Genomic DNA, 43,929 nt, shown 5'->3' on the forward strand with positions numbered 1-43,929 from the left:
ACAAAGAATTTGAGGGTTTGTATTATATCCATCATATTCAAGGTGAGTTGAATTTAAAGGTTAAGCGTAAACGTAAATTCCTATCCTCTAAATACTCTGCTAGTTTTGAAATGGTTGCTACGGAACTTAGTGGTAATGCACCACGACGCTTTGCTTCTGATCAAACCATAAAGCCTAACAAAATTTTCAGCGATCTTTCACCTCATTACGATTTAAACTTTTGGGGTGGTGATAACTTTCTACTTCCTGAAACTGATTTAATGGAGGCTTTTGAACGTTTGAGTTTGGAGAAATAGTTTTACTTCTTTTTTTCTTCGTGGCTTAGTGACTCTGTGGTAATTTTTATTTCACCACACAGAGGCACAAAGTACTGAAGCTTACTTTTGTTTCTTGGTAGTTATTTTTTTTATCACAGAATATTAAAGGAGTTCACAAAGAAATAGTTTTAGATAGATTCCAAAAAAAAATCCCGAAAACCAAAATGATTTCCGGGACTTATTTTTCAAGTATGTAGTCGATTAAACAACCTCACTTACCAAGCGAGCAGCATCTTCTAAAGCGATAGCTGAAAGAACTTTTAGTCCTGATTCATCAATCAATTTTTTACCTTCAACAGCATTGGTTCCCTGTAAACGTACAATAATTGGAACAGTGATATCACCAATGTTCTGGTAAGCATCAACAATACCTTGAGCTACCAAGTCGCAACGAACGATACCTCCAAAGATATTAACCAAAATAGCTTCTACTTTAGGATCTTTCAAAATGATACGGAAAGCCTCTTCAACACGTTTAGCATTAGCTGTTCCTCCTACATCTAAAAAGTTAGCAGGATCGCCGCCGGCCATTTTAATCATATCCATAGTGGCCATTGCTAAACCGGCTCCATTAACCATGCATCCAACGTTTCCGTCAAGTTTAACGTAGTTTAAATCAAAACGGCGAGCATCAACTTCAATAGGATCTTCTTCGGTAATATCGCGTAATTCTTTATAATCTAAATGACGATATAATGCGTTGTCATCAAGGTTAACTTTAGAATCTACGGCTAAAATTTTATTGTCAGAAGTTTTTAATACTGGATTGATTTCAAACATTGTAGAATCTGTTCCTTCATAGGCTTTGTATAAAGCAGTAACAAATTTTACCATATCTTTAAAAGCAGCACCGCTTAGACCTAGGTTGAAAGCAATTTTTCTAGCTTGGAATCCCTGTAAACCTACTTTAGGATCAATTTCTTCTTTATGAATTAAATGAGGAGTTTTGTCGGCAACAGTTTCAATATCTACACCACCTTCGGTAGAGTACATAATGATATTTCTTCCTGTTGCACGATTCAATAGAACACCCATATAGTATTCGCTGGTTTCACTTTCTCCCGGATAATAAACATCTTGGGCAATAAGTACTTTACTCACAAGTTTTCCTTTAGGACCTGTCTGATGAGTAACCAATTGCATCCCTAAAATTTGATCTGCTAATGTTTTAACTTCTTCAAGACTTTTGGCAAGTTTAACTCCACCGCCTTTTCCGCGACCACCAGCGTGAATTTGGGCTTTTACTACCCACCAACTGGTGCCGGTTTGTTTTTGTAATTCTTTTGCAGCATCAACTGCTTTATCAGGAGTAGAAGCAACTATACCTTCCTGAATTCTAACACCAAAACTTTTTAGGATTTGTTTCCCTTGATATTCGTGAATATTCATTTTTTAGGTTTTTTTGATATTTTTATTGTGATTTACACAAAAATAAGTTTACAATTAAGTAAAGTTGTAACACTTTACAATTAAGAGTTCAAAATTAAAATAAATTACGTGAAAAAAAGAGGTTTTCGGTATTTTTACTCTTTTCAAATAAGCTATTCTGCAAACTCTGAAAATACAGACTGTTTAAATGAGATGATAATAGATTGATGTGTTATAAATGTCTTATTATCTTATTATTATGTAAACAGTATTTTTTTGCTCCCATAAATATTTATAATTATCAAACATAGTAGCAATATTTAATTAGAACTAATATTAAAGTAATGAGAATAATAGATTCTTTTAATCGACAATTATAACCACTTTATGATTGGAGTTTTTTTTGCGAAATTTTCTGTGATTAGAAAAAATACTTAATTTAGACGTACGTTAATACGTAGTTGTTCGGCTTATAATTAATGATATTGTCGAATAATTAATTTTGTCAAAACTCAAACCTTAGGAGCGAATAAAAGTATATTACAGCTTATGCTAAATACTTTAAAATGTTTCCTATATATTAAACTTTAGATTTATGAAAAGATTTACTCTCGTTTTTTTTGCTCTTTTGAGCTTAAACTTATTTGCTCAAAAAGATTGGATTCGTTATTCGGCAATTTCGCCCGATGCATCTCAAATTGTTTTCGCTTATCAAGGCGACTTATTTATAGTTTCTTCGGATGGAGGAACAGCAGAGCCTCTCTTGCTTAGTGAGGCATATGAATCTAATCCCGTATGGTCCAATGATGGTAGTAAGTTGGCTTACACCTCTGATTTATATGGTAATTTCGATATTTTTATTTTTGATTTTGCAAGCCGAAAAAGTTATAGAATTACTTATCACTCGGCTAAGCAAGTACCTTGGACATTTTCTCCTGATGATAAATTTGTTATTTTTTCAGCTACGCTGGATGATAATGTAAAGAATGCTCAATTTCCTTACGGATTATTAACTGAGCTTTATAAAGTACCTGTTACTGGTGGACGTATTAAACAATGTTTGACCACTCCTGCAGAAAATGTCCAATTAAGTAAAGATGGTTCAAAAATACTCTATCACGATGTGAAAGGATATGAAGATCCGTGGCGTAAGCACCATACTTCTTCGGTAACTCGCGATATTTGGATTTACGATAAAATTACCGGAAAACATACTCAGTTGAGTACTTTTAAAGGCGAAGATCGTAATCCGGTTTTTGCTGATAGTGAAGAAAAAATGTTTTTTCTTTCAGAGCGAAGCGGAAGTTTTAATGTTTATGAAAAAGAACTCACTGCCGATAGTCCGGAAGTCCAATTAACGAATTTTGAAAATAATCCTGTACGATTTTTAAGTATAGCCGATAATAATACATTGGCATTTATTTATGACGGTGGATTATATACAAAAAGTGAAGGTGCTGATGCTAAAAAGTTAGAGTTAACAATTCCTAAGTTTAAGGAAGTAGCTCAATCAATTCCAAAATCATTCTCAAAAGATGCTACTGAAATGAATGTCTCGCCAAATGGTAAAGAAGTGGTGTTTGTTGTGCGTGGTGAAGTGTTTGTTACATCTGTAGAATTTGCAACAACCAAGCGCATTACAAATACGCCGGAACAGGAGAGGAGCGTTAGCTTTAGTCCCGATGGTAAATCTATTCTTTATGCTTCTGAACGTAATGGTAGCTGGGGTATTTATGAAACTAGTCTGGTGTTTGACGATGAGGACGCCTTTGCCACAGCTACTGTTTTAAAAGAAAAAGTTATATTGGCAAATGATAAAAATACTTTCCAACCCGAATATTCTCCCGATGGAAAAGAAATTGCTTTTTTAGAAGAACGTACGGAACTAAAAGTGATAAATCTTGAGACTAAGGCTCAACGCAGCATTTTATCAGGCGACTATAATTATTCTTATTCCGATGGCGATCAGTGGTATCAATGGTCACCCGATGGTAAATACTTTTTGGTAAGTTATTTGGGTGGAAAACGCTGGGTTGATGAAGTTGGTTTGGTTGATGCCAAAGGTGGAGTAGAACCAATTAATTTAACTTTAAGCGGATATTCCGATTCTAATCCAAAATGGATAATGAATGGAAACGGTATGTTGTGGATTTCTGACCGTAATGGTATGCGAAGTCACGGTAGTTGGGGTTCAAAACGCGATGCTTATGCTATGTTCTTTAATCAGGAGTTTTATGAGAAATTTACGATGACAAAAGAAGAATATGAAGCAAAATATGATAAGAAGAAAGACGACGATAAAGATAAAACAGAAGATACTAAGACTTCTAAAAAGAAAAAAGATAAGGATGTAGATGAAGAAGAAAGCGTTGTCTTAAACTTAGAGAACCTTGAAGATCGTATAAGTCGGTTAACAATTAACTCTTCTAGTTTAGGCGATGCCGTACTTACAAAAGACGGGAAGAATTTATTCTATCTCAGTAGTTTTGAAAAAGGATATGATTTGTGGTTGCATAAATTTAAAGAAAAAGAAACAAAACTTGTTCTTAAACTCAATGGTCGTGGCGGCCAGTTGAAAATGGATAAAGACGGTAAAAACTTATTCCTTCTTTCGGGTGGAAGTATCATGAAATTGGATATAAAAAATATTGATAAACCGGTAAAAAAGAATATTGCTTTTAAAGCGGAGATGGATTGGAATCCTGCTGCTGAACGTGAGTATATTTTTAATCATACTTGGAAACAGGTTAATGATAAATTTTATGCTCCTGATTTTAAAGGTGTCGACTGGAAAATGTATAAAGAAATCTATAAAGCCTTTTTGCCCAGCATAAGTAATAATTATGATTTTGCAGAACTTTTAGGCGAAATGCTAGGCGAATTGAATGGTTCGCATACCGGAGGGCGTTATTCGCATCATAGCAACGGAGATGCCACAGCTAGTTTAGGTGCTTTTTACGACTTATCGTTTAGGGGGAAAGGCTTGAAAATTGCCGAAATTTTAGAAAAAGGACCATTAGATAAATCTGATTTAGATATTTCTGTTGGCGATGTAATCGAACAGATTAACGGTGTAGATATTCTTCCCGAAGTAAATTATTTTAAATTACTGAATAAACTCGATGGCAAGAATACGCAATTGAGAATTTATCATCCAACAACTCAAAAGTCTTCAATAGTAGTTATGAAACCGATAAGTCAGCGTAAAAAATCAGCTTTGCTATACGACAGATGGACTAAATTTATGCGCGAAGAAACAGCTCGCCTTTCTGATGGGAAAATTGGTTACGTACATATTAAAGGAATGAACGATGCCAGCTTCCGCGTTGCTTATTCCGAAATTTTAGGTAGGAATGTAGATAAAGAAGCTATTATTGTTGATACTCGTTTTAACGGTGGTGGTTGGCTGCATGATGATTTAGTAACTTTATTAAGCGGAAAACGCTATGTTGATTTTGCCCCTCGTGGACATTATATTGGCTCAGAACCAATGGAAAAATGGTATCGTCCTTCTGTAGTTTTAATGAGCGAAGGGAACTATTCCGATGCTCACGCTTTTCCGTATGTATACAAGGTTTTGAAGATTGGTAAATTGGTTGGAATGCCTGTTCCCGGTACTATGACTGCCGTTTGGTGGGAACGCCAAATAGATCCTACTATTGTTTTTGGAATACCGCAAATGGGAGTTTGGGATTTGAATGGTAATTATTTAGAAGGACAACAGTTAGAACCAGATGTTAAAGTGGCTCAGGATAAAGAAAAAATAAGTCAAGGTATTGATCAGCAACTAATGAAAGCGGTAGAAATATTGCTCGAAAAATGAGTTTACAAGCCTCGATAATGTCAAAAATATAAAGAAGGATGTCAAAATTATTGATAAAAAATATGGTTTGTCCGCGCTGCATTCTTGCGGTGCGGGCAATTCTTGATGAGATGAATATTCCGACTATCGACGTTCAATTGGGAGAAGTATGGTTGAAAAGAGAGTTGCAGGAAGATGAAAGAGAAGTTTTAAAATCTAAATTAGAAGATGTAGGCTTTGTTTTGCTCGATGATGCTAAAAAACAGCTTATCGAAAAGATTAAAACCTTGTTAATTAGCTTAGTACATAATTCTGACGGAGAAATGAATCTCAATTATTCAACTTATTTATCAGAAAGTATAGGTAAAGATTATCGCTATTTAAGTAATCTGTTCTCATCGCAATTGGGAATGACTATTGAGAAATATATTATTCAGTTAAAAGTGGAAAAGATAAAAGAATATATTTCTTACGATGAGCTTAGTATTAGTGAGATAGCTTATAAAATGAACTATAGTAGTCCGGCTCATCTAAGTCGTCAGTTTAAACAAGTTTGTGGTCTTTCTCCCAAAGAATATAAAAATCAAATGGGCAATCAGCGGAAGCCGTTAGATCAGATTTAGTATTAATCAAAAAACTCTTGATATACTTAGTTTATGACCGACATTGAAGAATTATTTATCGAATCCTTGAAAGATCTTAGGGCAAAGATTGAAGATCCCCAAAAATATAATAACCTAAAGGCTTCTGGAGTTTTGCGATTGCTTCTTATGGACGATAATCCTTTATTACATCAAGCTAATAGACTTCATAGAATTCCAATTAATTTTGTTACTCGAAAAACAAGGACTATTAAACCTTTCCCAGGGTTGCTCTTTTCCGAAGGAATTGTTCCGGTGGAAAATGAAAATCTAAAAGATTTGGAAACATTGAAATTAGACCATTTTTTAGAGAAAGTTTGTTTAATATATCACACAAATGTTTATACTGTCAAAGATATTATCAAAATAAATGCTCACATAAAAGGAGGGGTACACGCCGGCAAACCAAAAGATTTAATAGAGAAAGAAGCTCTTAATTTAAGTGCATACGGACCGAGTGTGGGATATAAAGAAGGTGCTCCTATGGATATGGTTGTTTCTTTGATTTATCCAATTTCTAAAATTGTAACGAAATCGCTTGAAACATTAGAAAACAAAATAATAGAAAAATATAAATAACTACTCACTACAAAGAATTGAGTCAAAACTCAATAGGTACCATCGGTACTAAAGCTTGGTAAAAAAGAATATCTCTAAATCCCTCTCGTCCCGTATGGGACGAAACGATATTGTGTAGCATTTATTACCTTGCTTTTATCCCTACGGGATATAAAAAGCTTTCAGTATTCCGTGTTCGTTTTCACAAGTAAAGTAGTCCAAGATATTCTTGCTCGGACTAATCTCCCGATTAGTCTGTACTTATGTATTTGTCTCTGACAAATAATATCGGTCAGAAGACCCTTATATGAATGAAACTTAATCGGGAGATTAAATTTAGCCCCTCAAATTTCTGAAAATCTGATAACTTTTATGTGAAAAGGTGCTCGTTTGTAACGGAGAACCAGTGCTATTTTTGTTGAAAAAATAAAGCTATGAAAACTTACACCTTTTTTGTTGAAAATCTAAAGTGCGGAGGCTGTGTTAAAACTATCAGCAAAGCAATAAATAAATTCTCCAGTGTCCAAAACCTTAGTGTTGATGCTGAAAGTTCTAAAATCACTGTTGAATTGGATGGTGCTGATAATCAGTTGGATCATATAAAACGGGCACTATTTAAAATAGGCTACCCTGAAATGGGATCTTCAAACAATATGTTTACGGAGGCGAAATCGTATGTTAGTTGTGCCATCGGACGAATGGGTATTTAAATTGCTGAATATTAATTTTTGGTTTTTTTGTCAGCTTATATTAGTCTTAGTAAAATAGATTAGCCTATACATATAAAATCTTTGGTTTATCAGGCTAATTTCTGAAAATGATTTATATTAATTCTAAACTAAGCATGATTTAGCAATATTATGTAAAAATCAATCTTATTCATGCATAATATTTTTTTCCTTTTGACTACATTTGTGTCCGATTTACTTAAAAACAAAAAAAACCTAAATATTTTATTATGGCATACGATATTGATATGATTAAGGGCGTTTATGCCCGTATGGCAGAGCGCGTTGATGCTGCTCGTAAGTTGGTTGGAAAACCTCTAACTTATACGGAAAAGATACTTTATTCTCACCTCGATGAGGGTATTCCAACAGTAAAGCATAAACGTGGAGAATCTTATGTAGATTTTAATCCCGATCGTGTGGCAATGCAAGATGCAACGGCTCAAATGGCTCTTTTGCAGTTTATGCAAGCCGGAAAAGCAAAAGTTGCAGTTCCATCAACCGTTCATTGCGATCATCTTATTCAAGCAAAAATTGGTGCTAACGAAGATTTGGCTACCGCCGAAGTAACCAATAAAGAAGTTTATGATTTTTTAGGATCTGTATCGAATAAATATGGTATTGGATTTTGGAAGCCGGGAGCTGGTATTATTCATCAAATTGTATTAGAAAATTATGCTTTCCCCGGTGGAATGATGATAGGTACCGATTCTCATACTGTTAATGCAGGAGGTTTAGGAATGGTTGCTATTGGTGTTGGTGGTGCCGATGCTGTTGATGTTATGGCTGGTATTCCTTGGGAACTAAAATTCCCAAAACTGATTGGTGTTAAATTAACCGGTAAACTAAGTGGTTGGGTTGCTCCTAAAGATGTTATTTTAAAAGTGGCCGGTATCCTGACTGTAAAAGGAGGAACAGGTGCAATAGTTGAGTATTTTGGCGATGGTGCCGATGCTATTTCTTGTACAGGAAAAGGAACTATTTGTAATATGGGTGCTGAAGTAGGAGCTACTACATCTATTTTTGCTTATGGTAAAAATATGGCAGAATATCTTCGCGCTACCGACCGTGCAGATATTGCAGATGAAGCTGATAAAATGACTGCTTACCTTAGAGCTGATGACGAAGTTTACGCTAATCCTGAAAAATATTACGATGAAATAGTAGAAATTAATTTAAATGAATTAGAACCTCATTTGAATGGTCCGTTTACTCCCGATAATGCAACTCCTATTTCTGAATTTGCAAAAGCCGTTAAGGAAAATGATTGGCCAACAAAAATGGAAGTAGGTTTGATAGGTTCTTGTACTAACTCTTCTTACGAGGATATTAGTCGTGCAGCTTCTATTGCTAAGCAGGCATCGGATAAAAATCTTGAGGTAAAAGCCGATTTTCGTATTACTCCCGGTTCGGAGCAAGTTCGTTATACCGTTGAACGTGATGGTTTAGTTTCGATATTTGAAAATATTGGCGGTGTGGTTTTAGCTAATGCTTGTGGTCCTTGTATTGGTCAATGGGCTCGCGAAGGAGCTGAGAAAGAAGAGAAAAATGCTATCATCCATTCATTCAATAGGAATTTTTCTAAACGTGCCGATGGTAATCCAAATACCTATGCTTTTGTAGCTTCTCCTGAATTAGTAACAGCTATGACTATTTCAGGTAGTATGCTTTTTAATCCTCTAAAAGATAAGCTTATCAATAAAGATGGTGTTGAAGTGATGTTGGATGAGCCAACAGGCGATGCATTGCCAAAAAATGGTTATGCTGTTGAAGATAACGGATTTGTTGCTCCTGCTGAAGATGGAAGTAAAGTCGAAGTAGTTGTTAGTCCTAGTTCAGAGCGTTTACAAATTTTAACTCCTTTTAAAGCCTGGGATGGTAAAGATTATAAAGGAATGCATTTGCTGATTAAAGCTAAAGGAAAATGTACTACCGACCATATTTCGATGGCAGGTCCTTGGTTGCGCTATCGCGGACATTTAGATAATATTTCAAACAATATGCTAATTGGTGCTGTTAATTATTTTGGTGAAATGACTAACGAAGTTGTTAATCAATTGAATGGCGAAAAAGGAGAAGTTCCTGCAGTAGCTCGTGCTTATAAAGAAGCAGGAATGGGTTCTATTGTTGTTGGCGATGAAAACTATGGCGAAGGATCAAGTCGTGAGCATGCCGCTATGGAGCCTCGCAATTTAGGTGTAAAAGTAGTTTTGGTGCGTTCTTTTGCTCGCATCCACGAAACTAACCTTAAAAAGCAGGGTATGTTGGCTATTACTTTTGACAATAGAGCTGATTATGATTTGATACTCGAAGATGATAAAATTGATGTTATTGGTTTAACTGAATTTGCTCCCGGAAAGCAACTTACTGTTGTTTTAAATCATGCCGATGGCACTAAAGATGAAATCTTAGTTAATCATACTTATAATCAAAATCAAATAGACTGGTTTAGAGCCGGTAGTGCATTGAATTTGATTAAGCAGCAAAACGCTTAAAGATAGAAGGGATGGTTTATTGAATGATAAACTATCCCTTTCATTTTTTGTTGTTTAAAAGCATTCTAAATTAGTAATTAAGATACGGATTACTTTAATGTTTAGTAAATTCGCGATTTAAACCATAATCATATTCATGGCTAAAGTTGTAACCTTATCAGAAGCATCCTCTCTGGCTATTCATGCCGTTGTTCTAATAGCCGGCTCCGAGAAACTAGTGAACGTAAATAAAATTGCTGAGGCTACAGCATCTAGTAAGAATCATTTGGCAAAAGTAATGCAACGACTAGTGAAAAGTAGTTTGGTTAGCTCAACACGTGGTCCTGCGGGTGGTTTTGTCTTGAAAAAGCCGGCTGATGAAATTACTCTTTATGATATTTATTTTGCTGTTGAAGGTCCTATAGAATTGCAAGATTGTCCGCTGGATCGTCCTATTTGTCCTTTTGATAAATGCATAATGGGTGGTATTATTCATAAACTCACCAACGATTTCAAGAAGTATTTAATAGAATCGAAAGTATCTAAGTTTATTTAAAGATTTTAATTTATTTTGTAACTTTTGGTTTTTAGCCTTATTAGTTCGAATATTAAGATAGTTGTTGCCGTACCAATTATACTGGCTAATAAAACCATATTGATAATGAGGATACTTTTTTTGCTTTTTTCTAATATCATACTACGGAATCACCTATTTATTTACTTCCAGCTTAAGTTCACCTTCAATCTTGTCTAAGGTGTTCAGATCAGCACGATTAATACGCTCAGCATTGTCTTCAATAATATTAGGAATTTCCATCTTTTTAGCTACCCAAAGGTGATAAATGGCCTTTGTGTGGTTCTTATCTTTGTAATAAAGGTAGACTTCGAGATAGCCTTCTGCAATATTTTTCTTATCCTGAATTGTGAGGTTTTTAAGATTGCCTTCAAGGGCAGGTAAATTAATCTCTCTTCCGGTAATTACTATTTCAGGATTGGGCGATAAGCTTTTATTAGCTTTATAAATAAGTGGCCAGAAGCTAGCTTCTTTATAATAATCTTGAGCAATACGGTATAAATAATCGCCATTTTTAAGCGTGTACTTGCTAGCTGCTACTCCTCTAACTATTTTCTTTTCAGACGTTTTTATGGCTTCTTTCTTTTGCTCTGTAGTTGGAGTTTCTGTTGTAGGTTTTTTTACTTCCAATGGAGTTTCTGTTGTAGGCTTCTCTTTCAGTTCAGTATCTGATGTGTCTGAAGCTGACCAGAATAAGTAAAATAGAATAATAAATAGAAAGAGGATAATTGGCCATATCCATTTGGTTATCGGTTTTTTTTGTTTTGTAACAGACGACTGTACCTTTTCGGGGACTTTATCTATTTTGGAAGCCTCTTCCTTTTTTCTCTCTACTTCAGGAACTAATGCTTCTGTTTGTTTAGTTTGAACTGATTTTGCAATAGGGATAGAACTATCTTTTGCTTTTGGAGTAGTAATTTCTTCTTCAAGGTCTTTCTTTGGTGCTTCAAAAGGTATAGGCTTTAGCTGGGAATAGTGTCGATTAATGTGATTCCTTAAAGAGACTTGAGGCTTAAAGTTTATCGTGTTGTGTCCTGGAATATCAATAGTTTCTCCACTTTTAGGATTATGTCCTTTTCTTGCTTTATGCCATCTTAATGAAAAGCGTCCTAAACCACTTATACTACTATGAGCATCTTTTTGTAGCCCTTCTTGATTTAATGCAACGGTTTCTATTAGAAGATCGTGAATGAGCTTTTTTGAAGTCCTTGTTTCTGTTGCTATCTTCTCAACAAGACGGCTAAATGTCATTTTCTTTTTCATTTCTCGATTCGTTTAGTTTTTAATGCATTTTTGATGGATAAACTTGGACGGAAACGGATAATGCGTTTAGGTGGTAACAGAAAATATTGTTTGTGAAAAGGATTGTAAGATTTCTTATTTTTTATTTTTACAGTCGAAAATGTGCCTAAATCGAGGATTGATATTGAGATATCTTTATCGAGAGTTTCTTTGATAATATTTACGCTGCTTTTTAATAGCCGTTTTGTTTCAACCTGTGTAATGCCTAAGCGCGAAGAGAGATTTCGGATTAACTCTACTTGTGTCATAATAGCCTCCTGTATTAAATTTGTTGATATGAAAAAATCTAATGTGTTAGCAGGCAACAATATAAGGAATTAAACAGAAGATTTCAAGTTAAAATAACAGAGGGTTGTACTTTGTGTAGGAGTGATTATTCTTTGCGTTTGAAAACATATTTATATTCACTTTTGGCTTGATCATCAATTCCAATAAATTCACTACTGTATTCAAGAATCAGTTGGTTTTTAACTTGTGTTTTCTTTATGTATAAATTGTTTAGGTTACAATAAAACTGATAATTTGGGGATTCATTATCTCCAAAAAGAAAGAATCTGTTTTTACAGAAGCTAATTTTTATATCATACTTTTCATCTGGTATAGTCGCTCGACTGCTAATGCCACCAATATAGTTCTCAAACTCTCCAAAGTAATAAGGAACGATATAATTCGTATCTCTTTCAACTTCAAGAGTTTTGTTATTTACAGATGCAATTACTTGAACAGAATCGTTAATTATTAGTTTTAAAGCGTATGCTGATTTCGAAGATTTTTGAGTTATTTCAGGCTCAGGTCCAAAATCATTATAATAATTATAATATGAATAGGAAATACTATCATTTTCATACGAATAGGAGATAGAACTACTCCTTGATGTTTCGAAGCTATATGAGGATGACTCGTTTATATCCATCTCTTCCAAAACCCATTCCCCTTTTAAAAAAGCATATTCGTCAGTAAAAATGTCTTTAATCTTTTCGCAAGAAACCAAAACAAAAAGAAGGAAGGAAATCGTAAAAATATTTATTATAAAATTTAGATATTTCATGCTGTACTTTTTAAATCATTGAATTACTGTTTTCGCTTAAAAGTGTATTTATATTCACCCAAATAGTAAGTTTCCGGTTCAAAAATTTTAGAGGTATATTCAATGACTAGTTTATTTTCTTCTTGATCTTTTTTTATATACAAGATGTTTTTGTCATTTGGCCTTTCACCTATGATAAAGATATTATTCTTTCCAAAAGATATTTTTACTGCATAATACTCAACCGGTATAGGAGCCATAAAAGACCTTTTGTTGTCGTAATCTCCTATTTCATAGCCGACTAGAAATGCAGTGTCTAATTCGAAACCATATAATAGATTACTTACTTTCGAGCTTACTTTAATGGAATCAGTTATTGATAATTGGAGCAGATAAGAATATTTTATGGTATAGGAAGTATCTGAAACGACTTCATCATCCTCTTTCTGGAAATCCTTGTGACTACAGAGTAGACTATCTTCGGTATAAGAACAACTCAAAGTATGAGACCAAGCATCTTCTGGATATTGTGAACCAGAACGGGATTGGTTAATTTCAATATCCTCCAAAACCCATTCTCCTTTAAGAAAAGCGTATTCGTCAGTAAAAATGTCTTTATTCTTTTCGCAAGAAACCAAAACAAAAAGAATGAAGGAGAGAGAAATAAAATTTATAATTAATTTTTGAAATTTCATTGTGAACTTTTTTAATCATTTAATTGCTATTTTCTTTTAAAAGTGTATTTACAGTTATGAATACTCCCATAGGGCTCTTGACCAGAAATAATCTTGTATTCTAATACCAATTGATTTTCTATTTGAGTCTTTTTAGCATAAAGGATACTTGAACCTATATTTGAATAAGTCGCCCCCGAAATTGCTACCCTGTTCTTGCCAAATACAAACATTACGGCATAATTTTCCAGTGGATAATTCATATATTCCATATTAGGGTCATTAGTTATTCCTTCAGTAATATATGAAATACGATAACTTGTATCATTATTCACTCCTAATTCATGATTTCTGAAGTAGGCTTCTATTAAAACATCTTTATCAATATTTAAAGAAAAGTTAAAGGCGTATTTTGTAATATCTGGAGCTAAATATTCCCAATCGACCTTTTGAGAAACTGTTCTGACTAGGCTGTCATTTTCTAATCGATGACTAATAAAATAGGAGCTCCCTTCAATATCATTCTGGCTGCCTTTAGAAACTTGAATGCTGTCAATAACCCATTCCCCTTTTAGAAATGCATATTCGTCAGTAAAAATGTCTTTAATCTTTTCGCATGAAGTGAGAAGAAATAGAAGGAAAAAGACTTGTAACAGAACCTGAGAAATAAAAAATCGACTTGTTTTCATAATGCACTAATATTAAGAATGTATATGCCGAAAAGGCTTTATTATCCTATCTCCTAAGTAATTAACGCAAAACGAATCTCAATCCCGGTATTGATTGAATTTCTCGAGCTTCTAAGATACATAAATCAAAAAAGGAAAATCAAGTTTTTATAGAAATAATGAAGTGTGAGCAATCTGTAATTGTAAATTTCTCCCGCTGATTTCGCAGATAAGCGCAGAAGAAGATTTTAATACTGTAATACCATATCAGCGTAAATCAGCGAAATCAGCGGGATTATTTTTTATTCTGCCTTTCCGGTTTAACCGAGATTAAAACAGCCAAATGGTCTGAAATAGGTTTTCCGCTTTTAAGTTTGTCGTTTAAATGTTGATAGGAGAGGACTACTAGTTTTTTAGTAAAGAAATAGTCTATCTTTTTATCAGAAACAGCTGTAAAACCATTAAAAGTACCAGCAGGACCTCTATTCTTTTCTATCGAAATTAGTTGGGCATCCTCTAGTTGTTGACTTAACTCAAGAATTGGCTTTTCGTTTGGACTAAGATTAAAATCGCCCATTAGCACAACAGGATAGTCCTGCGTATTTAGCTGATGGATTTTATCTAAAATGAGCTGAGCGGAGTTTTCTCTAGCAACTTCTCCTATATGGTCGAAATGGGTATTGAAAATCCACATCCTTTCTTTTGTTATTTGGTTTTCAAAGAGGCCGTATGTGCAAATTCTTTTGAGAGCGGCATCCCATCCTATAGAAATTAATTCTGGTGTTTCAGAAAGCCAAAAGGTAGAGCTAACAATTAATTTATACTTTGTTGTGTCGTAAAAAAGAGCACTGTATTCCCCTTTTTTAAGTCCATCTCTCCCCACTCCAATATACTTATAGTCTACAAGACAACTGTCTATATATTTAACTTGATTGTAGAGTCCTTCTTGAATTCCTAAGATAGTGGGTTTATAATCATTTATCAGTTTTATCACGCCCGTTTTACGATTTTGCCAGTTGTTTTCAGTATCCCAAGTATTGTCGTATCTGATGTTGTAGGTCATAAGTGCTGTTGTTTGACTTAATCCACTCATCGAAATTAGAAGAAATGTAATAAAAGTAAATAGTGGTTTTTTAAACTCAGACATTTTAATTTTTCTATTTTTTTGATAAAGGTAGCATTTATTGAAAAAGCAGCGTGACACGTAAAGCAGTATCAAATTGAAGACTTGTTGGCATATTGAATGTAATATTTAAATGACTAAATGTAATGTAGACTTGACATAAAGAAGTAAATACATTACATTTGTACTTTAATTACTAAAACAGATAGCTATGAAAACAAATTATTTATTGCCAAATAAATTTAAGAAGATAGGCTGGATAATCTTTGTCCCTTCATTAATAGTCGGGATTTTATGGCTAATCTTTAAGTTTGAACCTAATTTCCTCAATGTGAAAGTGCTTAGTTTTTTTAATGATGAACTTTTTAAATCTTTAGAATTCATTGTAGTTGTGGAAAACAATATAGCCGACGAGATTCTTGGAGTCTTAATTATTATTAGTGCTTCTTTTATTGCTTTTGCTAAAGAAAAAAACGAAGATGAGTTTATCTCTAAGCTTCGACTGGAATCATTGGTTTGGGCTACCTATGTAAATTATGCCATTTTAATTCTCGCTTTAATTTTTGTGTATAATATGAGTTTTTTCTGGGTAATGGTATTCAATATGTTCACCGTCCTTATCTTTTTTATTATTCGGTACAATTGGGCACTTTATAAATCTAAAAGGGACTTGAGTGATGAAAAATAGGATCAAAGTAGAAAGAGCCAAAAAGAATATTACTCAAGCTCAATTGGCTGAGATGGTAGGTGTTAGTCGTCAGACCATTAATGCAATAGAATTGGGGAAATATAATTTATCTACAATTCTTGCCTTGAAGATTGCACGTATTTTTGAAACGTCTGTCAACGATATTTTTGAACTTGAAAAAGAGGAATAGGCTATTTCTCTTTGATATAAAAAAAGCTGTCATAACAAATTAAGACAGCTTTGTTCTGTATTCTAAAAATATATTTATCCTTTATAAAAAGGCAGCTTTACAATTTGTGCTTTTAAAAGTTTATTACGGACTTTAATATAAATCTCAGTACCTAATTTATGATATCCTGCTTTTACATAACCCATTCCGATACCTTTATTTAACATTGGTGATTGTGTGCCGGATGTTACCTCTCCAATTGTATTTCCTTCGGCATCGCAAATTGCATAATGTTGTCTCGGAATACCTCTGTCAATCATTTCAAAGGCTTTTAAATAGCGCGATGGTTTATCAGCTTTTAGCTTTTCCATAATATCACGATCGATAAAGTTTTTGCCATCGGCAAACTTGGTAATCCAGCCTAATCCTGCTTCAATAGGAGAGGTTGTATCGTCAATATCGTTACCATACAAACAGAATCCCATTTCTAAGCGGAGTGTGTCTCTGGCACCTAAACCGACAGGTTTAATACCAAATTCGTCTCCTGCTTCCATAATTTTATCCCAAATAATTTGAGCATCTTTATTTTTAATATAGATTTCACAACCGCCGGCTCCGGTATAACCTGTCGTAGAGAAAATTACATCTTTAATTCCTGCAAATTCTATTTGCTTGAAAGTGTAATATTCCATATCAATAACATTAGCAGAAGTAAGTTTTTGCATTGCTTTTAATGCTTTTGGTCCTTGTATAGCCAGTTGACTTATTTCATCGGAGGCATTAATTAATTCTTCACCAATTTTCAAATCAAATTCCTTGGCTTGCTCTACGCACCAATTCCAATCTTTATCAATATTTGCTGCATTAACAACAAGCAGGTAATGATCTTTGGCAAATCTATAAACTAATAGGTCGTCAACAATTCCACCTTTGCCGTTGGGAAAACAGGAATATTGGACTTTCCCATCTATTAAAGCGGATACATCATTGGATGTGATACGCTGTAAAAAATCAAGTGCTTTTGGGCTTTTTACCCAGAATTCACCCATATGTGAAACATCAAAAACGCCTATGGCGTTACGTACTGTTTTGTGCTCAGTCAGTAATCCTTCATATTGTACAGGCATATCAAAACCGGCAAAGGGAACCATTTTGGCTCCAAGTTTTTTATGAATTTGTGTAAATGCAGTTGTTTTCATTTGTAAATGGTTAAAATTCAATAATTTGACTTGATAGTTTTTGGGTGTTAACGTTCACCTAAAAGCTGAACAAAAGTACAAAACTCTTTTCACACTTTATGTTATTTTAAAGAAAGATATTTGATTAGAATACTATTTTTAGTGAGTCAAAATAGTATAGCAATAGAACTCCTGTTAAACTAATGATAAAGAAGTTTTTATGAAAAAATATGAAAAAATAATTAGCTGTAAAGCACCATTGCCGACACTATAAAGTGACCTTCGCTATTCTCTATTGATGTAGAATGATCTATACTGTGAATAATTATATTTGGGCTATTTACTAAAAACTCGTTTAATTCGAGTTCAAGTTCTTCGAAAGCTCTTTCCGGAAAATTACCGGTTTCTTTAAAAAAGAATTTTGTTTTCATAGGTAAAATAATTTAAAACGTGAAGTTAATACATTTTTTCCATAATTCATTGTGTCAGCACATTGAATTTATCATTTTTTTTGAATTTATTTATTTATAGCTTTGACTGATTTTATATTAACCAATAAAAAAACCAATAATGAAACATTTTTCAAGGAAAATCGTGGTTTTGTTAAGCTTTTTATTTTTGCTTATAGTGGGAGTGAAGGCGCAGAAATACAAAACTGCAAAAGTGGCTAATCAAAGTTTGATTGCCATTGCACAAGCCAATTCTGCTAAAGTTAAGGTGCATAAACTTGCACAAACTTTTAGTGGAAAACAAATCAGTATTTATGAGTTTGGTACGGAAACGAAGAATAAACAAAAGCTTAAGCCTGCTATTTTTATTATGGCTAATGCCGAAGGAAATGTACCAATCGCTACAGAAGCAGCTCTTGTACTTGCCAAAGAATTGGTAAAAGATAAAAATTTAGAGCGTTTTACTTGGTATTTGGTTCCTGTTTTAAATGCAGATGCCTTAGATCATTATTTTGAAAATCCTTTGTGGAACAATACACGTAATGCTCGCCCACATAACGACGATATGGACGATGCAATAGATGAAGATGGGCCTGATGACTTAAATGGTGATGGCTTTATCAGTCAAATGCGTGTTGCAGATCCAATGGGAGTGTGGATTCCGGAAGAAGCAGATGCTCGTTTTATGCGAAAAGCAAATACAGCAAAAGGGGAAAAAGGAATTTATAAATTGTATACGGAAGGTGTTGATAATGATGGTGATGGCGTTTATAATGAAGATCCAAAAGGGGGTATAAATAGCGGGATAAATTTTCCGCATTTATTTAAAGCAAACACCGCTACTGGAGGTGTTTGGCCTGGCTCTGAGCCTGAAGTTTATGCTTTGATGAAATTTATTTATGCACATCCGGAAATTGCTGCAACTTTTACTTTTGGTTCAAGCGATTTTTGTATCCAAGTACCACAAGGTGGCCGTCGTGGTAGTGCAGATTTTACCAAGATAAAAATTCCTAAACGCATGGCAGAACAATTTGGTGCCGATCCTGATCGTACTTATACAATGGATGAAGTTATTGAGTTGGCTCAGCCAATGATTCCCGAAGGAATGGAATTAACACCTGCAATGGTAGCCGGATTTCTTGGGCTTGGAGCAGCTGTAAATCCTTTAGCAGAAGATTTGAACTTCTATAAAGAACTAAGTAAACAGTATAAAGAATATCTTAAAGCTAAAGGCTTTAATGTAGAACGTATGGCTTCCGAAAGAGCAAAAGATGGTTCTTTTGAGTTGTGGTCGTATTACCATTTAGGGATTCCTACTTTTAGTATGAATTTCTTTACACTTCCAAAAGCAGAAAAAGAGAAGAACAAAGTAGGAAGTGGTGTTAGCCTTGATGATGTAGAAAAGATGAGTGCCTCTGATTTTGTTGCCCTTGGTGAAGAGAAAATAGCTTTATTCCTAAAAGAAAATAATGCTCCAGAACGTTTTTCTGCTGCCAAAATAGTAGAAATGATGAATGCCGGTCAAGTTGCTCCTGCTCAAATGGTAGGGATGATGAAACAAATGCCAAAGCAAGAGAAAGAAGACGAGCTAAACGAAAAGACAAAAGCGTTTATTGCCTACGATAAAGAGGTGTTAAACGGAGATGGCTTTGTGAATTGGACTTCATTTGAGCATCCAACATTGGGAACAGTAGAAATTGGAGGCGAAAAAGCCTATGTTAGATCAACACCTCGCTTTGAGGAATCCGAGAAACTTATCAGCATACAAATGCCTTGGGTATTTGAGTTAGCTGCAAAACTTCCACGTTTAAGTATTCTGAAGACGGATATTGAAGCTATTTCAGCAAATATTTATAAAATGAATGTTTGGGTTCAAAATGAAAATTATTTACCTTTTCCAACGGCTATGGGTTCTCGTAATAATAGGCCTGCACCGGCAATTCTCCTTATCGATGGTGAAAATGTGAAGCTTGTAAATGGAAAGGCACGAACACCAATAAATAAAGTTGGAGGATTTAAGGCGGTTAAGCTTTCTTTTTTAATTCAAGCAAAAAAAGGGGCAGAAGTTTCTTTGAAATTGGAAAGTAAATTTGCTGGTAATGATAAAGTGAAAGTTACTTTATCTAAATAGCAGAAAAAATTGTATCACAGCAAAAAAATTAGAAATGAAAAATTTAAATAAAAATATATTCTTATCTCTGCTGCTTTCTGCTTTATTTATAGGAAATGCAGCAGCTCAAAAAACCGAAGTGCCTTTGCGCTTCGATCATTATTATACTTATGCTCAGATTGTTGATGCGGTAAAATCATTAAATATAGCTTATCCTAATTTAACCAAAACTGTTTTGGTTGGTAAAAGCGATGAGCAGCGTGATATTTGGGCTTTGGAAATAAACAATCCCAAAACAGGAAAAGCAAGTGAAAAGCCAGGCGTTTATGTTGATGCGAATATTCATGGAAACGAAATACAAGCCGGAGAAGTAGCCTTGTATTTTGCCGATTACTTACTTAAAAATTATGGGCAATTAAAAGATATTACGGAAATTGTTAATCGTAATGCATTTTATATTGTTCCTGTAGTTAATGTCGATGGTCGTTATCATTTTATGGCTGACGGAAATACAATGCACAGTAGTCGTTCTTTACGTATTCCTAAAGATGATGATCGTGATGGTTTGTTCGATGAAGATATGTACGACGATTTGGATGGTGATGGTAATATTTGTCAGATGCGCAAAAAAGTTGAAGGTGGAAATTATAAGCTTGATGCTGAAGATCATAGAATTATGGTGCGTATTCGCGATGGAGAAAAAGGCGATTACGTATTGCTTGGACAAGAAGGTATTGATAATGATGGAGACGGTAGAATAAATGAAGATACCGAAGGTTATGTTGATCCAAACCGGAATTGGGGCTTTAATTGGCAACCTAATTATGTACAACGTGGAGCCGGAGATTTCCCTTTTGAAGGAGTTGGTTTAAAAGCATTAGCCAAATATATTGCTGAACGTAAAAATATTATTATCGTTTACGCTTTTCACAATAATGGTGGTATGTATTTACGTGGTCCTAGTACTAAAGATGCGGGTCCTTTATTAGCAGCTGATATTGCTGTTTACGATGTTTTAGGCAAAAATGCTGAAAAAATAGTTCCCGGTTATCGTTATCTTATTTCTTGGAAAGATTTATATTCTACTTATGGCGATTTTACGGATTTTACTTATGAAGCATTTGGTGCTTTCGGTTTTGTTGGAGAGTTGTTCCAACGTGATTCGGAAACTTACAATACTGATAAAAAGAAGGATGCTCCCGAGGCTGGATTTGGTCGTGGAATCAATACTGAACGTGAGCGTGAATTATTAAAATTTAACGATCATTTAGTGCATGGAAGCTTGTTTAAGGAATGGACTCCCTATAAACATCCTGTTTATGGCGATATTGAAATAGGAGGTTGGATTAAATACAGCTCTCGTATGCCACATACTTTTATGTTGCCCGATTTAGTGCATCGTAATGCTTCTGCTGTAATTTATGCAGCATCTCAAACTCCCGATGTAAGTATGGAGGTTTTTAAAACCGAAAAGATTGGTAAAAATCTAAATCGTGTTTATGTGCGTTTACGCAATTCTAATGCTATTTCTACGATGACTGCTCATGCAGTGAAAACTAAATTATATCCGCAAGATATGCTTAAAGTTAGTAATGCTAAAGTGGTTGCCGGTGGTAAATTAAAGAATAAATATACTGCTGATATTCAGTTTAAAGAGTATAAACCGGAAGTTCAGTTTCTTACTGTTCCAGGTTATACAACGGTAGAATATGCTTTTATTATTGAGGGTAAAGGCAATGTAGAATTTAGCTACGAATCGCGCAAAGCGAGGAATGTAAAGCAAAGTATTAAATTGTAAGATAAGTATTTTAATACTATTGAAGAATAGGGGTTTGACTGTAAAAGTTAGACCCTTTTTCTTTGAGCTCCTTTGTGCGAACTTTGCGTTACTTAGTGGTTAAATATCTTTTACCACAAAGGCATACGAAGGTTTACACTAAGGATCACAAAGTAATATAAATTGTCTTTTATTTAGTCCGTTTCTTTTTTTTTTTCAATTATAGTTCTCTCTTCCGATGTTTTAATACTTACAGCTCTTGAAATACTATTCTTTCCAAAGCGTAATCGTATGGTGTCCATTGCCTGATACAGCTCAATGTGTTCCGGAATATCATCAAATAAGTTGAGTTGCTGTTTCCCTTGAATCAATTGTCCGATTCTTACTCCAATTAGCCGGATTAGTCTACCGTGTTGGTAAAGTTTGTCGAAAAGTTCCGTAGCTGTTTTGATTACGATGTGGTCAAGTGAAGTGTATGGAATACTTTGTTGCATATTATATGTTTCGAAATTTGAATAACGGATTTTTATACTAATAACACCACTTAGTTTTTGCTGTTTGCGTAATTGAAACATCAGATGACCTACCATTCCAATAATGATATTGTGCATTTTTTTCACATCGCTACTGTCTTCTTCAAACGTACGTTCGCTGCTGATACTTTTTTGCTCGTAATAGCTCCGTACAGGACGATTATCAATACCGTTGGCCTTCTTCCAAATTATAAGACCGTTTTTGCCTAAAATATGTTCAATCATTTCGGGAGATGAGCTACGGAGGCTTTTAATATCAGATATTCCCTTAGAATAAAGTCGTTGAAAAGTCTGCTCTCCGATCATAGGTATTTTCCGTATAGAAAGAGGTGATAGAAAAGATTCTACTCGGTTAAAAGGGATGTATAGCTCGCCATTAGGTTTGGATTCTCCCGTTGCTATTTTAGCTACGGTTTTGTTTATTGAAAGTCCAAAAGAAATTGGTAATCCGCTTTCTTTTATAATTCGCTGACGTAGTTCTTGCGCCCATTTAAAACTGCCAAAGAAGCGATCCATTCCACTAATATCAAGGTAGTGTTCATCGATACTTGCTTTCTCGTAAATAGGAGCGCTGTCGGCAATAATATCGCTTACCAAACGAGAATATTTACTATAGAGTTCCATATTGCCCCGAACTACAATAGCTTCTTTACATAATCGGCGAGCTAGTTTTATAGGCATAGCGGAATGTATACCAAATTTTCGGGCTTCATAGCTGCAACTAGCCACCACACCACGACCTGAAGAACCGCCAATGAGTACGGGTAAACCAATCAGATTGCTGTTTATCAGGCGCTCAACCGAAACGAAAAAAGAGTCTAAGTCGAAATGGGCAATACTCCTGTATTTTCTACTGTCAAACATAAATTTGCTTTCTTTCAGAATTTAATGTATTTTTGATTAAAATATAATCAAAATAGCGATTACAATATAATCAATTTAAAAAAGAAGGGCAAGAAATATTTCAATTTTGTGATTCGATATTTTTTACCACAAAGGAAACAGCAAGGAATTTCACAAAGACTCACAAAGGAAAATAAATAAAAGAAAGGAAGCTGAAATATGCTTTGTGTGACTCTTGTGCAGTACTTCGTGCGACTCTTCGTGCTTAGACATTGTTTTATCATAAAGGGCATTTAAAGGAAATTACAAAGGAAAATTAGGGAAATCGATTAAAAACAAAAAAGATGTCAATATTTAGTCAGAATATAAAAATGCTTCGTAAGCGTAAGCAATTTACACAAGATGAAGTAGCGCAGAGTTTAACAATGAAGCGCTCTACTCTGAGTGGTTATGAAAATGAAGTAGCACATCCCAATATGCAGGTTTTGGTGGCTTTTTCAGATTATTTTAATGTGTCGATAGATACTTTGATTAAGGTAGAATTAAGCAAGCTAACTGAAAGTCAAATAAACCAATTAGAACGTGGCTACGATGTATTCATAAAAGGGAGTAAGTTACGAGTACTTACAACTACTGTTGGTGATGATAATGAAGAGAATATAGAGTTGGTAGCCGAGAAAGCAAAAGCAGGATACACTAGTGGCTTTGCCGATCCGGAATATATTAAAGTATTGCCCACTTTTCGTCTACCGTTTTTATCGAAGCAAAAGAAATATAGAACCTTTCAAATTAGTGGCGATTCTATGTTACCAATTCCCGATGGTGCCTATGTTACAGGAGAGTATGTGCAAAACTGGAATACCATTAAAGACAAAGGTGCTTACATTATTTTAACTCTCGATGATGGTATTGTTTTTAAGGTGATTGAAAATAAGATCAAAAAAGAAAATAAGTTCCGATTGCATTCGCTAAACAGTATTTACGAACCATATGACTTGCTTGTTACCGAAATCAGGGAGGTTTGGCGTTTTGTAAATTATATTAGTTCCGAGATACCTGAAGCTAATGAAATGCGACAAGATATTGTACAGAGTATAGATTCGCTTAGGCGTGAAGTAAAACAAATGCAAATCAAACTGAATTTGTAGGTTATAGAAAGAAAGTGTAACTTTAAATCAGTTATTTGGTACTATTATTGGTGTTTATCATTTAGTAAAGAAGTTGATTAGTCATGGATATTAAACAGTTGCTTATTCAATATTGGGGATATAGTAATTTCCGACCGAAACAGGAGGAGATTATCCAAAATGTATTGGATGGAAAGGATACTCTGGCTTTACTTCCTACAGGTGGAGGAAAATCGATGACTTACCAAATTCCTGCTTTGAAAATGGACGGCTTATGCTTAGTAATAACACCTCTTATTGCTTTGATGAAAGACCAGATAAGGAGCTTGAAAAAACGAAAAATAGAAGCTGTTGTTATTTATTCCGGAATGAATGCTCATCAAATTGATGTGGCTTGGAATCAGTGTACACACGGGGATGCAAAATTCTTATATCTCTCGCCGGAACGACTTGCGAGTCCGCATTTTATAAATCGTATTCCTCAACTAAAAATTAATTTAATTGCCGTTGATGAAGCGCATTGTATTTCTCAATGGGGTTATGATTTTAGACCTTCTTATTTGAATATAAGTAATTTACGTACATATTTACCCAATGTTCCAATATTAGCCTTAACGGCTACTGCAACTTTTGATGTTGTTCAAGATATACAGGAAAAGTTACAATTTAGAAAGCAAAATGTAATCAGAGAATCTTTCAACAGATCTAATTTGGTGTATTTTGTTTCTTTTGAAGAGAATAAAATGGGTACTCTTTTGCGGATGATAAATAAACAAAAGGGTAGTGGAATAGTTTATGTCAGAAGTCGACGTAAAACGGCTGAGATTGCTACTTTTCTGGTTAAGAATAGTATTAGTGCCACTCACTATCATGCGGGCTTAAATAGCTCCGAGCGGGATAGGCGACAAGCTGACTGGATGCAGGGCGAAATAAGAATTATGGTAGCTACTAATGCTTTTGGAATGGGTATTGATAAACCCAATGTGCGTTTTGTTGTGCATATGGATTTACCCGATAATCTTGAATCTTATTTTCAAGAAGCAGGTCGTGCAGGTCGTGATCAGCAAAAAGCCTTTGCTGTACTTCTTTGGGAAAAAGCAGATATTTCCGATTTAAAAAAGAATTTTGAATTGAGCTATCCTCCAATAGAGGCTATTAAAAATACTTATCAGGCATTGGGTAATTATTACCGTCTTGCCGTAGGCTCAGGGAAAGGAGAACAATTTGATTTCGATTTGTCCGATTTTTCTCGAAACTATAATTTTCAACCGAAGGTGACATATAATGCATTAAAATTTTTGGAAAGGCAAGCGTATATAACGTTAAATGAAGGTATTCATTCGCCTACTAAAATTCAGTTTCGTTTAAATGGTAACGATTTATATAAATTTCAGGTAGCCAATGGTCGATACGATATTTTTATCAAATTTTTATTGCGTACTTATAGTGGGCTTTTTGATAGTCCGGTTCGTATTAGTCTTTTGCAGATAGCTAAAGCTTTTAAATCGGAGGCTAAGCAGATTCATTTAATTTTAGAATCCTTACATAAATTGGAGGTGATTAATTATTATCCTGAGAAAACGAAACCGCAAATTACATATCTCACAGAGCGTTTGCCTTTGAGTGATTTGAGGATTTCGCCGGAAATATATAAAAATAGGCGAGCAGTTGCAAAGAATAGAGTAAAGACGGTTATTGATTATACAACGACTACCAATAAATGTCGGAATCAGTTATTGTTAGCATATTTTGGCGAAGACATTGGTACTCGTTGTGGTAAATGTGATGTTTGTTTGCGAAGAAATAATGCAGCATTGAGTGAGCTGGAGTTTGATAATGCTGTTGAGATTATCAAGCCTATATTATCTGTAAGAAATTTAACTTTAGATGAGCTAATATTTGAAACTTCCGGAGAAGATATAGAAAATTTGTTAGCAGCAGTTTCTTGGTTACGTGATAATAATAAAATACGAGAAGACAGTCAGCATCGTTTGTATTGGAATCAGGCAAAGGATTAGTTGATTTTAGAAAAGATTACTAAACCAGTCGATAAGAGCAATCCCCTTCTTTGAAGCAATAATATAGATGATAAGAAGTTGTTCTATTGTAAATAGTACAATGATAACATTTTTTAAACTCCAAGCTTTGTTGTTTGGTGTTTCCATTTATAATTTATGTTTTTCAAGACCTTGTACGGTAAAAATATAGAAAGGTTCCCTTAAAAAAAGCCCTATTCCGAGAGCTCTCGGAATTAGGGCTTTTTTTATTTCTTTAGCGTAAATTATTTTACGCTACCAGCTAGTTCGTTGCCTGGCTTAAATTTAATTACTTTTTTAGCAGCAATTTTGATTTCGGCACCTGTTTGAGGATTTCTACCTTTTCTGGCTGATCTGGTTGCTACAGAAAAAGAACCAAATCCAACTAATGCAACACGACCGCCATCTTTAAGGGCTCCCGTAGTTGATTTTATAAATGCGTCTAATGCTTTTTTAGCATCAGCTTTAGTCAAGCCAGATTCGCTAGCCATGGCTTCAATTAATTCAGCTTTGTTCATTTTTAAAAGATTTTAATTAACACATTTGATTTTCACTATTGCAAATATAACGGATAATGTAAGAAAAACAAGTGTTTCAGCAAAAAAGAGGCTATTTTGTTAATAAAGCCTTAAAAAAGTTGAAAACTCTACGAAATATAGGCTAGATAAGGGTTTTAAAGCTGCAAGCTGGAGTTAAATTAAATCCACGAAGAAAATTAACAACAGACATCCTTTTTTTACCTTCGAGCTGAATCTCATCGAGAGAAATTATACCATTAGCAGTTATAATATGAAAGTAAGTCTTGGAATCGGTGAAAATTGTTCCCGGCTTTGATTCTGGGTATTCCCTTTCTATAATTTCTGCATTAAATATTTTCAGATAATAGTTCTTTTGATTCTTTTCGGTTTGTAAATAACTATAGGCTGCCGGATATGGACTTAAGCCTCTAATTTTGTTTAAAATGACTGTACTATCGAGATTCCAATTTAATTCACAATCTTGTTTGTATATTTTAGGTGCTGGTTTCAAAGAGGCTGGTGAAACTATTAATTGGCTTTGAGGAATAACTGATACTGTGCCCGATTCAACTGCTTTTAAAGTTTCAATAATAACATCTGCTCCTAAAAACATAAGTTTGTCGTGTAAGCTTCCTGCATTATCGGTGGAGCTTATAGTGCATTTTTCTTGCATTATAATCTTGCCTGTATCAATTTCTTTATCTAAAAAGAAAGTTGTTACGCCTGTTTCTGTTTCTCCATTTATTAAAACATGGTTAATAGGCGCTGCACCTCTATATTGAGGTAGGAGTGATGCATGTAAATTGAAGGTTCCTTGTGGAGGCATATTCCAAACAACTTCAGGGAGCATTCTAAAGGCAACTACAATTTGAATATCTGCCTTAAGATTACGGAGTTCTTCAATAAATTCGGGATTCTTCAGATTAGTAGGTTGTAAGAGTGTTAAGTTCTGAGTTAAAGCATATTCTTTTACAGCTGACATTCTGATTTTCTTTCCTCTACCAGCAACTTTATCCGGGGCGGTTATTACACCTACCACTTTATAGTTGTTTTCAACTAACTTTTGCAAAGCTGTTACTGCAAATTCGGGAGTTCCCATAAATACTATTCGCATACTCATTTATTTACTTTCAAAGGTATAAATTATTTCAAAAAAAAAATACCTGAATTTAAATTCAGGTATTTTTTTAAAAGTTTTGCAATAGCTTATTTTAATTTGGCTTTTAGCAGGGCTATATATTTTTCGGCTTCACGTCCTTGAGTACTATTAGGAAAATCGGTTTTTACTCGTTTTTGTAGTTGGAGTGCTTTATTGTAGTCTTCTTGTAGTTCGTATGCCCAAGCGGCTTTTTGAATAAAAACAGGAGCCGTGAAAGCATTATCTTCTTTATTTGCAGCATCAATATAGTAACCGGCAGCTTTCCCGGTTTCGCCTAATTCCATATACGCATCGCCAATAGCACCCAAAGCCATTGGAGCTAATACTTGATCGTCGGAGCTGAATTTTCCCAAATAGTCAATAGCATTTTCGTATTGACCAAGACGTAGATAGCAAACACCGGCATAATAATTAGCTAAGTTGGCCGATTTGCTTATACCGTACTCATCTATAATATCTAAAAAGCCATAGTAATTTCCATCACCATTTAAAGCCATTTGTAAGCTGTCCATACCGAAGTATTTTTCAGCCATCCACATTTGTTCGGCAGCTTCTTTTTCTATTGGTTCAAGATAATATTTTTGAAATGAGAAATAACCCAAAACGATAATAATGATAACAGCAATTCCTGTTAAAATACTTTTTTGATATTTCTCAATAATCACCTCAGTTTTTGTTAAAGCCTCTTCAACTGCTTCAAGTCTTTCTTCTGTAACATCTTTGGTATTCTTATTCTTAACCATTTTAGTTCAATTTTTAGTCTGCAAAAGTAAATCTTTTTCGCAATTTTCCCATAATTTGACTTGAATTTATGTCAAAGTTTTAAACAAATACTTATATGGACACAAAAGCCTGAAAACACATTTTGTTTCAGGCTTTTATTTTAATCTGTTCAAAATTTTTATAATGGAATATTTCCATGCTTTTTGGCAGGATTGCTTTTTGCTTTGTTCTGTGTCATTTCTAAAGCTTGAATAATCTTCCTACGGGTATCCTTCGGATAAATAATCTCATCTATATATCCCATTTGAGCTGCTTTATACGGACTTGCAAAATTGTTTTTGTAGTCTTCAACAGCTTCAGCGATAAATTCTGGATCACCTAATTTAGCACGATGAATAATATTAACCGCACCAGCGGATCCCATTACTGCAATTTCTGCTGTTGGATAAGCAAAGTTAATATCGGTACCAATATGCTTGCTCGACATCACATCGTAAGCTCCACCATAGGCTTTGCGTGTAATAAGTGTGATCTTGGGAACGGTGGCTTCAGCAAATGCATAAAGTAATTTAGCACCGTGTTTAATAATGCCACCAAATTCTTGCGCTGTACCGGGCAAGAAACCGGGAACATCTTCAAGAGTAACCAAAGGGATGTTAAAAGCATCGCAGAAACGTACAAAACGAGCCGCTTTTGTAGAAGCATCAATGTCTAGAACACCAGCTAAAAATGCGGGCTGATTAGCCACAATACCAATAGGCTTTCCTGCCATACGCGCAAAACCAATAATCATATTCTGTGCATAATGTGGCATAATCTCAAAGAAATGCTTATCGTCGATAACAGAAAGAATTAATTCTTTCATGTCGTAAGGCTTGTTAGGATCGGCAGGAATAAGATCGTTTAGTTTTTTGTCTTCACGATTAACATCATCCGTACTGGTTTTTACTGGAGGATCTTCCATATTATTCGATGGTAAGAAGCTCATCAACTCGCGAAGCATCATCATGGCTTGTTCATCATCATCAGCCGTTAGATGTGCTACTCCACTTTTGGCATTATGCGTCATCGCTCCACCCAATTCTTCTTTCGTAACTTCTTCGTGAGTAACCGTTTTGATTACATCTGGTCCAGTCACAAACATATAACTGCTTTCTTTTACCATCATAATAAAATCGGTAATGGCAGGAGAGTAGACCGCGCCACCGGCACAAGGTCCAAGTACAGCTGAGATTTGAGGAATAACCCCCGAACTCATTACATTGCGGTAAAAAATGTCGGCATAACCTGCCAAGCTTTCAACGCCTTCCTGAATACGAGCTCCACCCGAATCGTTAAGACCAATAACAGGAGCCCCCATTTTCATAGCCAAATCCATTACTTTAATAATTTTATCGGCATTGGCTCTACTTAAAGATCCACCGAAAACGGTAAAGTCTTGAGCAAAGACATACATCAAACGACCATCGATTTTACCATAGCCGCTAACCACACCATCGCCAAGGAATTTGCTTTTATCCATTCCAAAATCTGTGGTTCTGTGGGTAACAAATTTATCGAGTTCGACAAAAGTACCCGGATCGAGTAAAAGCTCAATTCTTTCACGAGCGGTTTTTCTACCAGCGGCATGCTGTTTGTCTATACGTGCTTGACCACCACCTAATTCGGCAGTTTTATTCTTTTCTTCAAATAGATTGTGTTTTTCTTCTATAGTAGACATATCTAAAATGTGTTTTATTCAACAATAACAAGAGGTTGGTTACCATTTATGGCATCACCTTCTTTAACTAAAATATCCACGATTGTGCGATCGGTTTTCACCTTGTATTCGCTTTGCATTTTCATGGCTTCAACAATAATAACAGTTGTTCCTTCTTTAACTTCATCGCCAACATTAACAAGAATTTTGACTATTTTTCCAGGCATTGGACTGGAAATGGAATTTCCTCCATCATCATCGTCGGAAGCACCTCTACTCATTAAGTATTTAGTTTCGGCATCAATAATTTCAATATCGAAAGACTCATTATGTGTATGTACTTCGTATTGTTTTGCATTTGTTTTTTGTAGAAGTTCGAGATTGTGTGAGATACCATCTTTTAGTATGCTGTAAACTCCATTTTCAACTTCCAGCATATCCAAGGTGTATAAATTATCATCAACCTTAACCTTTACAATATTGTTGTTGCGACCTATTAATTCTAAAGTTGCAATACGTTCTCCAATTTTAATATCTAATGTTTTATTCATTGGTAAAGATTGATTTATAAGCGTGTAACATTTTTTTTACGTCCAAAACTTTTCCACGGATTATTGCCGTTTTCGGTAGTGGAATGTAGGTTTGTTTCCTCTAATTTATCCAAATAATTGACAAAGGCAGTAGCCATAGCTAATTCTTCGCATTCTATTGTGCTTGCCTTAGGTGTAAATAAGAAATCTTCATTTTCCTGAATAAAATGCGTATTGTATTTTCCTTCTACAAATGCTGGTGTATTCATTATGCGCTCCAAGAATTGAATAGAAGTTTTGATACCTGTAATTTTGTAATTGTATAAAGCGCTTTTCATTCGGTCAATGGCATCTTGACGTGTTTCGCCCCAGACTATTAATTTAGAAATCATTGGATCATAAAATATTGGAATCTCATAACCGCTGTATACGTATCCATCGTGACGAATTCCCAGTCCTAATGGTTCGTTAAAATGCTTTATTACACCCGGACTTGGCATAAAATTATTTTCAGCGTCCTCAGCATAAATACGACACTCAATAGCGTGTCCGCTTTGCGAAAGATCTTCTTGTTTAAAACTTAGTTTTAGTCCGTTCGAGATATTTATTTGTTGCTTAACCAAATCTATGCCCACCACACTTTCGGTTATGGGATGTTCAACTTGCAAGCGTGTATTCATCTCTAAGAAATAATAGTTTAAATCATCTCCCATAATAAATTCAATAGTTCCGGCACCGGAATAATTCACCGCTTTAGCTGCCATAACAGCATGTCTTCCCATTTCTGCACGAACTTTGGGAGTCATAAGTGGGGATGGTGTTTCTTCTACTACTTTTTGATGACGACGCTGTACAGAGCATTCGCGCTCGAAAAGATGTACTGCATTGCCATGTTTATCGGCTAAAATTTGAAATTCGATATGGTGAGGAGAATCGATATATTTCTCAATATAAACAGCGTCGTTACCAAAAGCATTTAAAGCTTCTGAACGAGCTCCACGGATTGCATTTAGTATTTCTGCCTCATCTTTTACTAAACGCATTCCTTTTCCTCCACCACCGGCAGAGGCTTTAATCATTACAGGAAGTCCAATTTCGTGAATAGTCTGAATGGCTTTGTCCTCATCAAGAATAGGCTCTGTAGTTCCTGGAACGACAGGGACACCTGCTGCAATCATATTTTTACGTGCGGTGATTTTATCACCCATTGTATTGATGGCATATGAATCAGGACCAATAAATTCAATCCCTTCTTTTTTACATCGGTCAGAGAATTCTGCATTTTCCGATAAAAAACCATAACCGGGATGAATAGCATCAGCACCAGATTTTTTGGCTGCATCAATAATTTTATCAATAACCAAATAACTTTCGTTAGATGGTGAGGGTCCAATGTGGTAAGCCTCATCGGCATAGCGTACGTGCATTGAGCTTCGGTCGGCATCTGAATAAACGGCTACCGATTTAATTCCCATTTCACGGCAGCTACGCATTACACGAATGGCAATCTCTCCTCGATTGGCAATAAGTATTTTTTGAATCATAAACTTCTTAATTTTATGTTTTCGTTTTTATATATCAAGTAATTGGGACAACCTTCTGATTGCCAATTAGATCAATAGTTTTAGGCCTTATTTTCAGCTGGTAAATATATAGATTATTTTAAAATAGGATTATTATTTAAATATTTTTAGAAATTTTCAGAAAATAGTCTAAAAGCATTTTTTAGTCTGTTTTTCAAAAGTGTAGTTCTAAATTAATGGTTGTCATAATGTTTGGGAAAGTATAGTTTTGGTCTCAGTGTTTTTGCTACTAGGTTTTAATTGTTTTCTTCAAGTTTATTTATTTTGTTTATTATTTATGAGATTATCTTTTTCCATACTCATTGAAGAGAGAAATTTATCATTTTTAATTATTACTGGCGAAGTATGTTTTTTCATTCTGTGTTTTTTTAATTTAAAGATGTTGATTAAGCTTAATATCAAAAATAGAAATAAAATGTTGTTTTTTCGCGTGAATAGAATTTTTACTTTTGCGCAACAAATTAAAGACTTTGAAAACTCCTGATATATTTCAAACTATAAAAACAAGTCCGCTTTTTCTTGAACTTTCTCAAGCTCTGGAAAAACAGGAAAACACGCATTTGTCGGGTTTGTACACCTCGGCAACATCTTTATATGCCTCCGCTTTGTTTGTGGAATCAGGTCAATCGATGCTTTTTATTCTTCCTGATAAGGAGCAGGCAGCCTATGCTTATAACGATTTAGAGAACCTGTTAAGTGATGCGGGCCTTCCGGCCGATAAGAAAAATGTTTTATTTTTTCCTGCCAGTTACAAAAGACCTTACGATCTTGAGCATACCGATAATGCCAATGTGCTTACGCGTGCAGAAGTTTTTCTACGACTCGCAAACTCCTCGAAGCGTTTTATTTTGGTTTCATTTCCTGAAGCTCTGGCCGAAAAAGTGAGTGATAAAAAACATCTGAAAAGCAAGACCTTTCAATTTAGAGTTGGGCGAGAATATGAAATAGATAATTTAATTGAAGAGCTAGTTTCTTATAAATTTAATCGTGTTGATTTTGTAGTGGAGCCAGGCGAATTTGCTCTGCGTGGAGGCTTGATTGATATCTATGCCTATTCCAATGAGCTTCCTTACCGATTAGAGTTTTTTGGTGATGAATTGGAATCTATTCGTGAGTTTGATCCCGAATCACAATTGAGTAAACGGAAGCACAGCAGTATTAAGTTAATGCCCAATGTATTGGATTACGACTTGATAGAAACTCGTGCTGCTATTTTTGATTTATTTCCCAAATCAACTAGTATTTGGTTGGAGAAAAAGGAATTGCTAGCCGATAGTTTTGCCGACAGCTTCAAAAAAGCAGAACAGAATTATCAGACGATAGATAGTCCTATAAAGCACCTTAAACCTGAAGAACTTTATCTTGATAAGTCGGGTTTCTTAGCTAAGCTGGAGCGCTTTACAGTTTTTCAACTGGGTTCAACTACGCATAAAATTTCTGCTCCTGAAATAAATTTTGAGATTGAGCCACAGCCCCATTTTAATAAGCAGTTTGACCTTTTAGCAGAGAACCTCAAGGAGTATAAACAAAAAGGGTATCAGAATTTGATACTGGCTGAGTCTGAAAAGCAATTGAAGCGATTGCAGCAGATTTTTACCGATTCGGGATTATGTCCTGAAAATACGGAGGTGAAATTATTTGAAGGTCTGCATATTTCATTGCAAAATGGTTTTATCGATCATCAGTTAAAAGTCGTTTGCTATACCGATCATCAAATTTTTGACCGTTATCGTAGGTTTAAAATTCGCGAACGCTTTGGTGGCAAAGAAGCTTTTACACTTAAAGAAATATACAATCTACAGAAAGGTGATTTTGTTACTCATGTAGATCACGGTATTGGTCGTTATGATGGTTTGCAAAAGATTGTAAACGATGGAAAAGAGCAGGAAGTTATCCGCTTAATTTATGCCAATGAAGACTTGCTTTATGTGAATATTCATTCTTTGCATAGGATATCAAAATACAGTGGAAAAGACGGAACTACGCCAAAAATAAATAAGATTGGATCGCCTGCTTGGAATAAGCTTAAAGCTAAAACCAAATCACGGGTAAAAGATATTGCCAAAGATTTAATCAAGTTGTATGCCGAGCGGAAAACCAAAGCTGGCTATGAGTTTACGCCCGATACCTATTTGCAAACAGAGCTTGAGGCTTCTTTTATTTATGAGGATACGCCCGATCAGTTGAAAGCAACAAATGATGTAAAAGCGGATATGGAAAAACTGCATCCTATGGATCGTTTGGTTTGTGGTGATGTTGGCTTTGGGAAAACAGAAATTGCTATTCGTGCTGCTTTTAAAGCGGTAGCCGACAGCAAGCAAGTCGCTATTTTAGTTCCAACAACCATCTTGGCTTATCAGCATTTTAAAACCTTTTCGGAGCGTTTGGCAGATTTCCCTGCACGTGTAGAATATATCAGTCGCTTCCGCTCTACAAAAGATGTAAATATCATTTTAAACGATTTGAAAGAGGGTAAAGTTGATATTCTGATAGGTACTCATAAACTGGTAAGCAAAGATGTTACGTTTAAGGATTTAGGTCTTTTGATTGTAGATGAGGAGCAGAAATTTGGTGTAGCTATTAAAGAAAAATTGAAGCAATTTAAAGTGAATGTGGATACTTTGATGCTCTCGGCAACACCAATTCCCAGGACTTTGCAGTTCTCATTAATGGGAGCCAGAGACTTATCCATTATCAATACACCTCCACCAAACCGCCAACCTGTTTTAACGGAGTTAACTTCTTTTAATGAGGAATTGATTCGTGATGTGATTATGTATGAAGTCTCACGACGTGGACAAGTATTTTTTGTGCATAATCGTGTGCAGAATATTCAGGAAGTTGCAGGTCTTCTTCAGCGCTATGTTCCCGATGTCAAAATTGGAATTGCTCACGGTCAGATGGAAGGCAGGAAGCTGGAAAAAGTGATGATGGGCTTTATGGAAGGCGATTATGATGTGCTTTTAGCAACAAAAATTGTTGAATCGGGTTTAGATATTTCCAATGTAAATACCATTATCATTAATGAAGCGCATCATTATGGCTTAAGCGAGTTGCATCAGCTTAGGGGCAGGGTAGGGCGCTCCAATAAAAAAGCTTTCTGCTATCTTTTGGCTCCACCATTAATTGCTTTAACTGATGATGCAAGAAAGCGTTTGCAAGCTATTGAGGAGTTCTCGAGTTTAGGAAGTGGTTTTAATATCGCTATGCGCGATTTGGATATTCGTGGTGCTGGAAATATTTTAGGTGGCGAACAAAGTGGGTTTATCTCTGATATTGGTTTTGAGATGTATCACAAAATTTTGGATGAAGCCTTGCAGGAATTAAAAGAAACCGAGTATAAAGAGCTCTATAAAGATGAAAAACCACGCGATTTTGTAAGTGAGTGTAAGCTGGAAACCGATTTAGAAATTCTTATTCCTGACGATTATATTGAGCAAGTGGCAGAGCGACTCAGTCTGTACAAAGAAATGACACAGATAAAAGAGGAAGAAGCACTTCAGTTTTATGCTATTGGTTTGGAAGACCGTTTTGGAAAATTACCAAAAGCTGTTTTAGAGCTTATTGATTCTGTTCGCTTGCGCTGGATTGGAAAATCTTTAGCAATGGAAAGTATCCGTTTGAAAGGTAATAATATGTATGCCTTTTTTGTAAGTAATCAGGAAAGTAAGTTTTATTCTTCGCCTTTATTTGCACAAGTGCTAGGGCATATTCAAAGCCATCCGGGATGTTGTGTATTGCGCGAAAAGAATCAAAAACTTAGTCTGCGTTTTTCTGATATTTATTCGGTAAAACAGGCTTTGGAAAAACTTCAAGGTTTGAAAGAGGCTTTGGAGATGTAGTTTTTTATCGTTGATTGTAATAATGACTTTGTGTCTCTGTGATTTAGTGGTGAAATAAAAAAAACCACGGAGGCACTAAGACACAAAGAGATCATAAAAAACAGCTTATTTGATTTGACTCAGAAACCTCAAATATTTCTCTTCCTCCAAATTCCAATTAAGCTCTTTTTGGGCTTTTATCAAGTTTTCTTTCCACTCTGTGATAAAAGCAGGGTTTTTAATTACTGCATTGATTTTATCTGCAATGCATTGTGGTCTGATATTTCTAACCCGACCACCAATTTTGTAAGTCTCAATAATATTTAAGAGTTCGGGTAAGCGAGAAACAAGGATTGGTGTATTGGAATGAATATAATCGAAAACCTTATTTGGTAAGCTGTAGCGATAATTTAGATTTGTGTCTTTATCTAAGCTCAGTCCTAAATTGGCAATAAATGTATATTGCATTAATTCTTGATATGGAAGTTTATCAATAATATGAACTTTATCTTCCAGTTTGAATTCAATTCTTTTGCGCTTTAAATTCTCAAAAACATCGCCTCCGCCAATGATTAGGAGTTTGGCTCCGAAAACATATTTCATTGCTTCAAGAGCTTCTTCGGCACCTCTGTGCATATTGATGCCTGCACCTTGAAAAATAATAAGGAAATCGTCTTTTTGGAATCCCAAATCCTCTTTGGTAACTTTTGTATCTAACTTAATTGGGAGTGGAATATTCCGAATGACTTGTATTTCTTTTCCGTATTTCTCTTTATAAATATCTGCAATAGATTTATTTACCGTAATTATATTTTGGAGTTTAGGAAAGAGAAAGCTTTCCAGTTTTGTCCAAATCCATTTGACTATCGGTCTTCCAATCAGTTCGGGGAGCTCGGTAAACAATTCGTGCGAATCGTAGATTAGCTTCTGATGTTTTAGTCTTGAAACTAGGTAATTGGGAAGCAAGGTATCTAAATCGTTAGAAAATAAAACATCGGCTTTGCTAAAAAGTAAAAGGAAGAATAAGCGTAGATTGTATTCCGCATAAAAAAAAGGTCCTTTTTTAAAAAACAACTGCATTCTTTTGCACGAATATGGTCTTGGTAATAATTTCGGACTATTTTTATATTGTCTTCCAATAAGCTTAACTTCGTATCCTGCTTTTTGTAAGGTAAGGCACGTGCGATGCACCCTTTGATCGGATACTAATTCATTGGTAACACTTACGAGAATCTTCTTAGACATCTTTGGCTGCTTGTATAAGCAAATCTAATAATTTTGAGCTTGACTCACCCAAATATCTGATAGAGAAAGTGATTAAATAAATCGGGCTTGAGAGCAATGGTTAGCGCAAAGCCATAAATGCCTCCCCAAAAGTGTGCATCGTGACCGATATTGTCATTCCCTTTTTTATCCATATAAGCAGAATACACTAAATAAAGGATTCCGAAGATAATGGCTGGAATGCCTATGGGAATAAAGAAAAGGTAGATTTTATTCATAGGATCAAAAACGATACTGGAAAATACGATAGCCGAAACGGCACCTGAAGCACCTACTGAATTATAGTAAATATTGTCTTTGTGCTTTCCAAAAGCTGGAGCAGCAGAAATAAAAAGTCCGCCAAAATATAGTAGTAGAAAGTAAAAGATGTCTTTTCCTTGAAAAACAAGTTCGAAATAAGATGATACTAAGGTTCCAAAAGAATAAAGTACAAACATATTAACTCCTAAATGAACCCAATCGGCATGAATAAATCCATAGCTGAATAAACGCCAAAGCTCTTTCTGGTGAGCTGTTCGGTAAGGACTAAACTTTAGTTTGTTGAAAATATCCGGTCGGTTAAAAGCAATTACAGAAATAATCACTGTAAGTAAAAGTAGAATTATAGTCATAGCGCAAATCTACAGAAAAATAAGAGATTGTTAGATTTTGTTAAACCAATTTTCAACATCATTTTTGTCTGGTAGAAATGCTTATTTTTGCAGGCAAAATTTAATATTTCCGGTATGCTTAAAAAAATTGGATATAGCCTTTTAGTCGTTTTACTTATTATTTTCTTGGGCTATATTGTATTTAAGTATTTTCCGGGATTTAAAATGCCTTACTTATTTACCACCTTTTTGATTGCTCTTCATTTTTATGTGTGGACAGCTATTAAGACGAAGCTTAAAAAGCTTTCATTTATCTTTCGTTTATTGCTTGGGTTTGTGTTTTGGTTGCCTGTTATGCTTTTGTTTGTTGGTGGTTTAGCCTTAATTTTTGAGCCTTTGGAATCTTGGCCTCCTTTTTTAAGAATATATTTTATTGGTGTTATTTTTACATTTATTGTCTCTCTTATACTTCCTGTGATATTTATTTTCTTTGCCGATGTCATTAGACTTTTCCAAGCCTCTAAATTATTTTTCAGCAGCAAAAAAAGACGTAAGGAGAAAAATGCAATAACACGAAAGAAATTCTTAGTGAATACAGGATTGGCAATGGGTGGAGTAGTTCTTGGAAGTATGGGATTTGGGATGTTGCATGGCAATTATGATTTTAAAACTTTTAGCGAAAAGCTAAAGATTAAAAACTTACCAAATGATTTGAGTGGGTTTAGAATTGTACAAATTTCCGATTTCCATTTGGGAACTTGGGCTAATAAAGAGCCTTTAATTAGAGCCATTGATCAAATTAATGCCTTAAAGCCTGATGTTATTTTTTTTACCGGTGATTTGGTGAATAGTATTACCGAAGAAGCTTATCCTTTTTTTGAAGAGCTGCAGGAGATGAAAGCAAAATACGGTGTTTATTGTATTCTTGGGAATCATGATTACGGAAAATACCATCATTGGGATAGTATTGAAGAAGAGAAGGAAAATTTTGAACATCTGTTGGCGTTTTATAATAGTTTAGATTGGAAATTATTAAGAAACGAAAATATTACTCTTCACATAAAAAATGCAGACTTATTAATAGCAGGTGTCGAAAACTGGAGTATCAATCCGCGTTTTCCTCGTTTTGGTGATTTAGATAAGGCTTTAACCGGAATTCCTGATTCCGCTATAAAGTTATTGCTGACTCACGATCCAACACATTGGGAAGCTGAAGTTTTGGAGCATTATCAGCATATTGACTTAACGCTATCCGGGCATACTCATGGTTTTCAGGTTGGCATAGAAACACCTTATTTCCGTTGGAGTCCGGCACAATATCTTTATAAACATTGGGCAGGGCTTTATGTGCAAGATGGGCATTATTTATATGTCAACCGTGGGATTGGAGCAATCGGTTTTCCGGGTAGAGTTGGAATTCGTCCTGAGATTACTTTAATAGAACTTGTTTAGATTCTCACTTCAACGAAACATAAAAATCTTCCGTTAAGATTTTATAGGTCTCAGTATAGCTATTATCGCTATTGCGGATGGTAATAGACTTTTCTTGGACTTTATCCATAACCTGATTGCCAAAGCTTAAAATCAAACGGTTCGCTTCTTTCTCCGGCTTTGGTTTTATCTCGATTTGCTTCTGAAGGTAGAACCCAAAGTTCTTGGCTTCTTCAATAAATAGTTTGCCTTCGGTTAGGGGTAGAATTAGGCATAATTTCCCCTTCTTGCTAATAAAATTCCGACTTGCTAAAAGAAAATCACGGAAACTTAAATTGTCGTTATGGCGCGCCATGTTTCGCTTTTTATCCGCAGATTTTAAATCGTTTTCAAAAAATGGAGGGTTGCTAATGATAAGATCGTATTGTATAGGATTTCCTTGAGCAGCATAGAGCTGATAAGGAATCATCAGTGCTTTTAAGCGATCGCTCCAAGGACTTTCTTTAAAATTGGCGCGTGCTTCCCAAACGGAGGCTTGATGGATGTCGATAGCGGTAATTTGAGCTTTGCACCTTTGAGCAAGAATAAGTGAAATTACTCCTGTTCCGGTTCCTACATCTAAAATTCTCCCATCTATTGGCAAGTCAGAAAGAGTCCCTAATAAAACAGCATCGGTTCCCACTTTCATCGTGCTGTAAAGATGGTGGACAATAAATTGTTTAAATTGAAAATAATCTATCGACATATTATTTATCTTCAATATAAATTTCTAAAAGCCCTTTGGGAAGAGTTAAATGTATCTCTTTTTTATTTCTATCAACTTTGTTGATAAACTGATCGTTGATAGGAATAAGAACTTCTTTTTCCTTATAAAAAGTTTGGAATAAAGCCTGATTTGGGTATTCCAGTATATCTTTAATTTTTCCTATTTTACCAAATATTTCATCTATCAAAAGAAAATCAATAACTTCATGAAAATAGAATTTATTTCCTTTTAATATTGGTAAGCTTGCAAGGGGAAGGTATAAATTTTTATTGGTAAGTGAGGAGGCCGCTTCCACATCTTCTATATCTTCAAAATATACTATGGCCGTATTTTTGGAAGTATGAATTAATATTTCTTTAATAAAAAAAGGGATAAGTTGTTTTTTGATTTCTACAAATACAGCATCTAAGCTGCTGTATTCTTGAGGGTTATCAACATCTAAAAAGATAGATACACCACCTTTATTTCCGTTTGTTCGCGTTATCTTTCCTAAATAATAACAAGCTTCTTTTTCCATATACTTACAAATTTAGCAAAAAAAAGCCGTTCACTTTGAGCGAACGGCTTTAGATATATTCCAAAATGCTTATTCAGCAGTTTTTTCTTTAGTCTCTTCAGCAGCAGGAGCTTCTTTAACTTCTTCAGCAGCTTCTGTAGTTTCAGCTTTAGGAGCAGCAGCTTCTTCTTTTGCAGCTTTCTCTGCTTCTTTTTCTGCAGCAGCGGCAGCAAGAGCAGCAGCTTCTTCAGCGGCTTTTGCTTCAATAGCAGCTAATTCGTCAGCTTTACGTTTATTAAGTACTTCCAAACGTGCTTCGTTCACTTTGGCTTCAGCCTCTAAACGAGTCTTTCTCTCATCGCGTGCTGTACTTGCTAAATCTGATTTTTTAGCATTAATTCTTGATTCTTTGTCTTTTAACCACTCGTTAAATTTAACTTCGGCTTGCTCTTCTGTCAGAGCTCCTTTGGCAACACCTTTTAATAGGTGATTCTTGTACAAAACTCCTTTGTACGAGAGAATGGATCTAACAGTATCTGTTGGTTGAGCTCCTACTTTAATCCAATTTAAAGCTTTGTCGAAATCTAATTCGATAGTAGCTGGGTTTGTAAGTGGATCGTAGGTTCCGATTTTTTCAATACTTCTACCATCACGTGGTGCACGACCATCTGCAATAACGATATGATAAAAAGGTTTTCCTTTTTTACCAAATCGTTGTAATCTAATTTTTGCTGGCATATTTGCTTAATTTTTAATTAATTAAATTTTTCGTTACGAAAACGGCTGCAAATATCGTAATTAATAAATGAAATAGGAAGCTATTTTGAAAATATTTTTTTGAGAATCAGACAGTTTCTAATTCCAGCCGATTAAGTCTTCTAAAACTTTGGGTGTAAGTTCAAAACCGGGTAATTTTGGGAAGCCCTGCCAAACGATAAACCCCTCAGGATTAATGAGTATAACGTGAGGAATTCCCCTGACTTGTAATTGATTTTTTAAATAGCCTTCAGTATCGTAGCCATTAGCATATTCAATTTTTGGTGAACTCATAGATTTAATTTTCTCTTTATTTTCATCACTAAGTCCAATTATTACAAGTTTATCAGCATATTTATGATGCCATTCGTTTAGTTCAGGGATAGCTCTTCGACATGGTCCGCACCAAGTAGCCCAAAAATCGACCAAAATAAATTTTCCATCGGTCTCAGCTGCTTCAATTATCCATCCTTCAATGTTCAGATCAGGAGCTTTTTTACCTATAAAATTTTTTGCGTAGAGCTCTTTTTCCGGATTTTGACTATTTTTTTGAGCATTTAATGTTGAAATGGAAAATCCAATAATTAGGAGAAAAATAATAGATATTTTTTTTAACATAGTTGATAATATTTGTGTTTTGACGCCCAAACATAGTTAAAAATGAACATATATACAGTGTTTTATTTAATATTTTGTAGTTTTTTAACAAGCTATTGATAATTAAAAAATTGGCTGTACTTTTGCCGATTAAATTATTTATGAATATTAATAAATTTATATAGAATGAAACGAGCATGTTCGTTTAACAGTATGTCGGATGGATTTAAATTAGGAATAAGCCTATGAGCTCACATGCGAGTTCCATCTGACCTTTATAAAAAAATATATGCAGATGAAAGTTGGAAAAAATAAAGTCGTTGGTATGACTTATATCCTAAGTAAGGATAATGTTGAAGGTGAGTTGGTTCAGGAAGTAACTAAAGACAAACCTTTTGTTGTTTTGTTTGGTGTTGGAGCTCTTTTACCAAAGTTTGAAGAGAATCTTGAAGGTTTAGCTGTTGGCGATACTTTTAATTTTGCTTTAAGTAGCGAAGAAGGTTATGGTGAGAAAACTCCTGAAGCTATTGTTGATCTTGATAAGAAGATTTTTGAAGTTGAAGGAAAAATTGATGAGGAATTTTTAAAAGTTGGAGTTACTATTCCTATGCAGAACGAACACGGACAGCCATTAAACGGCTTAGTTCTTGAAATTACCGATAATACTGTGAAAATGGATTTTAATCACCCTCTTGCCGGTCAAGGATTATATTTTACGGGTGAAGTTGTAGAGGTTCGCGAAGCCAGTGCCGAGGAAATTGAGCATGGTCATGTTCACGGTGCTGGTGGACATCAGCATTAGTATACAACTAAAAAAATAATGAAAACCGTTTAAAGAAATTTAGGCGGTTTTTTTGTAGGAATTCGGAGTGCGACTTGGAGTTGCGCCCCGATTATTATGTATTGCTCCCTTATCGGATTATTTTTTCAATATCCGCTTTTAAGCTTGCTAAACTATTGTGTATTATTTGCCAGACTTCCTCGGCATCAATGCCAAAATAATTATGAGCAATAATATTTCTAAATCCTTTTATCTTGAACCAATCAATCTGCGATTCTGTTGAACTTTTAAATTCATTAGATAATTTATCGGCCATTTCTCCAATTATGATAAAGTTCATCATTGTAGCATCAAAAGAAATTGAATCCTGAAAAAATTCGTCAGCATCATTAAATTTCTCGATATAAAGAAATATCTTATCGATAGACTCATTAATGCTTAGTAAACAGCCAAAATCCTTATGTGAGGTTTTAGACATATTTGGCTTCTAGTTGGATTTGCTTTTTGAAATATGGTTTTAGATATTTTTCGCGACAAATATCGACAGAACGGTTAAATTTCTCTTCAAGGTCACGTTTTATTAATTGCTTGATTAAATATAAGTCGGCGGTGTCTTTTTTAAATTCAACAATTAGATCAATATCGCTATTCTCATTTTGCTCATTTCTGGCTATAGATCCAAAAACACCTATTCTCTTAAGATGATACTCTTTATAATATCTATCTTTATTTAGGAGGAGGTATGCTAATATGTTGTCTAAATCGCTCATCTGAAAAATAATTATTTCAAAGATATAATTTTTTTAGCTAAAATGCCAATTAAGATTTTGAAGTCGCGCCCCGACTTTATTTTTTTCTTACTATCGCTCAGCCTAATCTCCAGATTAGGTTGGATATTTGAATTTGTCTCTGACAAATAATTGTCTAAAATGTAATACGGTCGGGAGACCGCAATATATTTCAAGCTTAATTAGAAATTAAGCTTAGCTAGGGATAGTTTGAAGAAATTCAAGTGGCTTTTTTTATAAA

At 34.8% G+C, this 43,929-nt stretch carries 41 protein-coding genes (1 of these 41 cut by a window edge); 16 read left to right on the plus strand and 25 right to left on the minus strand.

Going from position 1 to position 43,929, the window contains the following annotated elements:
* Nucleotides 1-296 carry the 3' end of a carboxypeptidase-like regulatory domain-containing protein gene (locus tag J7K39_02245; GenBank protein ID MCD6178700.1) on the plus strand. It extends 1,195 nt beyond the left edge of the window, so the window shows 296 of its 1,491 coding nt (coding positions 1,196-1,491); its start codon lies off the left edge, out of view; it ends in the stop codon at nucleotides 294-296.
* Nucleotides 297-518: 222 nt separating this feature from the next.
* On the opposite strand, the gene sucC is transcribed toward J7K39_02245, so the two are convergent.
* Nucleotides 519-1,706 carry an ADP-forming succinate--CoA ligase subunit beta gene (gene sucC / locus J7K39_02250; protein ID MCD6178701.1) on the minus strand — a complete coding sequence of 396 codons (1,188 nt, stop codon included), beginning with the start codon at nucleotides 1,704-1,706 and terminating at the stop codon, nucleotides 519-521.
* Nucleotides 1,707-2,280: 574 nt separating this feature from the next.
* Between sucC and J7K39_02255 the strand changes: the two genes are divergently transcribed.
* From J7K39_02255 to J7K39_02280, 6 genes are all read left to right on the plus strand, one after another.
* Nucleotides 2,281-5,508, plus strand: coding sequence for a PD40 domain-containing protein (locus tag J7K39_02255; protein MCD6178702.1), 3,228 nt, complete (start codon nucleotides 2,281-2,283; stop codon nucleotides 5,506-5,508).
* A 38-nt stretch (nucleotides 5,509-5,546) separates the two neighbouring features.
* Nucleotides 5,547-6,110, plus strand: coding sequence for a helix-turn-helix transcriptional regulator (locus J7K39_02260; GenBank protein MCD6178703.1), 564 nt, complete (start codon nucleotides 5,547-5,549; stop codon nucleotides 6,108-6,110).
* Nucleotides 6,111-6,143: 33 nt separating this feature from the next.
* A complete protein-coding gene (locus J7K39_02265; protein MCD6178704.1) occupies nucleotides 6,144-6,707 on the plus strand; it encodes a hypothetical protein in 564 nt (187 codons plus the stop codon).
* A 413-nt stretch (nucleotides 6,708-7,120) separates the two neighbouring features.
* A complete protein-coding gene (locus J7K39_02270) occupies nucleotides 7,121-7,396 on the plus strand; it encodes a heavy-metal-associated domain-containing protein (GenBank protein MCD6178705.1) in 276 nt (91 codons plus the stop codon).
* Nucleotides 7,397-7,644: 248 nt separating this feature from the next.
* Nucleotides 7,645-9,909: an aconitate hydratase gene (locus J7K39_02275; GenBank protein MCD6178706.1), complete on the plus strand. Its 2,265-nt coding sequence runs from the start codon at nucleotides 7,645-7,647 to the stop codon at nucleotides 9,907-9,909.
* Between the two features lie 136 nt (nucleotides 9,910-10,045).
* Nucleotides 10,046-10,444: an Rrf2 family transcriptional regulator gene (locus tag J7K39_02280; GenBank protein ID MCD6178707.1), complete on the plus strand. Its 399-nt coding sequence runs from the start codon at nucleotides 10,046-10,048 to the stop codon at nucleotides 10,442-10,444.
* Between the two features lie 153 nt (nucleotides 10,445-10,597).
* On the opposite strand, the gene J7K39_02285 is transcribed toward J7K39_02280, so the two are convergent.
* The 6 genes from J7K39_02285 to J7K39_02310 form a co-directional block, all read right to left on the minus strand.
* Entirely contained in the window at nucleotides 10,598-11,725 is a 1,128-nt protein-coding gene (locus tag J7K39_02285) for an HU family DNA-binding protein (protein ID MCD6178708.1), read from the minus strand.
* Nucleotides 11,722-12,012 (minus strand): HU family DNA-binding protein, encoded by a 291-nt coding sequence (locus J7K39_02290; protein MCD6178709.1) that lies wholly within the window; start codon nucleotides 12,010-12,012, stop codon nucleotides 11,722-11,724. The genes J7K39_02285 and J7K39_02290 overlap by 4 nt, the downstream gene beginning before the upstream one ends.
* 125 nt (nucleotides 12,013-12,137) lie before the next feature.
* Nucleotides 12,138-12,812, minus strand: coding sequence for a hypothetical protein (locus tag J7K39_02295; protein MCD6178710.1), 675 nt, complete (start codon nucleotides 12,810-12,812; stop codon nucleotides 12,138-12,140).
* 23 nt (nucleotides 12,813-12,835) lie between these two features.
* The gene (locus J7K39_02300) at nucleotides 12,836-13,486 is read right to left on the minus strand and encodes a hypothetical protein (GenBank protein MCD6178711.1); all 651 of its coding nucleotides are present in this window, start codon (nucleotides 13,484-13,486) and stop codon (nucleotides 12,836-12,838) included.
* 26 nt (nucleotides 13,487-13,512) lie between these two features.
* The gene (locus tag J7K39_02305; GenBank protein ID MCD6178712.1) at nucleotides 13,513-14,154 is read right to left on the minus strand and encodes a hypothetical protein; all 642 of its coding nucleotides are present in this window, start codon (nucleotides 14,152-14,154) and stop codon (nucleotides 13,513-13,515) included.
* A gap of 274 nt (nucleotides 14,155-14,428) precedes the next feature.
* A complete protein-coding gene (locus J7K39_02310) occupies nucleotides 14,429-15,280 on the minus strand; it encodes an endonuclease/exonuclease/phosphatase family protein (protein ID MCD6178713.1) in 852 nt (283 codons plus the stop codon).
* Between the two features lie 187 nt (nucleotides 15,281-15,467).
* Here J7K39_02310 and J7K39_02315 point away from each other — a divergent pair, with 187 nt between their 5' ends.
* Nucleotides 15,468-15,944, plus strand: coding sequence for a hypothetical protein (locus J7K39_02315; GenBank protein MCD6178714.1), 477 nt, complete (start codon nucleotides 15,468-15,470; stop codon nucleotides 15,942-15,944).
* Nucleotides 15,931-16,134 carry a helix-turn-helix transcriptional regulator gene (locus J7K39_02320; protein ID MCD6178715.1) on the plus strand — a complete coding sequence of 68 codons (204 nt, stop codon included), beginning with the start codon at nucleotides 15,931-15,933 and terminating at the stop codon, nucleotides 16,132-16,134. The genes J7K39_02315 and J7K39_02320 overlap by 14 nt, the downstream gene beginning before the upstream one ends.
* Before the next feature lie 74 nt (nucleotides 16,135-16,208).
* Here the strand turns inward: J7K39_02320 and gcvT are convergent, their stop codons facing one another.
* Together gcvT and J7K39_02330 are read right to left on the minus strand one after the other, a co-directional pair.
* Nucleotides 16,209-17,312: a glycine cleavage system aminomethyltransferase GcvT gene (gcvT, locus tag J7K39_02325; GenBank protein MCD6178716.1), complete on the minus strand. Its 1,104-nt coding sequence runs from the start codon at nucleotides 17,310-17,312 to the stop codon at nucleotides 16,209-16,211.
* A 221-nt stretch (nucleotides 17,313-17,533) separates the two neighbouring features.
* Entirely contained in the window at nucleotides 17,534-17,722 is a 189-nt protein-coding gene (locus J7K39_02330) for a hypothetical protein (GenBank protein ID MCD6178717.1), read from the minus strand.
* Between the two features lie 139 nt (nucleotides 17,723-17,861).
* Between J7K39_02330 and J7K39_02335 the strand changes: the two genes are divergently transcribed.
* Together J7K39_02335 and J7K39_02340 are read left to right on the plus strand one after the other, a co-directional pair.
* On the plus strand, nucleotides 17,862-19,871 hold the full coding sequence (locus J7K39_02335) for a hypothetical protein (GenBank protein ID MCD6178718.1): 2,010 nt from the start codon (nucleotides 17,862-17,864) through the stop codon (nucleotides 19,869-19,871).
* 34 nt (nucleotides 19,872-19,905) lie between these two features.
* Nucleotides 19,906-21,648, plus strand: coding sequence for a hypothetical protein (locus J7K39_02340; protein ID MCD6178719.1), 1,743 nt, complete (start codon nucleotides 19,906-19,908; stop codon nucleotides 21,646-21,648).
* Between the two features lie 173 nt (nucleotides 21,649-21,821).
* On the opposite strand, the gene dinB is transcribed toward J7K39_02340, so the two are convergent.
* The gene (gene dinB / locus J7K39_02345; GenBank protein ID MCD6178720.1) at nucleotides 21,822-23,024 is read right to left on the minus strand and encodes a DNA polymerase IV; all 1,203 of its coding nucleotides are present in this window, start codon (nucleotides 23,022-23,024) and stop codon (nucleotides 21,822-21,824) included.
* Nucleotides 23,025-23,347: 323 nt separating this feature from the next.
* On the opposite strand from dinB, the gene J7K39_02350 reads away from it, so the two are divergent.
* Together J7K39_02350 and J7K39_02355 are read left to right on the plus strand one after the other, a co-directional pair.
* Nucleotides 23,348-24,151, plus strand: coding sequence for a LexA family transcriptional regulator (locus J7K39_02350; GenBank protein MCD6178721.1), 804 nt, complete (start codon nucleotides 23,348-23,350; stop codon nucleotides 24,149-24,151).
* Between the two features lie 83 nt (nucleotides 24,152-24,234).
* Complete coding sequence (locus tag J7K39_02355) at nucleotides 24,235-26,148, plus strand: RecQ family ATP-dependent DNA helicase (protein ID MCD6178722.1); 1,914 nt, start codon at nucleotides 24,235-24,237, stop codon at nucleotides 26,146-26,148.
* 6 nt (nucleotides 26,149-26,154) lie between these two features.
* On the opposite strand, the gene J7K39_02360 is transcribed toward J7K39_02355, so the two are convergent.
* From J7K39_02360 to accC, 7 genes are all read right to left on the minus strand, one after another.
* Complete coding sequence (locus tag J7K39_02360) at nucleotides 26,155-26,295, minus strand: hypothetical protein (GenBank protein ID MCD6178723.1); 141 nt, start codon at nucleotides 26,293-26,295, stop codon at nucleotides 26,155-26,157.
* 116 nt (nucleotides 26,296-26,411) lie between these two features.
* Nucleotides 26,412-26,684: an HU family DNA-binding protein gene (locus J7K39_02365; protein MCD6178724.1), complete on the minus strand. Its 273-nt coding sequence runs from the start codon at nucleotides 26,682-26,684 to the stop codon at nucleotides 26,412-26,414.
* A 142-nt stretch (nucleotides 26,685-26,826) separates the two neighbouring features.
* Nucleotides 26,827-27,804, minus strand: coding sequence for a methionyl-tRNA formyltransferase (gene fmt, locus J7K39_02370; protein ID MCD6178725.1), 978 nt, complete (start codon nucleotides 27,802-27,804; stop codon nucleotides 26,827-26,829).
* An 86-nt stretch (nucleotides 27,805-27,890) separates the two neighbouring features.
* Nucleotides 27,891-28,586, minus strand: a complete 696-nt coding sequence (locus J7K39_02375) for a tetratricopeptide repeat protein (GenBank protein MCD6178726.1) — start codon at nucleotides 28,584-28,586, stop codon at nucleotides 27,891-27,893.
* Between the two features lie 158 nt (nucleotides 28,587-28,744).
* On the minus strand, nucleotides 28,745-30,286 hold the full coding sequence (locus J7K39_02380; protein MCD6178727.1) for an acyl-CoA carboxylase subunit beta: 1,542 nt from the start codon (nucleotides 30,284-30,286) through the stop codon (nucleotides 28,745-28,747).
* A gap of 14 nt (nucleotides 30,287-30,300) precedes the next feature.
* On the minus strand, nucleotides 30,301-30,816 hold the full coding sequence (locus J7K39_02385; GenBank protein MCD6178728.1) for an acetyl-CoA carboxylase biotin carboxyl carrier protein subunit: 516 nt from the start codon (nucleotides 30,814-30,816) through the stop codon (nucleotides 30,301-30,303).
* Between the two features lie 14 nt (nucleotides 30,817-30,830).
* Entirely contained in the window at nucleotides 30,831-32,339 is a 1,509-nt protein-coding gene (gene accC / locus J7K39_02390) for an acetyl-CoA carboxylase biotin carboxylase subunit (protein ID MCD6178729.1), read from the minus strand.
* A gap of 509 nt (nucleotides 32,340-32,848) precedes the next feature.
* On the opposite strand from accC, the gene mfd reads away from it, so the two are divergent.
* A complete protein-coding gene (gene mfd, locus J7K39_02395; protein ID MCD6178730.1) occupies nucleotides 32,849-36,220 on the plus strand; it encodes a transcription-repair coupling factor in 3,372 nt (1,123 codons plus the stop codon).
* A 105-nt stretch (nucleotides 36,221-36,325) separates the two neighbouring features.
* On the opposite strand, the gene J7K39_02400 is transcribed toward mfd, so the two are convergent.
* Both J7K39_02400 and J7K39_02405 read right to left on the minus strand, forming a co-directional pair.
* Complete coding sequence (locus tag J7K39_02400) at nucleotides 36,326-37,444, minus strand: glycosyltransferase (GenBank protein ID MCD6178731.1); 1,119 nt, start codon at nucleotides 37,442-37,444, stop codon at nucleotides 36,326-36,328.
* A gap of 44 nt (nucleotides 37,445-37,488) precedes the next feature.
* Complete coding sequence (locus J7K39_02405; protein MCD6178732.1) at nucleotides 37,489-38,094, minus strand: rhomboid family intramembrane serine protease; 606 nt, start codon at nucleotides 38,092-38,094, stop codon at nucleotides 37,489-37,491.
* 114 nt (nucleotides 38,095-38,208) lie between these two features.
* Between J7K39_02405 and J7K39_02410 the strand changes: the two genes are divergently transcribed.
* Entirely contained in the window at nucleotides 38,209-39,525 is a 1,317-nt protein-coding gene (locus tag J7K39_02410; protein MCD6178733.1) for a metallophosphoesterase, read from the plus strand.
* Nucleotides 39,526-39,529: 4 nt separating this feature from the next.
* Here J7K39_02410 and J7K39_02415 read toward each other — a convergent pair whose 3' ends face one another.
* From J7K39_02415 to J7K39_02430, 4 genes are all read right to left on the minus strand, one after another.
* Nucleotides 39,530-40,249, minus strand: coding sequence for a methyltransferase (locus tag J7K39_02415; GenBank protein MCD6178734.1), 720 nt, complete (start codon nucleotides 40,247-40,249; stop codon nucleotides 39,530-39,532).
* Between the two features lies 1 nt (nucleotide 40,250).
* Nucleotides 40,251-40,787 (minus strand): 16S rRNA processing protein RimM, encoded by a 537-nt coding sequence (rimM, locus tag J7K39_02420; GenBank protein ID MCD6178735.1) that lies wholly within the window; start codon nucleotides 40,785-40,787, stop codon nucleotides 40,251-40,253.
* 69 nt (nucleotides 40,788-40,856) lie between these two features.
* On the minus strand, nucleotides 40,857-41,504 hold the full coding sequence (locus J7K39_02425) for a 30S ribosomal protein S16 (protein ID MCD6178736.1): 648 nt from the start codon (nucleotides 41,502-41,504) through the stop codon (nucleotides 40,857-40,859).
* A gap of 117 nt (nucleotides 41,505-41,621) precedes the next feature.
* Nucleotides 41,622-42,140, minus strand: coding sequence for a TlpA family protein disulfide reductase (locus tag J7K39_02430; GenBank protein MCD6178737.1), 519 nt, complete (start codon nucleotides 42,138-42,140; stop codon nucleotides 41,622-41,624).
* Nucleotides 42,141-42,414: 274 nt separating this feature from the next.
* On the opposite strand from J7K39_02430, the gene J7K39_02435 reads away from it, so the two are divergent.
* Nucleotides 42,415-42,921, plus strand: coding sequence for an FKBP-type peptidyl-prolyl cis-trans isomerase (locus tag J7K39_02435; GenBank protein MCD6178738.1), 507 nt, complete (start codon nucleotides 42,415-42,417; stop codon nucleotides 42,919-42,921).
* Between the two features lie 109 nt (nucleotides 42,922-43,030).
* Here the strand turns inward: J7K39_02435 and J7K39_02440 are convergent, their stop codons facing one another.
* Entirely contained in the window at nucleotides 43,031-43,378 is a 348-nt protein-coding gene (locus tag J7K39_02440) for a DUF86 domain-containing protein (GenBank protein ID MCD6178739.1), read from the minus strand.
* Complete coding sequence (locus J7K39_02445) at nucleotides 43,371-43,670, minus strand: nucleotidyltransferase domain-containing protein (GenBank protein ID MCD6178740.1); 300 nt, start codon at nucleotides 43,668-43,670, stop codon at nucleotides 43,371-43,373. The genes J7K39_02440 and J7K39_02445 overlap by 8 nt, the downstream gene beginning before the upstream one ends.
* Nucleotides 43,671-43,929: the final 259 nt, after the last annotated feature.

The sequence above is a fragment of the Bacteroidales bacterium genome (assembly GCA_021157585.1).
Classification (GTDB): Bacteria; Bacteroidota; Bacteroidia; order Bacteroidales; family UBA12170; genus UBA12170.

Excerpts from the sequence above, each read along its gene's own strand:
- sucC (MCD6178701.1), bottom strand. The coding sequence starts at position 1,706 with ATGAATATTCACGAATATCAAGGGAAACAAATCCTAAAAAGTTTTGGT.
- J7K39_02255 (MCD6178702.1), top strand. The coding sequence starts at position 2,281 with ATGAAAAGATTTACTCTCGTTTTTTTTGCTCTTTTGAGCTTAAACTTA.
- J7K39_02260 (MCD6178703.1), top strand. The coding sequence starts at position 5,547 with ATGTCAAAATTATTGATAAAAAATATGGTTTGTCCGCGCTGCATTCTT.
- J7K39_02265 (MCD6178704.1), top strand. The coding sequence starts at position 6,144 with ATGACCGACATTGAAGAATTATTTATCGAATCCTTGAAAGATCTTAGG.
- J7K39_02270 (MCD6178705.1), top strand. The coding sequence starts at position 7,121 with ATGAAAACTTACACCTTTTTTGTTGAAAATCTAAAGTGCGGAGGCTGT.
- J7K39_02275 (MCD6178706.1), top strand. The coding sequence starts at position 7,645 with ATGGCATACGATATTGATATGATTAAGGGCGTTTATGCCCGTATGGCA.
- J7K39_02280 (MCD6178707.1), top strand. The coding sequence starts at position 10,046 with ATGGCTAAAGTTGTAACCTTATCAGAAGCATCCTCTCTGGCTATTCAT.
- J7K39_02285 (MCD6178708.1), bottom strand. The coding sequence starts at position 11,725 with ATGAAAAAGAAAATGACATTTAGCCGTCTTGTTGAGAAGATAGCAACA.
- J7K39_02290 (MCD6178709.1), bottom strand. The coding sequence starts at position 12,012 with ATGACACAAGTAGAGTTAATCCGAAATCTCTCTTCGCGCTTAGGCATT.
- J7K39_02295 (MCD6178710.1), bottom strand. The coding sequence starts at position 12,812 with ATGAAATATCTAAATTTTATAATAAATATTTTTACGATTTCCTTCCTT.
- J7K39_02300 (MCD6178711.1), bottom strand. The coding sequence starts at position 13,486 with ATGAAATTTCAAAAATTAATTATAAATTTTATTTCTCTCTCCTTCATT.
- J7K39_02305 (MCD6178712.1), bottom strand. The coding sequence starts at position 14,154 with ATGAAAACAAGTCGATTTTTTATTTCTCAGGTTCTGTTACAAGTCTTT.
- J7K39_02310 (MCD6178713.1), bottom strand. The coding sequence starts at position 15,280 with ATGTCTGAGTTTAAAAAACCACTATTTACTTTTATTACATTTCTTCTA.
- J7K39_02315 (MCD6178714.1), top strand. The coding sequence starts at position 15,468 with ATGAAAACAAATTATTTATTGCCAAATAAATTTAAGAAGATAGGCTGG.
- gcvT (MCD6178716.1), bottom strand. The coding sequence starts at position 17,312 with ATGAAAACAACTGCATTTACACAAATTCATAAAAAACTTGGAGCCAAA.
- J7K39_02330 (MCD6178717.1), bottom strand. The coding sequence starts at position 17,722 with ATGAAAACAAAATTCTTTTTTAAAGAAACCGGTAATTTTCCGGAAAGA.
- J7K39_02335 (MCD6178718.1), top strand. The coding sequence starts at position 17,862 with ATGAAACATTTTTCAAGGAAAATCGTGGTTTTGTTAAGCTTTTTATTT.
- J7K39_02340 (MCD6178719.1), top strand. The coding sequence starts at position 19,906 with ATGAAAAATTTAAATAAAAATATATTCTTATCTCTGCTGCTTTCTGCT.
- dinB (MCD6178720.1), bottom strand. The coding sequence starts at position 23,024 with ATGTTTGACAGTAGAAAATACAGGAGTATTGCCCATTTCGACTTAGAC.
- J7K39_02350 (MCD6178721.1), top strand. The coding sequence starts at position 23,348 with ATGTCAATATTTAGTCAGAATATAAAAATGCTTCGTAAGCGTAAGCAA.
- J7K39_02355 (MCD6178722.1), top strand. The coding sequence starts at position 24,235 with ATGGATATTAAACAGTTGCTTATTCAATATTGGGGATATAGTAATTTC.
- J7K39_02360 (MCD6178723.1), bottom strand. The coding sequence starts at position 26,295 with ATGGAAACACCAAACAACAAAGCTTGGAGTTTAAAAAATGTTATCATT.
- J7K39_02365 (MCD6178724.1), bottom strand. The coding sequence starts at position 26,684 with ATGAACAAAGCTGAATTAATTGAAGCCATGGCTAGCGAATCTGGCTTG.
- fmt (MCD6178725.1), bottom strand. The coding sequence starts at position 27,804 with ATGAGTATGCGAATAGTATTTATGGGAACTCCCGAATTTGCAGTAACA.
- J7K39_02375 (MCD6178726.1), bottom strand. The coding sequence starts at position 28,586 with ATGGTTAAGAATAAGAATACCAAAGATGTTACAGAAGAAAGACTTGAA.
- J7K39_02380 (MCD6178727.1), bottom strand. The coding sequence starts at position 30,286 with ATGTCTACTATAGAAGAAAAACACAATCTATTTGAAGAAAAGAATAAA.
- J7K39_02385 (MCD6178728.1), bottom strand. The coding sequence starts at position 30,816 with ATGAATAAAACATTAGATATTAAAATTGGAGAACGTATTGCAACTTTA.
- accC (MCD6178729.1), bottom strand. The coding sequence starts at position 32,339 with ATGATTCAAAAAATACTTATTGCCAATCGAGGAGAGATTGCCATTCGT.
- J7K39_02400 (MCD6178731.1), bottom strand. The coding sequence starts at position 37,444 with ATGTCTAAGAAGATTCTCGTAAGTGTTACCAATGAATTAGTATCCGAT.
- J7K39_02405 (MCD6178732.1), bottom strand. The coding sequence starts at position 38,094 with ATGACTATAATTCTACTTTTACTTACAGTGATTATTTCTGTAATTGCT.
- J7K39_02410 (MCD6178733.1), top strand. The coding sequence starts at position 38,209 with ATGCTTAAAAAAATTGGATATAGCCTTTTAGTCGTTTTACTTATTATT.
- J7K39_02415 (MCD6178734.1), bottom strand. The coding sequence starts at position 40,249 with ATGTCGATAGATTATTTTCAATTTAAACAATTTATTGTCCACCATCTT.
- rimM (MCD6178735.1), bottom strand. The coding sequence starts at position 40,787 with ATGGAAAAAGAAGCTTGTTATTATTTAGGAAAGATAACGCGAACAAAC.
- J7K39_02425 (MCD6178736.1), bottom strand. The coding sequence starts at position 41,504 with ATGCCAGCAAAAATTAGATTACAACGATTTGGTAAAAAAGGAAAACCT.
- J7K39_02430 (MCD6178737.1), bottom strand. The coding sequence starts at position 42,140 with ATGTTAAAAAAAATATCTATTATTTTTCTCCTAATTATTGGATTTTCC.
- J7K39_02435 (MCD6178738.1), top strand. The coding sequence starts at position 42,415 with ATGAAAGTTGGAAAAAATAAAGTCGTTGGTATGACTTATATCCTAAGT.
- J7K39_02440 (MCD6178739.1), bottom strand. The coding sequence starts at position 43,378 with ATGTCTAAAACCTCACATAAGGATTTTGGCTGTTTACTAAGCATTAAT.
- J7K39_02445 (MCD6178740.1), bottom strand. The coding sequence starts at position 43,670 with ATGAGCGATTTAGACAACATATTAGCATACCTCCTCCTAAATAAAGAT.